This window comes from Aeromonas sp. ASNIH8, assembly GCF_002919855.1.
GTDB classification, from domain to species: Bacteria; Pseudomonadota; Gammaproteobacteria; order Enterobacterales; family Aeromonadaceae; genus Aeromonas; species Aeromonas caviae.
This window is the reverse complement of record NZ_PQLN01000016.1, coordinates 1-52,928: the sequence shown is the minus strand read 5'-3', so window position 1 is coordinate 52,928 and position 52,928 is coordinate 1. Positions and strand designations below refer to the sequence as shown.

Below are 52,928 nucleotides of genomic sequence, written 5' to 3'. Positions count from 1 at the left end.
CAGATTCTGGTGGGTGGCGGCAATGATCCGCACATCCACCTGCACCGGTTGGTGGCCACCAACCCGGTAGAACTGCCCGTCCGCCAGAACCCGCAGCAACCGGGTCTGCACGTCCAGCGGCATGTCGCCTATTTCGTCGAGAAACAGGGTGCCACCATCGGCCTGTTCGAAGCGGCCGTGACGAATGTTGTTGGCGCCGGTGAAGGCTCCCTTCTCATGACCGAACAGCTCGGATTCGATGAGATCTTTCGGGATGGCCGCCATGTTGAGGGCGATGAAGTTCTTGTGGGCCCGGGGGCTGTGCTTGTGCAGGGCATGGGCAACCAGCTCCTTGCCGGTACCGCTTTGACCGTTGATGAGCACCGAGATGCTGGAGCGCGACAGCCGGCCGATGGCGCGGAACACCTCCTGCATGGCAGGGGCTTCGCCGATGATCTCCGGGGTGGTGGTGGCTTCCTGTTGGCGAGCCTTGCGCTTGGTCCGCTGCTCCTTGAGGTGGTTCTCGGCCCGGCGTACCAGGGTGACCGCTTCGTCGATGTCGAACGGCTTGGGCAGGTATTCGAAGGCACCTCGCTGGTAGGCGTTGACTGCGGAGTCGAGGTCCGAGTGGGCCGTCATGATGATGATGGGCAGATCGGCTTGGCGGCGATGGATCTGCTCCAGCAGGCTCAGGCCGTCGATGCCCGGCATGCGAATATCCGAGAGGATCACGTCCGGTGAGCGCATCTCCAGTGAACTCAGCAGGGCTTCGCCGTCGGCGAAACTTTCGCATTCGAAGCCTTCGCTGCCAAGGGTGCGCTCCAGAACCCACCGGATGGAGCTGTCGTCATCGACGATCCACACTTTTGCTGTCATGAGGTTCCCTTACTTGCGAAGTGGTAAATAAATGGTGAATTCGGTGTGGCCCGGCCAGCTGATGCAGTCGATGCGCCCCTTGTGCTGATCGATCAGGTTCTGGGCGATGGAGAGGCCCAGGCCTGTTCCCCCGTCCTTGCCGGTGATCATGGGATAGAAGAGGGTGTCGCGAATGGCGTCGGGAATGCCGGGGCCGTTGTCGATGATCTTGATTTCGGCCGCCAGGCGATAGCGCTGGCCATGGATGGTGATCTGGAAGGCGGTGCGCGTCTTGATGCGGATGAGGCCGTCCTGATCCCCAAGGGCCTCGGCGGCGTTGCGCACTATGTTCAGGAACGCCTGTTGCAGCTGGTCCGATTCCATCTCGAATTCGGGGATGCTGGGGTCGTAGTCCCGCTCGATGCGGATCTGCGGCGGCAGCTCCAGGTCCACCAGACGGCGCACCTGCTCCAGCACGGAGTGAACGTTGTGCATCTGGTGACGGCCGGGACGCTGGGGACCGAGCAACCTGTCGACCAGCACCCGCAGGCGATCGGCCTGCTCGATGATGATGCCGGTGTATTCACGCAAGGCCGGGTCGGGCAACTCCTTTTGCAGCAGTTGAGCCGCGCCGCGCAATCCCCCCAGGGGGTTCTTGATCTCGTGCGCCAGGCCGCGCACCAGCTCCTTGGCGGCCTGCTGCTGGGCGTGTTGCTGCAGCTCCTGGCTGATCTTCTTCTGCTGATCGATCTTGCGCAGTTCTACCACCATCAGTCGCTGTTCATGATCGGCCATGGGGCTGACGCTGATCTCCACCAGCCTGGGCTCCCCCTCCACCACCAGGGTGACTTCGCTGTCGGTGAAGCCCTGCCCCGAAATGAGGCACTGTTTGAAACGCTGTAGATCGAGAGAGATGTGTTCCAGCAGGTGGGGCAGTTCGATGCCGATCAGTCGTCGTTCGCTGAGGGAAAGCAGCTGCTCTGCCGCCGGGTTGACGAATTGAATGCAGAGACGTTCATCCATGAGAATGACGGCGGTCAGCAGGTTGTCCAAGAGTGTCTTGGCGTTGTCCGAGCGGGTTGGCACAGGTTTCTCCCTAAAACGGTGCTGTACACCTAGAATGCACCAATGTAGTGCATCAAGTTTACCCGCATCGGTGCGTCACATCACCCCTAATTGGCCTTGGGGGCGGCTCTGGGAGCCTGATTCACCGACGCCCTGTGCAGGTAAAAGGTGGTTGGCTTAGATTTAGCAAGGATCGTACCGTCTTTGGCGAGCAACTCGAGCCGTGCCTCATAGGCGCCTCTATCGAGGTTTTCCACCCGTATGGCCAGGCTGTTGTGAACCAGGGGCACCGCCTTGCCGTTCAGGATCAGGCGCACATCGTATTGCACCGGGACCTGGGGAGAGATCTCGCCCTGGAAGACGATGTTGCCGGTATTGTCGCGCAATGTACTGCCCGGTTCCGGAGAGATGAGGTCGATCTCCAGAGGGGCGGCTTCCAGGGCTTTCCTGGCATCGACACCGGTCAGGCTGTTGAAGTTGTCCACCTGGACCGAGTGGGGGGCTGTGCCGATGAGCGGCGAGACCCGCAGGTCCACCTCTTTTGCGCTCTTGCCGGGAGGGGGGGCATCGGTGTAGTGGGTCACCCCCTGGGGATCGACCCAGGAGTAGACGCGGGCGGCCTGTGCGGAACAGGAGGCCATCAGCAGGAGGCTCAGCAGCCAGGGTACAGTGTTCATCCATCTCTCCTTGACGGGGTTCACCTTAATCCTATCAGAGAAAAACCATGGGGTCGGGGTGTGAACAGCCGAGGGTGGTACGGCTCCGTGAACGGGATCATCTTTCTGCACGATCGTGCCCGTTTGGCGGTATTTCCGTTGCCAGAATGAAAAAAAACCCGCCAGATGGCGGGTTTGTCATGGGAAAGCGGATTAGACGGAGTAGTACAGCTCGAACTCCAGCGGGTGCGGAGTCATGCGCACGCGGTCAACATCCTGCTGTTTCAGTTCCAGGTAGGAGTTGATGAAGTCATCGCTGAACACGCCACCACGGGTCAGGAACTCACGGTCTGCATCCAGTGCGGACAGCGCTTCGTCCAGGGAACCGGCAACGGTCGGCACTTCAGCGGCTTCTTCCGGCGGCAGATCGTACAGGTTCTTGTCCATGGCATCGCCCGGATGGATCTTGTTGATGATGCCGTCCAGACCGGCCATCAGCTGGGCAGCGAAGGCCAGGTACGGGTTGGCAGCCGGATCCGGGAAGCGTACTTCGATGCGGCGGGCTTTCGGGCTCGGCACGACCGGGATACGGATGGAGGCAGAACGGTTGCGGGCGGAGTAGGCCAGCATGACCGGTGCTTCATAGCCCGGCACCAGACGCTTGTAGGAGTTGGTGGTTGGGTTGGCGAAGGCGTTGATGGCCTTGGCGTGCTTGATGATGCCGCCGATGTAGTGCAGTGCCATCTCGGACAGACCGCCGTACAGGTCGCCTGCGAACAGGTTGACGCCGTCTTTGGCCAGGGACTGGTGGCAGTGCATGCCGGAGCCGTTGTCACCGAACATGGGTTTCGGCATGAAGGTGACGGTCTTGTTGTAGGCGTGGGCCACGTTGTGGATCACGTACTTCAGGACCTGTACTTCGTCAGCCTTCAGGGTGAGGGTGTTGAAGCGGGTTGCGATCTCGTTCTGACCGGCGGTCGCCACTTCGTGGTGGTGAGCTTCGACGACCTGGCCCATCTCTTCCAGCACCAGGCACATGGCGGCACGGATGTCCTGGGAGGAGTCAACCGGGGCAACCGGGAAGTAACCACCCTTGACGAATGGACGGTGACCCTTGTTGCCGTGCTCGTAGTCGGTACCGGAGTTCCAGGCAGCTTCTTCGGATTCGATCTTCACGAAGCTGTGGCCCATGGTGTTGGAGAAGGTGATGTTGTCGAACATGAAGAATTCCGGCTCCGGCCCGAACAGCACGGTGTCAGCGATGCCGCTGGACTTCAGGAAATCTTCGGCACGCTTGGCGATGGAGCGCGGATCGCGGTCATAGCCTTGCATGGTGGCGGGTTCAAGCACGTCACAGACGATGTTCAGAGTGGTCTCTTCGGTGAACGGGTCCAGTTTGGCGGAAGCCGGGTCCGGCATCAGCACCATGTCAGACTCGTTGATGCCCTTCCAGCCGCCGATGGAGGAACCATCGAACATCTTGCCGTCTTCGAAGAAGTCTTCGTCAACCTGGTGGGAAGGGATGGATACGTGCTGCTCTTTACCCTTGGTGTCGGTAAAACGCAGATCAACAAACTTGACTTCGTGTTCCTGGATCAGGGCCAAAACGTTCTGGGCTGACATGCTAAGTAACCTCCGGTGTTAAAACTCTTTGGGTGAATGCGTCGTCACATTCACATAAGCCAGTATCGTGCCAAGTTTGTGACAGCTTGATTTCAGGGCACTTGCACCGTTTCAGGCTGTCGAGAAACCCGTTCTCATGCCGGTTGCTGCATTAAAGTGGTGCAACCTTGGATCGTTTTGGTGCGCCGAGATGGTGCGCCAGCGTATCCAGGCCATCTAAGCAGCCTTTTGCTGCGGGGTCCATGATCCTGATCCTTTGTTGTGCGTGAATGTGTTGCAATTCTGCTAGGCAGATCACAAAGGCGAGAGTACAATTAGCGCCCAATTTTACCCGGTGATTTGAGGCGAGAATGTTAGAGAATTTACGCAATATTGCGATTATTGCGCACGTTGACCACGGCAAAACGACTCTGGTTGATAAGCTGCTGCAGCAATCCGGCACTCTGGATCGCACCAGCGAAGGTCAGGAACGGATCATGGACTCCAATGATCTGGAACGGGAACGTGGCATCACCATTCTCGCCAAGAACACTGCGATCCGCTGGAACGACTACCGCATCAACATCGTGGATACCCCGGGTCACGCCGACTTCGGTGGTGAAGTTGAGCGCGTGCTCTCCATGGTTGACTCCGTGCTGCTGCTGGTCGACGCCGTTGACGGCCCGATGCCGCAGACCCGTTTCGTGACCCAGAAGGCGTTCGCCCAGGGTCTGAAGCCCATCGTGGTCATCAACAAGATCGACCGTCCGGGTGCTCGTCCTGACTGGGTAATGGATCAGGTCTTCGATCTGTTCGACAACCTGGGTGCCACCGATGAGCAACTGGACTTCAAGGTTGTTTACGCCTCTGCACTGAACGGTTGGGCCACCCTGGATCAGGACGTCCCGTCCGAGAACATGGAACCCCTGTTCCAGGCCATCGTCGACAACGTGGAAGCCCCGAAGGGCGACGTTGACGGTGCCTTCCAGATGCAGATCTCCCAGCTGGACTACAACTCCTACGTGGGCGTCATCGGTATCGGCCGCATCACTCGTGGTCGCGTCAAGACCAACCAGCAGGTCACCATCGTCGGTGCCAACGGCAAACCGCGTACCGGCAAGGTCGGTCAGGTGCTGGGCTACCTGGGCCTGTCCCGTACCGAAGTGACCGACGCGCAAGCGGGCGACATCATCGCCATCACCGGTCTGGGCGAGCTGAAGATCTCCGACACCATCTGTGACAACAGTGCCGTCGAAGCCCTGCCGCCGCTCTCCGTTGACGAGCCGACCGTGAACATGACCTTCCAGGTCAACACCTCGCCGTTCGCCGGTAAAGAAGGCAAGTTCGTCACCTCCCGCAACATTCTGGAGCGTCTGAACCAGGAGCTGGTCCACAACGTGGCCCTGCGCGTGGAAGAGACCGAAGATCCGGACAAGTTCCGCGTCTCCGGCCGTGGTGAACTGCACCTCTCCATCCTGATCGAAAACATGCGCCGCGAAGGTTACGAACTGGCGGTATCCCGTCCGGAAGTTATCCTGCGTACCGTGGATGGCGAACTGCAAGAACCGTTCGAAACCGTTACTGTGGACGTGGAAGAAGCGCATCAGGGTTCCGTGATGGAGCAGCTCGGCCTGCGTAAAGGCGAGATGACCAACATGACCCCGGATGGCAAGGGTCGCGTCCGTCTGGACTTCATCATCCCGAGCCGTGGTCTGATCGGCTTCCAGACCGAGTTCCTGACCATGACCTCTGGTACCGGTCTGCTGTACCACACCTTCGACCACTACGGTCCGCACAAGGGTGGCAGCATCGGTGAGCGTCAGAACGGCGTGCTGATCTCCAACGCCACCGGCAAGGCCCTGACCTTCGCCCTGTTCGGTCTGCAAGATCGTGGTCGTCTGTTCATCGGTCACGCGACCGAAGTGTACGAAGGCCAGGTCATCGGGATCCACTCCCGCTCCAACGACCTGACCGTCAACTGCCTGAAAGGCAAGCAGCTGACCAACATGCGTGCCTCCGGTACCGACGAAGCCCAGGTGCTGACTCCGCCGATCCGCATGACCCTGGAGCAGGCTCTCGAGTTCATCGACAACGACGAGCTGGTGGAGATCACCCCCAAGGCCATCCGTATCCGTAAAAAGCTGCTGACCGAACTGGATCGCAAGCGCGCCGGTCGTGCTTGATCGATAGCTGTTCATCGACAGACCAAAGAGAGGCCTTAAGGCCTCTTTTTTTATGGGCTCGACATGAGGGCGCATGGTGCCTGAGCTCGATGGAGGCGCATCCGGCCGGTCTGCGGGTGGCCAAATGACCACCCTATCTGACACAATGTCTGCATGATCACGCTTACGAGAAACAAGATGCAGCAGCAGATCCGCGGCCGTCTGGCCCATGCACTCTCCTTCTTGCGCCACGATGGTGCCCACTTCGCCCAGTTTGTCTGGGGCCGCTTCCAGCAGGACAGATTGACGGTGACCGCCGGTTACCTGGCCTATGTCACCCTGCTCTCCCTGGTGCCCATGATCGCCGTGGTGTTCGGCATGATGTCGGCCTTTCCGGTGTTCCAGAGCCTGAAGCAGGCGATGGAGCAGTTCGTCTATCACAACTTCGTCCCCACCGCCGGCGAGATGCTCAAGGAGTACATCGACGGCTTCGTGGCCAACGCCACCAACACCACGGCCGTCGGTATCGGTGCCCTGATCGTGGTGGCCCTGATGCTCATCTCGGCCATCGACAAGAACCTCAACTACATTTGGCGATCCACCCGAAGCCGGCCCTTGGCCCAGGCATTCGCCATGTACTGGATGATCCTGACCCTGGGCCCCGTGCTCATCGGGGCCAGCATCGCCATCTCCTCCTACATTCTCTCGCTCAGGTTATTCGCGGCTGACAGCCTGTTCGGTATCGGCTATCTGCTGCTGCGCAGCCTGCCGTTCCTCTTCTCCGTGCTCACCTTCCTGCTGATCTATACCGTGGTGCCCAACTGCCGCGTGCGGCTGACCCACGCCTTCATAGGTGCCCTGGTGGCGGCCACCCTGTTCGAGCTGGCCAAGCGCGGCTTTGCCATCTACATCACCAACTTCCCCTCCTACCAGGCCATCTATGGCGCCCTGGCGACCATTCCCATCCTGTTCGTCTGGGTGTATCTGAGCTGGCTGGTGGTGTTGCTGGGGGCCGAGACCACCGCCTGCCTCGGGGAGTACGAGAAGCCCGGTGCAGAGGAGCTGGCCTGACGCCGGCCGGCCATCACACCGGATCCCGCCACAAAGGCGTTGGCCCGGGCAGGGCATTTATTGGTAGCATCGACGACCGCTCATCCCGCAGGATGGGCGGTCGTGCTGTTTTGAGAGGAGAGGGATGTGATTGCACTGATTCAGCGGGTCAGCGAGGCCAGCGTAACGGTAGAGGGAGAGGTGACCGGGGCCATCGGCCAGGGGTTGCTGGTGCTGCTCGGGGTGGAGCAGGGGGATGACGAGGCCAAGGCGGACAAGCTGCTGCACAAGGTGAGCGGCTATCGCATCTTCTCTGACGAGAACGGCAAGATGAACCTCAACGTGAGCCAGGTGGGTGGCAGCCTGCTGGTGGTCTCCCAGTTCACCCTGGCGGCGGATACCGGCAAGGGGATGAGACCCAGCTTCTCCGGTGGCGCCCATCCCGCAGATGCCGAGCGACTCTATGAGTACTTCGTGGCTCGCGCCAGGGAGAGCGGTGTGCCGACCGAAACCGGCCGCTTCGCCGCCGACATGAAGGTCAGGCTGCTCAACGATGGCCCCGTTACCTTCTGGCTGCAGGTATAAGGGTGGCAGGCAGAGCGGGCCTCACCGGAGGGCAGGACGCGATGCCTGCACACTTCGCAGGTTCTTCACCCTGCCGGTGCTCGCCCGCCCTGGCCATGCTGACGGGTCGCGTGCAGGATGACGTTGCGGTAGCCGGGCACGTCGTGGACGCGGGTCGGGCCTATCCACTCCTCTGCCAGTCGCAGAGCCTGTGCCTGTTCGAGCCGGGTGCGGGGCAGCAGATTGATGATGAGGGTTCCGCTCAGGCGGCTGGCCAGCGCCTGATAGAGCGTGGCCTGGAACAGCAGCAGGGGGTTGCCGTCCTGGCTGAACAAATCCAGCAGCACCAGATCGTAGCTCTCCTGGCTCTGGTGCAGGAAGTGCAGCGCATCGGCGTGATGCAGCCGAGGCGAGCCCCCTGACGAGGGGAGGAAGAACTGCTGGAACAGGGTGAGGATCTCGGCATCCAGATCCACGCAGTCGTGGTGGGCATCGGGCCAGCGTGCCGCCAGGTGACGGGTGAGATCCCCTCCGCCCAGCCCCAGCTCCAGGATCCGGCTTGCCTGCTTTGGCAACTGCTCCGCGATGCTCCGTTGATGAGGCAGACAGAGGCGGGCCGGCTGGTGGAGGCTCATGGCGGATTGCACCACGCCGTCCATTTCCAGCCAGCGATGACGGGCATTTTCAAGCACCGAAACGCGGCGTTCGGGTTTGGCACTGAGGTGCAATAAGTGATCGGCTTGGTACGCTTGCAGATTGAAGTCCATGAATTTGCACGGCAAGATGGCTTTCGACCAGTGTAACTCAAGGATGTTGTTATGTACCGGGTGGTCACCCCCCAAACGGCAGCCGAGCTGGATACCTACTACAGGCTGCGCCGGGAGAAATGGTTGCGTCAGTCCTTCCATCTGCCAGTCGGCGCACACTCAAGGATCGCTTTATGTACCGGGTAGTCACCCCAGAAACACCAGCGGAGCTGGATGCTTACTATCAGTTGCGCTGGGAACTACTGCGCAAACCCTTCAATCTGCCCCTGGGCTCCGAGCGTGACGAGTACGATACCGTTGCCATTCACCGGCTGATGCTCTCCCCCGACGGAACGCCCATCGCCGTGGGTCGCCTCTTTGTGGGCGGCGATGAAGCCCAGATCCGCTTTATGGCGCTGCGACCCGAATTTCGCGGCCAGGGGCTGGGCGCCCGCATGGTGGAGGATCTCGAACAGCTTGCCCGCGACGAGAAGGTGAAACGGCTGGTGATGAACGCCCGCCAGGAGGCGGTGGAGTTCTATCGCCGCTGTGGCTTCCTCGAGGTAGGGGAAGGCCCCGTCTCCTTCGGCCGCATCCCTCACCGCCAGATGATCAAGTCCCTGAGTCCCATGCAGACCATCCAGTACCGTCCGGAGTGGTGCCAGGATCTCACCACCCGCTGGTCGCGGGGCATTCCCATCAGCGAGAAGATGGGGGTGCACATCACCCACTACGATGGCCAGACCTTCCACCTCAAGGCCAACCTGGCGGCCAATCTCAACGTCCACGACACCATGTTCGCCGGCAGCATCTACAGCCAGTGCGTGCTGGCGGGCTGGGGTCTCATCTGGTTGCAGCTCAAGGAGGCAGGGCTGGGAGGGGATACCGTGCTGGCCGAGGGCAACATCAAGTATTACCGGCCGGTGAGCGAAGAACCGGAGGCGCGGGTGGCCCGGGAGGGCATGCCCGCCGTGCTCGAGCCGCTGAGGGGCGGAGAGTCCGCCAAATTCAGCCTGCGGGTGCAGCTGTTCAGCGGCCGCAAGCTGGCGGTGGAGTTTGTCGGTCAGTACGTGGTACTGCCCATCAAGCGCGGCGCACGCTGATCCCTGATGTTCACAGCAACAAGGCCTCTTCGCGAGGCCTTGTTCGTTATTGGGCGGCCGGTGGCCGTGGGCGCCAGAGCGGGCCGCTTCGTCCCTGGGCGGGGTAGCGCACACCCGCCTCCCAGCCACAGGCGTCCTGTCCCGTGGGGAAACTCCAGCCCAGGTCGGGCGCATTGAGGGGGCCGCGCCAGCGGGCGAGCAGCTCGGCGCAGCGCCCCTTGTTCAGGACCCCGAGGTCGAGCTGCCACTGGTCTGCGGCCAGGTCGACACCCCCTTGCAGTGCCAGCAGGTGGGTGATGGTGGAGGCACCGCCTTGCTCGATCCGCACCTTGCCCTGCTCCGCCCTGGCATCCAGCCTGATCTGATAGAAGGGGGTGTCTCCACGCTGCATCGCCTGCCACAGCGTCTGCGGTGTCAGATCGGGGGGGGTCTGCTCCCTGAACCAGTCATCCAGCAGGGGGTCGATGCCGACCTTGTCCCAGAAGGGATCCTTGCTCTCCAGGCTCAGGCTGCCCTGAAGGGTCCGGCGCCAGTTGGCCGTCTGCTCGCCGGGCTGCCCGTTGAGGTCGGCTTGCAGATCTGCCGCCAGATCCACCTTGCCCGCGAAGGAGACGGGGGAGTGCAGCAACTTGCCCCACTGCTCCAGATCCAGCTGCTTGCCCTGCAACTGCAGGCGGCTCTCCTGCCCGGGCGTCCTGCCCCACTGGCCGCTCAGGTTGAGGGTACCCTCGTCGGGCAGGGAGGTGGTGAGGGTGTTGAGCTGCCAGGAGCTGGGGGTCAGCTCGCCATCCAGGGTGCCGTTGCGGGCACTGAGACCGTCCCACACCAGCTCGAACCACTTGCTCTCGATGCGGGCGCGCCCCAGCAGGGGGCCTGGCTGGTTGCCCCGCAGGGCGAGATCGTTCAGGTAGAGTTGCCAGCCAGTCAGGGAGAGGGGCAGGGTGTCGTCGAAAGAGAGCACCTTGAGCTTGTCGAAGGCCAGCTTGCGGATGTCGATCTGTTGCGGGCGCCAGCCCTGCCAATCCTGCCACCACCCCTGGGGCAAGCTGATGTCCATGCCGCTCAGGGCCAGATCCTTCAGGGTGAGCTTCTGCTGCTGGGTGTCGAGAGCCAGCTCGACGTTGAACTCCCCTTCGTATGCCTTGCCTCGCAGCTCGGCATCCAGCTGCCGGGGGGAGAAGGCGAGCTTGCCCTCGACGGCCTCAAGCTGGAACAGGCCGCGGCCCATGTCGCCCAGGGTGCCCGCCAGATAGCCGCTGGGCTGGCTGCCCGCCTGCCAGTCGAAGGCGGTGAGCTGGCCGTTGAAGTTGTTGAGGGAGAGCTCCTGATCGATGGCATTGATGCTCATCTGGGCAAGCTGACCCCTGTCCAGGGTGATGCGGCGCAGGGGGAGCTCGCCAGGGGGAATGTCACCAAGCTCGAGGCGCATGGCGCGGGCCTTGAGATCGTGCAGTTGCAGGCTGCGCTCTGGCCAGTTCAGCACCATGCCGGTCTCGAGCAGGCCGTCGAACAGGTTGGTGCTCAGTCTGTCGGTGCTGAGCACCTGCCCCTCCAGCCGCCCCTTGAGGCTGAGACGGGCTAGGGTGAACATAGGGGTCTCCAGCTGGTTGATGCCCAGGGTGAGGTTGGCCTGGGGCTGGCGTCTCGGGTCGATCAGTTCCCAGTCACTCAGGGACGCACTGAGGCCGCGCAGGGTCAGGGCCTCGCTCTGCAGGCTCAGGTTGTCGATGGTGCTGTCGCTGATGGTGAGGGAGTGAACCGGCAGGCTTGGCAACTGGTTGGGGAGCGGCAGCTTGATGACGGGACGGATGAGGTCCAGGTGGGCGATGCGCACGTCCCGGTTCAACCAGTCGATGTGCTCGATCTCCAGATAGAGTTTTTCCAGCTGTACCGCATCCCCATAGCGCACCTGTTCCGCCAGCAGGGTGTAGGGGTGCAGCGGATTGAACACCAGCCGGCCTATGGTGACGGGCACCCCGGTCTGCTGGCTGAGCCAGTTGGCGATGGGGCCTTTGGCGCGCTCGGCATCGAACAGGCCGAGACCGACCCAGACAAAGAGCAGCAGGAAGGCAAAGGTGTAGAGCAGGCCGCGGAGCCAGGAATTCATCGGTGCTTTCCTCCTGTTTCTGTTGCTTGGTCAGGCATTCGAGTAGTGATCCCGTAGACCGAGCCAGCATCGTATCAAGGGTTCGACATGGCTCGGGTGTTTATTCATCAGGCAAGGTGACCCTCTTCTGCATCTGCCTTGGTCAAGCATTGGAGTAGTGGTCTCGCAGGCCCAGCCAGCGGCGGATCAGGGGCTCGACATGGCTCGTGTGTTTATCCATCAGGCAAGTTGACCCTCTTCTGCATCTGCCTTGGTCAAGCATTGGAGTAGTGGTCTCGCAGGCCCAGCCAGCGGCGGATCAGGGGCTCGACATGAGCCGGGTGTTTGTCCATCAGGAAACGCGCCATCTTCTGCACCTGAGGGATGAGCGGCTGGTCGCGCACCAGATCGGCGATCTTGAGATCGGCCAGACCGGTCTGGCGGGTACCAAGCAGCTCGCCTGGGCCGCGCAGTTCCAGATCTCGCTGGGCGATGAGAAAGCCGTCATTGGTCTCCCGCAGCACCCCGAGGCGGCTCTGGGCGGTCTTGGACAAGGGGGCATGATAGAGCAGCACGCAGTGAGAGGCCACCGACCCCCGCCCGACCCGGCCGCGCAGCTGGTGCAACTGGGCCAGCCCCAGTCGCTCCGGGTTTTCGATGATCATCAGGCTGGCATTGGGCACATCCACCCCCACCTCGATGACGGTGGTGGCGACCAGCAGTTGCAGTATGCCCGCCTTGAACTCCTCCATCACCCGTTGTTTCTCGACGGGGCGCATCCGGCCGTGTACCAGGCCGATGTGCAGGCCGGGCAGCAGGGTTTGCAGCTCGGCGGCGGTGTCTTCGGCGGCCTGGCACTCCAGCACCTCCGACTCCTCGATCAGGGTGCAGACCCAGTAGGCCTGCTTGCCCTCCTCGCAGGCGAGCCTCACCCGCTCGATCACGTCCTGGCGGCGACTGTCCGGCAGGGCGACCGTGGTAATGGGAGTGCGGCCCGGCGGCAGCTCGTCGATGATGGAGGTGTCGAGGTCCGCATAGGCGGTCATCGCCAGGGTGCGGGGGATGGGGGTGGCGGTCATGATGAGCTGGTGGGGATGCACCCCTTCCCGCTCCCCTTTTTCTCGCAGGGCGAGGCGCTGATGCACCCCGAACCTGTGCTGTTCGTCGATGATGACCAGGGCGAGGCGCTGGAACACCACCTGCTCCTGGAAGATGGCGTGGGTACCCACCACCATCTTGACGCTGCCATCGGCGATGGCGGCCAGCGCCTCTTCCCGCGCCTTGCCCTTCTGCTTGCCCGCCAGCCAGCCCACCTTGATGCCGAGCGGCTCCAGCCACCTGGCGAAGTTGATGGCGTGCTGCTCGGCAAGCAGCTCGGTCGGGGCCATCAGCCCCACCTGGCAGCCGTTGCCGATGGCCTGCAGGGCGGCCAGTGCCGCGACCAGCGTTTTGCCTGAGCCCACGTCCCCCTGGACCAGCCGCATCATGGGGTGGCTCTGTTGCAGATCCCTGGCTATCTCCGCCACCACCCGGCTCTGGGCGCCGGTGGGGGTGAACGGCAGGGCGCCGAGCAGCTGCTGGACCAGCTCGGGAGCGGGTTTGAGGGCACGGGCCAGCTGGGTCTGTGCCTGGGCGCGTACCTTCAAGACCGAGAGGTTGTGGGCCAGCAGCTCTTCCAGTACCAGCCGCTGCTGTGCCGGGTGCTGGCCGCTCTCGAGCAGGGCCAGCGCCACCGAGGGAGGCGGGCGGTGGAGCAGCTTCAGGGCCGCGGCCAGATCGATCTGCTGGGGATAGAGGCCGGCAGGCAGCAGCTCCTCGACCCCGTAGAGGTCGAGCTGGGCCAGGGCCTGGTCCGTGAGGCTGCGCAGGGTGAGCTGGCGCAGCCCCTCTGTGGTGGGGTAGACGGGGGTGAGGGCCTCTTCGGTCTGGCCGGCCTGCTCCTCGCCGAGCAGCTTGTACTCGGGGTGGGCCATCTCCAGGCCGTACTTGCCGGGACGTGTCTCGCCGAAGCAGCGGATAAGGCGGCCCTGGGCCAGGCTGTTTTTCTGGGCAGCGGTGAAATTGAAGAAGCGCAGGGTCAGGCTGCCGGTGCCGTCGCTGATACGGCACACCAGCATGCGGCGGCGCCCCATCACCAGCTGGGTGTCCTGGATCTCGCCCTCGACGGCACCGTGCAGGCCGGGCGGCAGATCGCCGATGGGCCACACCTGGGTGCGGTCCTCGTAGCGCAGGGGGAGGTGGAACAGCAGGTCTTGCACCGTGGCCAGCCCCAGTCGCTCGAGTTTCTCCAGCATCTTGCTGCCGACACCCTTGAGGCTGTCGAGAGAGATTTTATCCAATTTCATCAATTAGATGCCCGAAAACACTGTAAATATGTCCAGATGATAGGGGGTGTTGCGGCCTCGATGCAAGCCGCGTTGTGCCGTTCTGGGCTGGTGGGCAAGGGAGCGGGGGGAGGGTCATCCATGAAAAAGGCCTGCCGGAAACGGTAGGCCTTTTCACTGACGGGGCGTCCTGGCGGTCAGATGATGCGCTTGAGCAGGAGGTGAGCCTTGACCCTGTGGATCCGGGCCAGCAGCTTGCGCACCTGATCCGGGTAATCCTTGATCTGCTCTATCTGGTCGAAGTGACTGATGCGGCGGGTGTGGGCCAGGATGTTCTCCCGCTCCGCACTGAACTGCTCGCGCAGGTGATGGTGCTGGTCGTGTACCAGCAGGCCGTTCTCCAGATCCAGCGCCCAGGCTCGGGGATTGAGGTTGTTGCCGGTGAGCAGGGCCCACTCCTCATCCACGAAGATCCCCTTGAGGTGATAGGAGTTCTTCTCGCAGCACCAGAGCATGAGGTTGAGCCGGCCGTTGTCGATGTGGTGCTGGTTGCGCTCGGCAAACTTGCGCAGGTTGGTCTCGTAGAGATAGGGCAGACCGCCGATGGTAGAGAACTTCTCCTCCGGGGGGATGAAGAAGTCGTTGGCGGTCTTGTCGCCCACGACGATGGTCACCTTACAGCCGCGTTTGAGCAGCGCCTCCACGTCCTTGTTCAACTCCTTGGGGGGGTTGAAGTAGGGGGTGCAGATGAAGATCTCCCGCTCGGTGGCCCGCACCAGGTTGCGGATCATCCGGTTGAGCTGGTTGCCCCGCTTGCCCAGGCCCACCATGGGGGTCACGGCGATCTCCCGATCGTTGGGCTGGATGCTCTCGAAGCGGTACTGGCAGAGGCGCAGACGCTGCTTGAAGCGGCGGATCGGTCCCTTGAGCTGCTTGGCGCCGGGGATGCCGGTGCGATCCAGCCGCTGGACGGCCTCGCTGCCGAGGAAGACGTCATCCACGTAGTTGACCATGCTGCGGGTCAGTGCCGGGCTGTGGATCTGGTGATAGCGATCGAAGCGGTAGCGCTCCTGCTGGTGCAGGTAGATGTCGTTGAGACTGGCGCCGGAGTAAAGCAGGGTGTCGTCGAAGATGAAGCCCTTGAGGTGCAGCACCCCGAGCAGCTCGCGGCCCTTGACCGGCACGCCGTAGATCTCGATCTGGTGTTGGTGGCTGGCGGCCATGGCCTGGTACATCAGGTGGTTGCCCCCCTGCTTGCCCTTGCCGATCAGGCCGCGCTGGGCGCGGTGGAAGTCGACGAACACCTTGATGTCGAGAGAGGGATTGCGCTGCTTGGCGGCATAGAGGGCGGAGAGGATCTCCCGGCCCGCCTCGTCATCCTGCAGATAGAGCGCGATCAGATAGATGCGCTGGGTCGCATAGGCGATGAGCGACAGGATCCGGCTCTTGAAGTCTTTGGCGCTGCTGAGTATCTGGAACTGATCCGCGGCAACCGCGATCTGGGGTAAGCGGGTCAGCAACTGTCGATAATGTGCCGATGAATGCATAGAGAAGCCTGAAATCACGGGATGAAGCGTTCCACTCGGGGCGAAGAATAGGCAATTCTAGCAATCTGTGGCGATGGGCCCAAGCAAGAATCCGTAAAAAGTCGGTGCAATATCACATCGGGGCCGACGGATGCGGCCCCGATGTGTTTCCGTCAGAGGATGGCGCTGGCCGTGGCCACGATGAGGAAGGCGATGGTGCCGAGCAGGGTCTCCATCACGGTCCAGGTCTTGAGGGTGGTCTTCTCGTCCATGTTGAGGAAGCGGCTGACCAGCCAGAAGCCGGAGTCATTGAAGTGGGAGAGCACGGTGGCGCCCCCGGCGATGGCGATGACGATGAAGGTCAGGTCCAGCTCGCTCAGGCCGGTGGTGGCGGCCACGGTCGGCGCCATCAGGGCGGCGGTGGTGGTCAGGGCCACGGTGGCGGAACCCTGGGCGACCCGCAGCGCGGCGGACACCAGGAAGGCTGCGAGGATCACCGGCATGCCGGTATCGGAGAGCACGTCGGCCAGCGCGGTGCCGATGCCGCTCGCCCGCAATACGCCGCCGAACATGCCGCCGGCACCGGTGACCAGGATGACGGCGCAGACCGGGGCCAGGGCGTCGTTGCAGAACTTCTCGAGCTGCACTTTGCCCTGGCTCTGGCGGAACATCCAGAGGGCGTACAGCACAGTGATGAGCAGGGCGACCGGGGTCTTGCCGACCATACGCAGCACGTTGACCCAGTCCGCACCCTTGTCGATGACGCCCATGACGCCCAGGGTATTGAGGCCGGTATCCATGAAGATGAGCACCAGCGGCAGCAGCAGGATGGAGATCACCTGGCCGAAGCTCGGCGCCTTGTCGGAGAGCAGCTCGGCGCTGGCAGTGAAGCTCGGGGGCAGGGGCAGCTCAAACTTCTTGCCGGACCAGAGCCCGAACAGGTAGGCACCCAGATACCAGGTGGGCAGCGCGACCAGCAGGCCCACGACGGTGAGCAGACCGATGTTGGCACCCAGCAGCTCGCTGGCGGCCACCGGGCCCGGGTGGGGCGGCAGGAAGGCGTGCATCACCGCGAAGGCACCGGCGGAGGGCAGGGCATACTTGAGGACGGAGCCGCCGAACTGCTTCGCCACGCTGAAGATGATGGGCAGCATGACGATGAGGCCGGCGTCAAAGAAGATCGGGAAGCCGAACAGCAGGGAGGCCACACCCAGCGCGAAGGGGGCGCGGTGGGAGCCGAAGCGGTTGATCAGGGTATCGGCCAGTACCTTGGCGCCCCCCGTCATCTCCAGGATCCTGCCTATCATGGCGCCGAGGCCGACCAGCAGCGCGACCGAGGCCAGGGTGCCGCCGAAACCGGTCAGCATGGTGGGGATCACCTGGTCATAGGTGACCCCGGTGGCCAGGGCCGTCAGCATGCTGACCAGGGTCAATGCCACGAAGGCATGTACCTTGAATCGCATGATCAGCACCAGCAACATGACAATGGCTCCGCCCGCTACCGAGAGCAGATAGGCGACATCGGGTGTGTTCATTGCTCCGTCCATAAAATTGTCCTCAAATGGTTCTAGTTGTTGTTCTGCACATTTCTGTGCTGCACTTCACATTGCGAAACGTTACCGGTAACATGTTACCGGTAACGTGGTAGCTTAGAACCCATCAGGCGAACGTTTTTTGAAAAGTGAGAGAGAGGTCAAATAATGGCGGGCAAGTGCATTATCGTGATGGGTGTGTGTGGCAGCGGCAAGTCCAGCATCGGCCTCAAGGTGGCCAATGCTCTGGGGGCCAAGTTCATCGACGGCGATGATCTGCACCCTCGCGCGAACATCCAGAAGATGGCGGCGGGCAACCCGCTCAACGACGAAGACAGGGCCCCCTGGCTTGAGCGGATCCGCGATGCGGCCTACAGCCTGGAGCGCAAGAACGAGCTCGGCGTCATCGTCTGCTCGGCCCTCAAGAAGCAGTACCGCGACCAGATCCGCGAGGGCAACGACTCGGTGAGTTTCCTGTTTCTGGACGGCAGCCAGTCCCTCATTCTCGAACGGATGCGGGCACGGCAGGGCCACTTCATGCGCGAAGCCATGGTACAAAGCCAGTTTGATACCCTGGAGCGACCGGATGGCGAGCCCGGCGTGTTTCGCATCGATATCGACGGGACCTTCGAACAGGTGGTCGACCGTGCCGTCACCGCGCTGACGCAGGCGCAATGAGCCATGTCGCGCGCCCGGCTGCAGCCGACCGCGCCCGTATATAGAGTTGGAGAGAAAGCTATGACCCATCCCGTGATCACCCAGGTGACCAACCGCATCCGCGAGCGCAGCACCGCCCGCCGTGCCCGCTTCCTGGCCCGCATCCAGCGCCAGGCCGATCAGGGCAAGACCCGCGCCTCCCTCTCCTGTGGCAACCTGGCCCACGCCGTGGCCGCCTCGAGCTGTGACGAGAAGGGGCGGATCCTCGACATGACCCGCGCCAACGTGGCCATCGTCACCGCCTACAACGACATGCTGAGTGCCCATCAGCCCTATCAGGGCTACCCGGACATCATCAAGGGCGCCCTGGCGGAGCTCGGCCACAGCGCCCAGGTTGCCGGCGGCGTGCCCGCCATGTGCGACGGCGTGACCCAGGGTCAGCCGGGGATGGACATGTCCCTCTTCTCCCGGGATCTCATCGCCCAGGCCACCGCGGTCTCCCTCTCCCACAACACCTTCGACGCCACCTTGCTGCTCGGTATCTGCGACAAGATTGCCCCGGGCCAGATCATGGGGGCGCTTTCCCACGCCCACCTGCCCACCGCCTTCGTGCCTGCCGGCCCCATGGCGAGCGGCATCAGCAACGACGAGAAGGTGAAGGTGCGCCAGCAGTACGCTGCCGGTGAAGTGGGCCGTGACGCCCTGCTCAAGATGGAGTGCGGCGCCTACCACGCGGCGGGCACCTGCACCTTCTACGGCACCGCCAACACCAACCAGCTGGTGTTCGAAGCCATGGGTCTGATGCTGCCGGGCTCCGCCTTCGTGCATCCGCACAGCGAGCTGCGCCACGCCCTCACCGAGGAAGCGGCCCGCCGCATCAGCGCCATGATCCCGGGCTCCCCGGCCTATCGCCCCCTGAGTGCGGTGATCGACGAGCGCGCCCTGGTCAACGGCCTGGTGGCCCTGCTCGCCTCCGGCGGCAGCACCAACCACAGCATCCACATGGTGGCGCTGGCCCGCGCCGCCGGCCTGGAGCTGACCTGGGACGACCTGAGCGATCTCTCCGACGTGGTGCCGCTCCTGGTGCGCATGTACCCGAACGGCCCGGCGGACGTCAACGCCTTCGAACAGGCGGGGGGCGTGCCCGGCCTGATGCGTCGTCTGGCCGAAGAGGGGCTGATCCACCTGGATGCCACCCCGGTCTTCGGCGAGATGCAGGACTACCTCAGCCGTCCGGCACTGGTGGATGGCAAGCTGGTGTGGCAACCGGTGGGCGAGAGCGCGGATCCGAGCGTGCTCTCTCCCTCTGGCAGCGAGTTCCAGGCCACCGGCGGCACCAAGCTGCTGGCGGGCAACCTGGGCCGCGCCGTGGTCAAGGTTTCCGCCGTCGCGCCCGAGTATCGGGTCATCGAGGCCCCGGCCCGGGTCTTCTCCTCCCAGCATGCGGTGGAGGCGGCCTACAAGGCCGGTGAGTTGAACCAGGACGCCGTCATCGTGGTGCGCCACAACGGCCCGGCCGCCAACGGCATGCCGGAGCTGCACAAGCTGATGCCGGTGCTTGGCAACCTGCAGAAGGCGGGTCACAAGGTGGCCCTGGTCACCGATGGTCGCCTCTCCGGCGCCTCCGGCAAGATCCCGGCCGCCATCCACGTCACCCCGGAAGCGCTACACGGCGGGGCCATCGGCCTGCTCGCCGATGGCGACCTGCTGCGGGTGGATGCCGAGTCTGGCCGCCTCGACTGCCTGACCGATTTGAGCGACCGTACCCAGGCCGAGATCGACCTCACCCTGGAACAAGAGGGGTGGGGCCGTGAACTGTTCAGCGTGATGCGTCGCGCGGTATCGAGCGCCGAGTGCGGCGCCACCATCTTTGACTAAGGAAGAGCTATGCAGAACTGGAAAGTGACCCCTGCCGAGGTGTTTGCCGCCTCCCCCCTGGTACCCGTGATGGTCATCAACGACCTGGAGCAGGCCCTGCCGATGGCCAAGGCCCTGCTGGATGGCGGCATCTCGGTGTTCGAGATCACCCTGCGTACCCCGGTGGCGCTGGACGCCATCGCCCTCATCGCCAAGGCGATGCCGGATGCCATGGTCGGTGCCGGTACCGTGCTCAACTGCGCGCAGTTTGATGCCGCCGTCGTTGCCGGTGCCCGCTTCGTCATCTCCCCGGGCATGACCCCGGCCCTGCTGGCCCACGCGGCCAAGAGCACGGCGCCGCTGATCCCGGGCGTGGCCACCCCGTCCGAGGTGATGCAGGCGCTGGAAGCGGGCTACGACCACCTCAAATTCTTCCCGGCCGAGGCGAACGGCGGCACCAAGGCACTCTCCGCCATCGCGGCGCCCCTGCCCCAGGTGAAATTCTGCCCCACCGGCGGCATCGGCCCGAAAAACGTGGCCGACTACCTGGCGCTGAAATGTGTGGCCACCGTCGGCGGCTCCTGGATGCTGCCGGCAGACGCCGTCAAGAGCGGCAACTGGGAGGAGGTGACCCGCCTCTCCCGGGAAGCGGTTGAATTGGTTAAACGCTAAGCAAATATCGTTTAGAAAAATTAAACAGGCCACCCCCGGGTGGCCTGCTGTTTTTCCGCCCCCGGAGGGGGTGGGCCGTTTGCTTCCGGCCTCGCCCTGGCTTAAGGTCGGGGGCCGCCCCTCTCCCCTGGAGCCTTCATGTCCTGTCTGCATCCATCCTACCCGCAAGGGCACTTCACCGCGCTGCACTGCCACCCCCATGCCCAATACTGCTATCTGCACGACGGGGGCGGCATCATCACGGGGCGAGGGGAGGGAGAACTGCTGGTGGCGGGCCAGATCTGCTTTATTCCGGCGGGGTGGGAGCACGAGTTTCGCGTGCTGCGCCGCTCCCGGCTCTCCCTCCTCTATGTGCCGACGTCGGCCCGCACCGCCTTCGGCCCCTTGCAGGTCAGCCCGCTGCTGGCGGGCCTCTTCGCCCGCCTGCCCGAGCTGGCCGAGGAGGAGGTGAAGGGGGCCTATCTGACGGTGCTTGGCCAGGAGCTGGAGCGCGCCGACCCGCTCGCGGCGCGCATTCCCCTCACCGGTGAGCTGGACCCGCGCCTGCTGCGGGTGCTGGACAGGGTGTGCCAGGCACCCGCCATCCATCTGACGCTGACGGCGCTGGCGGCAGATTGCGGCGCCTCGGTGCGCACCCTCAACCGGCTCTTCCTCCAGCAGCTGGGGTGCAGCTTTCGCCAGTGGCGGGAGCAGGTGGTGCTGGGACGGGCGCGCCAGTTGCAGCACCGGGGGCTCACGCTGGCCCAGATCGCCGATCGGCTCGGCTACGAGGATCCCGGTGCCTTGTCCCGCGCACTCCAGCGCCTTGCCCGGCGCGAACCGGCGGCCTGAGGGCTCGTCGTCTGCCTTCCTGCCCGCCATGGCGGTGTCTGCGGGTTGCCGGCAGTCAGCACCGCGAGCCGATATCCGCATCCTCCTTGCTGCCCGCCAGCAGACAGGTCACCTCGTCGGTGTGGCAGATCCGATCGCCGCGAAAGGTGAAGAGGCCGCTCACCTTGCAGACCAGGGTGCCGCCGTCCTGGCGGGTGGCCCGTACCACATGGGTCGAGTGCACCCGCTCCCCCTGCGCCAGGGTGGCGACAAACTCGATGCTCGCCCCGGCCAGATGGCGGCGCAGTGTGGCGATGTGCTGGTGAAACGCCGGGTAGTCGAGCCGCTCGCCGTTCACCTCCTGGCAGTAGTCGGGGGTGAACCAGGCGTCGAGCTCCGCCAGGGGGAAGGCGGGATCGCAGATGACGCGCTGCAGGCAGGCTTTCAATCGTTCGGTGTGGTGCATGGTCTGCTCCTGACAGGGGGGATGGAGGAGCCAGCATAGGCCAGGGGGCGGCGAGGGGAGAGGGGAGAAGGCGCCATCATGGCGGTCGAACGCGCCATGATGGACGGGGATCAGCCGAGACTTTCCCCCTCATAGAGGGAGAAGCCGATGTCCTTGCACCTGGTCGCCAGCGGCTGGCCGCCGAGGCGGGCCAGCAGCATGATGGCGGCTTCGCGACCTATGGTCTCGCGGGGGGTGACGATACTGGCGAGCTTGGGGGTCATGGCGTGGCCGATGTCGAGGGCGTTGCTGCCGGCGATGGCCACCTGCTGGGGCACCGGGATCCACCTGGCCTGGCATTGCAGCAGGGCCCCCACTGCCAGGTCGTCGTTGGTGCAGAACAGGCCGTCGAGATCGGGGAAGCGCGCCATGGCCTGGGCCAGCAGCTCTCCCCCCAGGGTGAAGCTGGAGGATTGCTCCGTCAGCAGGTGCTGGCCGGTCAGACCGAAATCGGCCATCGCCTGGTAGTAGCCTTCCATTCGCAACTGGGTGCGCACGTCGAGCCGGGCGCCGAGGTAGATCACCTTGCGCCGTCCCCGGCGCAGCATCTCTGTTACCATGGCCCGGGCGGCGGCCCGGTGATCCATGCCCACCACCATGTCGATGGGGGAGAGGGGCAGATCCATGGTCTCCACCACCGGGATGCCGGCGGTGGCGATCATCTTGCGGGTGCGCTCGGTGTGCTGGGTGTCCGAGAGGATGAGCCCGTCCACGTTGTAGGATAGGAGTGAGGCGACCTGCTCCTCCTCCCGCTCCGGGCTGTAGCCGTAGTGGGCGAGCAGGGTCTGGTAGCCGGCGGGCCGGGTCACCGCCTCGATGCCGTGGATCACCGCCGAGAAGACCTGGTTGGAGAGGGAGGGGATCAGGATGCCGATCGCCTTGCTGGTGGCGTTCGACAGCATGTCCGGCGCCCGGTTCGGGATGTAGCCGAGCTCCTCCACCGCGGCGGCGATGCGCTCGCGGGTCCCTTCGGCCACGGCGGACGGGTCTCGCAGGTAGCGGCTGACGGTCATCTTGGTGACACCGGTCAGGTCGGCAATGTCCTGCAGGGTAGGGCGGCGCTTGCGGGTGTCGTTCATCTGGGGATCCGGCAAAAAATGTTACACGTAACATTACCGTTTTTGCACGGCAATGTCAGCATATGACGCCATCAACAGGGGGCAGGGGATGATCAAGGGCAGGTGTTTCGAGGGGATCCACTTCGAGCAGCAGGAGGTGGAGGGGGAGCAGTTCCAGGGGTGCCGCTTCATCGGCTGTCACTTCTCCTGGCTCGATCTCGGGGAGTGCCGCTTCGTCGACTGCAGCTTCTATGACAGGGAACGGGAATTGGGATGCCTGTTTCAGGGCTGCGATCTGCGGGAGGCGAGCTTCCTGCGCTGCGATCTCACCCTGGCGGACTTCGGCCGCAGCCAGTGTCTTGGGCTGGAGATGCGCGACTGCCAGGCCATGGGGATCAACTTCGCCCATGCCAGCTTCGCCAACCGGATCACTGCCAAAAGCTATTTCTGCGAGGCCCACCTCACCGGCAACAACTTCAGCTACGCCAACTTCGAAAGCTGTCTGCTGGAGCGGTGCGAGCTTGCCGGCAACCGCTGGCAGGGGGCCAACCTGCTTGGCGCCTCCCTGGCGGGCTCGGATCTCAGCGGCTCCGAGTTCGGGCAAATCGACTGGACCAGCTTCAACCTGCAAGGCTGCGATCTGCGCCAGTGCGATCTGCCCGGTCTGGATCTGCGCCAGGTCAACCTCGCCGGGGTGCAGATCAATGAAGATCAGCAGCAGGGGCTGCTGGAGCAGATCGGGCTGGTGGTCTTCCCCTGAGCGGGGTGGAAAAGAGGTAAGTTTTCATCATCGGGGCGGGCGGTGTGGTGCCCCCCCTGGCAAGCAAAAGTCTGCGCGATGCAGACTTTTTGTCAGGTGAAGTGGTAAACGACGCGGTGTTGCTGTCTTTTGCTCCCTGCCCCCCTCGCGGGAGAAGGGCTGGGGATGAGGTAGCGGACTCCACTCGGGCACCGCCAAGGCGGGCTTAGCGTCTGGCCAGCCACTTGGTCGGGTTGATGGCCTCGCCCTGATAGCGGATCTCGAAGTAGAGGCCGGAGCGCTCCTGTCCGCCGCTGTCGCCGACCAGGGCCACGGGCTCACCCTGCTCCACCTTTTGTCCCACCTGGCGCAGCAGCGACTGGTTGTGGCCGTAGAGGCTCATGTAGCCCTTGCCGTGGTCGATGACCAGCAGCATGCCGAAGCCGTCGAGCCAGTCGGCGTAGACCACCTGTCCCGGTGCCACCGCCTTGACCTGGGTCCCTTCGCTGGCGCCGATCAGGGTGCCCTTCCACTTCAGCTCGGCGGTACGTGGCGAGCCGTAGGAGATGAGGATGGGGCCCTGCACCGGCCAGCGCAGGTTGCCACCCGTGCTCAGACCGCCGTAGCCGTTGCTGCTTGCCTTGGCGCTGTTGCGGGCGGCTGCTTGCTGCTGCGCCACCTTGGCCTGCTGTTCGGCGACGCGTTGCTGCTGGGCCGCCAGCCGCTGCTGTTCGCCGACCTGGCGCTGCTGGGCCGCGATCCGCTGCTGCTCCTCGATGCGCTTCTGCTCGGCTGCCAGGCGCTGGGCCTCCAGACGGCGCTGGCGCTCCTGCTCGGCCTTGATCTTGGCAAGGCGCTCCCGCTCGGCCCGTTCGCGGCGTTCCTTTTCTTCCTGCTGACGACGCAGCTCTTCCAGCCGCGCCTTGAGCGCCTTCTCCGCCTTGACCAGCTTGTCGAGCTTCTGCTCGTCGGCCTGCACCGATTGCTGCAACTGGTTGCGCACCTTGGCACGGCTCTGCTGGCTGGCCAGCAGGCTCTGGTGATGTTCCTGCTGCTCGCCGAGCAGGGTCTGGAGGCGGTTCTCGGTCTCCCTGGTGGCCTGCTGGTTCTTGGCCAGCTTGTCACGGGTGGCGCGCAGGGCTTCAATGGCCTCGATACGGGCCTTGTTGAGGTAGTCGAAATAGTCGAGGGCGCGGCTCAGCTTGGCCGGATCCTGCTGGTTGAGCAGCAGTTTGAGGTAATCGTGGTTGCCCGCCTGGAAGGCGCTTTCCGCCTGCTTGGCCAGCAACTGCTTCTGGTGTTTGGCTTGTTGCTCCAGTGCCAGCTTGTCCTGCTGCAGGGACGCCAGCTTCTGCTGGTTCTGCCGGAGTTGCTGTCTGGTCTGCTCGAGTTTGGCGGCGGCAGCCGAAATGGCCTGCTCGTCAGCCTTGAGCTGGGTGTTGAGCTTGGCAAGCTCCTGCTTGCTGAGCTTGAGGGTCTGTTGCTGTTCCTTGATCTGGGACTGCATGGCCCCCAGCTGCTGGTTCGCAGCCTGGGCTGTGCCGGTACCGCCGATCAGGCAAAAAAACAGCGCGCCGGCCAACAGGCCGACGCGACTGGTTTTCTGTGAAATAATTTCGCATCCCCGCATGGGGCAGGATTATTTCAGAATCATCAGGGGCTTGCCAGTCATTTCCGGCGGCACCGGCAGACCCATCAGGGTCAGCATGGTGGGGGCCAGGTCGGACAGTTTGCCACCTTCGGCGACCTCGGCTTTACGACCGAAGTAGATGAGGGGAACCGGCAGATTGGTGTGGGCGGTGTGGGCCTGACCAGTCTCTTCGTCCATCATCTTCTCGGCGTTGCCATGGTCGGCGGTGATGAGGCACTCGCCACCCACTTCCGCCAGGGCGTCGGTGACGCGACCGATACAGTGGTCGACCGCTTCACAGGCTTTGACGGCCGCATCGAACACGCCGGTGTGACCGACCATGTCGCCGTTCGGGTAGTTGCAGATGATGACGTCGTACTTGCCGCTCTTGATGGCCGCAACCAGCTTGTCGGTCAGCTCTTCGGAGCTCATCTCCGGCTGCAGGTCATAGGTAGCCACTTTCGGGCTCGCCACGATTTCGCGATCTTCGCCGCTGAAGCAGGCCTCTTCGCCACCGTTGAAGAAGAAGGTGACGTGGGCGTACTTCTCGGTCTCGGAGATGCGCAGCTGGGTCTTGCCCTGCTTGGCCAGCCACTCACCCAGGGTATTGACCAGGGCGGTGGGCGGATAGGCACAGGCGGTTTTGATGTCGGCCGCGTATTCGGTCAGCATCACGAAGTGCAGCGCCGGGGTGGCGGTGCGGGCGAAGCCGGTGAAGTCGGTATCGACGAAGGCGCGGGTGATCTCGCGGGCGCGGTCGGCACGGAAGTTCATGAAGATCAGCGCATCGCCGTCGATCATCGGTACAGCGTCGCCGATGCGGGTGGCCTTGACGAACTCGTCGTTCTCGTCGCGGGCATAGGCGGCGGCCAGCGCGTCGGTGGCGTTGTCGGCGGTGAATTCGCCCTTGCCCTGGGTCATCAGGTCATAGGCCTGCTGCACGCGATCCCAGCGGTTGTCGCGGTCCATGGCGTAGTAACGACCGATCATGGAGGCGAAACGACCCTTGCCCAGGCGGGCAAACAGGGCGTCGAACAGCTCGATGGAGGACTGGGCGCTGCGCGGCGGGACGTCGCGGCCATCCAGGAAGGCGTGGAAGTAGATCTGCTCGGCGCCACGCTTGGCGGCCATCTCGATCATGCCCATGATGTGCTCTTCGTGGCTGTGTACGCCACCCGGGGACATCAGCCCCATGATGTGCACGGCCTTGCCCTTGGTCACGGCAGCGTCGACAGCCTTGGCCAGCTCGACGTTCTGGAAGAAGTCGCCATCCTGGATGTCCTTGGAGATGCGGGTCAGCTCCTGATAGACGACGCGACCGGCACCGATGTTGGTGTGGCCCACTTCGGAGTTGCCCATCTGGCCGTCCGGCAGACCCACGTCCAGGCCGGAGCCGGAGATCAGGGTGCTGGTGTAGTCACGGGCCAGGCGATCCAGATTGGGGGTCTTGGCAGCAGCAACGGCGTTGTACTCTTGCTTGGTGCTGTAGCCCCAACCGTCCATGATGACCAGAACCAGCGGTTTCTTAGCTGTTGACATAAGGCTATGTCCTCTCGGATAGGAATGAATTGCGGGAAGTGAAACTAGCGTAATATTACTACATCTGCCGAAATAGTCACCTGATAGCCAAGTCCCTCTCCAGCCTCGCTTTTTAACTGTTATCCCGCTGTTTTAGGCATGTTGCCGGCTTGTCTGCCGCGGCGGGGTTTCCTCTGTTTCCCCCCTCATTTCGGCATGGCGCATACTCTCGTTCGGCCCGGTTGGAGGAGGAAGAATCGGCAGCCATCCCTGATGGGAGCTTGCTCTCGCTTTGCCGCCAAGATGGCTGATCTTATGCAGGGCCCCATGTATACTCGGGCCCTTGTCTTGGTCCCTGGATAGTAGAAGATGCAAGAGTATTTGGATTTCGCGGCCCGCAATCCGCTGCTGACCGCAGCCTGGTTGGGCCTGGCAGGCACTCTGGTGTATACCACTGTGCGTGCTCGTTTTTCTCCGGTGAAGGCGGTCAACAACCACGCCGCTACCCTGCTGATCAACCGTGAAAATGCCACCGTCGTGGACATTCGCAGTCAGGATGAATTTGCCAAGGGCCATCTGGCCGGGGCCCATCACCTGCCGCTCGCCCAGATCCAGGCGAATAATCTGGGTCCGGTTGAAAAGCACAAGGATGCCCCCATCATAGTGGTGTGCGAGTCGGGGATGACCGCTGGTGGCGCGGGTCGCCAACTGAGCAAGGCCGGTTTCAAGCAGGTGTATGTGCTCAGCGGTGGCATGGCCCAATGGCGTGCAGACAATCTGCCGGTGACCAAAAAACGCTGATTTAAGGGCCTGCGCCCACTCATTATCTTAAAAAGGAATCAAACGAAATGGCTGACGAAATCAACAACCAGGAAGTGCAACCGGAATTCCACATCCAGCGTGTCTACACCAAGGATGTCTCCTTCGAAGCCCCGAATACCCCGCACATCTTCCAGAAAGAGTGGCAGCCTGACGTCAAGCTGGACATGGACACCAAGACCAATGTCCTGGCCGACAGCGTCTATGAAGTGGTGCTGACCCTGACCGTCACCTGCAAGCTGGAAACCGAGACTGCCTTCCTGTGTGAAGTGCAGCAAGCCGGCATCTTCACCATCGGCAACCTGCCGGAGCCGCAACTGGCCCACTGCCTGGCGGCCTTCTGCCCGAACATCCTGTTCCCGTATGCCCGCGAAGCGGTGTCCAACCTGGTGAGCAAGGGTTCCTTCCCGCAACTGAACCTGGCTCCGGTCAACTTCGACGCTCTGTTCGCCCAGCACATGGCGCAGGTACAGGCCCAGCAGGCGACTGCGGAAGCCTGATAATGGCCGACCAGATCGCAATCTCGGTCCTGGGGGCGGGGTCTTATGGCTCCGCCCTTGCCATTTCTCTGGCGCGCAATGGTCATCCGACCCTGCTGTGGGGTCACGACCCTGCCCATGTCGCCGAGCTGGAACAGGATCGCTGCAACAAGGCATTCTTGCCGGATGTCCCCTTCCCGGCCGATCTGCAACTGACGTCGGATCTGCAGGCGGCGGTGCAAGCCGCTCCCGTGCTGCTGCTGGTGGTGCCGAGCCATGTGTTCGGCCAGGTACTGGCCCGGGTCAAACCCTTCCTGCGCCCGGATACCCGGATCGCCTGGGCCACCAAGGGGCTGGAGCCGGACAGCGGCCGTCTGCTGCAAGAGGTGGCGCGCGAGGTGCTGGGGGATGCCATTCCACTGGCGGTCATCTCGGGCCCGACCTTCGCCCGCGAGCTGGCTGCCGGTCTGCCGACCGCCATCTCGGTGGCCTCCACCCACGACGACTTTGCCGACGATCTCTCCCACCTGCTGCACTGCGGCCGCTCGTTCCGGGTCTATACCAATCCGGACTTCATCGGTCTGCAGCTGGGCGGGGCGGTCAAGAACGTCATCGCCATCGGTGCCGGTCTCTCTGACGGACTCGGCTTTGGCGCCAACGCCAGAACCGCGCTCATCACTCGGGGTTTGGTGGAGATGCAGCGTCTGGGCGCCGCCCTCGGGGCCGACGCCAAGACCTTCATGGGGATGGCGGGGCTCGGGGATCTGGTGTTGACCTGTACCGACAACCAGTCGCGCAACCGCCGTTTCGGTCTGGCGCTGGGAGCGGGCAAGTCGGTTGACACCGCCATGGCCGAGATAGGCCAGGTGGTGGAAGGCTATCGCAACACCAAGGAAGTGCATCTGCTGGCGGCCCGCTGTGGCGTCGAGATGCCCATCTGCGAACAGATCTTCAAGGTGCTCTACGAGGGCAAGAACCCGAAAGAGGCGGCCATCGCCCTGCTGTCGCGAGACAAGAAGGACGAGTGATCTTCTGCCAGCCGCAGCATGCAAAAGGCCCCGCCAACTGGCGGGGCCTTTTCTTTGCCGCAAGGGGGCAAATCAGTAGTAGGAGTGGTCGCCGCGCTGGTGCTCGGTGGCATCCTTGACGCCGTTGAGCTCGCCCGGGAATTTCTCCAGCAGCTGCTTCTCGATCCCCTCTTTAAGGGTGTAGTCGACCATGGAGCAACCGTTGCAACCACCGCCAAACTGCAGGATGGCCAGTTTGTCGTCGGTCAGCTCGACCAAGGTGACCTTGCCGCCGTGACCGGCCAGCATGGGGTTCACCTCGGACATCAACACGTATTCGATACGGTCGATCAGCGGGGCGTCGTCGGCCACTTTGCGCATCTTGGCGTTGGGGGCTTTCAGGGTGAGCTGGGAGCCCATCTGATCGGTGACGAAGTCGATGGTGGCATCCACCAGGAAGGGGGCGCTCAGGGGATCGACCAGGCAGTCGAAGCCGCTGAAGGGCAGGTGCTGATCTTCCGGATCGACCGCGTCGGGTGGGCAATAGGATACGCCGCACTCGGCATTCTGGGTTCCCGGATTGACCACAAACACCCGGATGTTGGTGCCATCAGGCTGCTTCTCCAGCAACTTGCGGAAGTGGGCCTGGGCGGTGTCGGAAATGCTGATCATCACTATCCTCATAAACCTGAGTGTACGACTAGGGTATTCATGATAACTCGCTTGGCGGGGCTTGGGTAGCGTGCCGATGGCGAGCCTGTGAGCCCGGGCGTATCGGAATCATGCCGCCAGCGGCCTCCCGGGCCGGATCCCTGCCCGGTTATTTCAGGTGTCGGAGGGTACGGCAGATGGCCCACACCTCTACCGTGGTGACGCCGTGCTCATGGAGCAACCGGGTGAGTTGACCTGCGGTGGCGCCCGTGGTGACCACATCGTCGAGCAGTGCCACATGCCGGTAGTGGTGAGGTTCTATTTCGAAGGCGCCACGCAGATTGCGTCGCCGCTGGCCGGCACTGAGCCGGGTCTGTTGCGGGGTCGACCTTGTCCGGCGCAGTACGCGGGTGTCGCAAGGAATGCCGGTGAGTGCGCTCAGGGCATGGCCGATTTCTTCTGCCTGATTGAAGCCGCGCCACCACTGGCGCCACCAGTGCAGGGGAACCGGAATGATGACCTGCGGCGGACTGGCGAGGTCCAGATGGTCTGCCAGCAGGCGGGCAAGCAGCGGCGCGAGCAGGATCTGACCGGAATACTTCAACCGGGGGATGAGCTGGGCATAAGGTGCCTGATAATCGCCGATCACCTGCAAACGCTCCCAGGGGGCGGGTCTGCGCTGGCAGCGACCGCACAGCAGTTCGCTCTCGCGATGTTGCTCCGGCAGCGGTGCTGCACACATCAGGCATCGTCTGTCGTGTTGGCGCTGGGCGTGGCGGCACCAGGAGCACAACAAAGGCGTCTCGTCACAGGGCTGGCGACAGAGCAGGCACAGACCGAGCCAGTCGGACTGGGTGCCAAGGATCGGACTTGCTTTGGCGAGCAGCCGCTTTAACATGCAGGCTCCAAGCAGATAAACAGGGATCTTGAGTCTAGATGAGCGTATCGGTTGAGCGGTTTGGCCAGGGCCCGGACCTGGTGTTGTTGCATGGCTGGGGCATGAACGGGGCCGTCTGGCACGGTATTGCCCAAGAACTGGCTGCCCACTATCGGCTGCATCTGGTGGACCTGCCCGGCTTTGGCAACAGCCCCCTGCAAGCAGGAACAGACTACACCCTGCCCTGGCTGGCAGAGCAGGTGGCGGCCATATTGCCTGAAAAATGCCATCTGCTCGGCTGGTCCCTCGGTGGTCTGGTGGCGAGTCAGTTGGCGCTGACCATGCCTGAACGCCTTCACTCTCTCATTACCGTAGCCAGTTCTCCCTGCTTCATGGCCCGCGACGAGTGGCCCGGGATTGCCCCCAAGGTGCTGGCGGGGTTCAACCAGATGCTGGCCGGCGACTTCATGCAGACCATAGAGCGCTTCCTCGCGATCCAGGCCATGGGCAGCGAGCACGCCAGAAACGACATTCGCCAGTTGCGTCACTGGCTGGCGGAGCGACCCGCTCCCCGGCTTGCGGCCCTGGAGGCGGGTCTGGGCCTGCTGGCCGAGGTCGATCTGCGGGATGAACTGATCGGCCTGGATCTGCCCTGGCTGCGTCTTTACGGCAGGCTGGATACCCTGGTGCCGAAGGCCGCCATTCCCTTGCTGGATGCGCGTTACCCTGCCAGCCACAGTCTGGTGCTGGAGAAGGCATCCCATGCCCCCTTCATCTCCCATCCAGAGCAGTTCATCACCCTCCTGCGGCAGTTCATTGACTGAGATTTGAGCGGCAGGCTTCAATAACTCGTCAGGTTGATGGATAATTAGCCAACCCTATAGAGGAGTGTGCCAATGCGTATCGAATCAGCCATGACGGCGGGCGTGAAGGGGTTCCAACGGGCCGAGCAGTTAGCGGGCCAGGCGTCCAGCCAGATCGCCCGTCTCAATACGCCAGCGGGTGATCAGGTGCAGTTGCCGGATGAACTGGTGAATCTCAAGGTGGCCGAGCTGCATGCCGGGGCATCCGCCAAGGTGATCCAGACGGCCAGCGACATGCTGGGCACCCTGATCGATATCCGGGTGTGACATGAACATCAACGTCAGTCTGCCGACCATCATTCCGAATCAACTGCAGCCGCAGACGGAATCGGCGCAGACTGACAACCGCCGTGCAGAACTGGTGCCCCCCAGCCGCCAGAGCGAAGCGTCCAACGCCGAGTCCGGTGTCGGTTCCCAGAAAGAGAGATCCCGGGCCGCCCAGGCCAATCCCGCCACCCCATCCTCGTCCACGAAAGAGAACGGCCAGACCGGCCCCGTGATGGTGGCGCACCGTTTTGTCGAGGCAACGGGGGAGGAGGGGGAGCGTCGACAACGTCAGGAGGGTGAACAGCAGGAGCAGCAAAAGCAGCAGCAGCGTCAGGTGGCTGCGCTGGTCGAACGGGATCTCGAAGTTCGCAAGCATGAGCAGGCTCACCAGGCAGCCGGCGGCGAGCATGCGGGGAGCCCTGCCTACCAGTTTTCCCGTGGGCCGGATGGCAAGCGTTATGCCACCGGGGGGGAGGTGGTCATCGACATGGGGACCATTCCCGGGGATCCCGCCGCGACCATCGCCAAGATGCAGCAGGTGCGTGCCGCCGCACTGGCTCCCGATGAACCATCATCACAAGACATGAGTGTGGCCCGTGCCGCCTCTGGCAAGGAGGCACAGGCCCGCAAGGATCTGATGACCCTCAGGCAGGAAACCACAGGCCCGCTCGGTGCTTATATGGACAATCGAAACCAGGTGATTGCCAGGCACTATCAGCAAGCGGTGAGGCCAGCCTCCCCGCATAGCCTGAGTCAGGACGTTTGATCCCGCTCCGTGCAGGCATGAAAAAGCCCCTTGCGGGGCTTTTTTGCATTCTGGGGGCTTATTTCTTCAGTTTCGACAGGGCAGCCGCGAAGGCGTTGCCCATGGCACCCTCGGTCGGAGCGCTCTGACGGGGCGCCTGTTTCGGTCGGGCGTTGCCGGTGTGACGCGGCTCGGCCGGTTTGCGTGCAGGCTGGCCGGCTTTTTCATCCAGACGCATGGTCAGACTGATGCGTTTGCGCGGTACGTCGACTTCCAGCACCTTGACCCGGACGATGTCACCGGCCTTGACCACCTCGCGGGGATCCTTGACGAAGCGATCGGTGAGGGAAGAAATGTGCACCAGCCCGTCCTGATGGACGCCGATGTCGACGAAGGCGCCGAAGTTGGTGACGTTGGTGACCACCCCCTCCAGCACCATCTCGGGCACCAGATCGCTGATTTTCTCCACCCCTTCCTTGAAGGTGGCGGTCTTGAACTCGGGACGCGGGTCGCGGCCAGGCTTGTCCAGTTCGCCGATGATGTCGGTGACGGTAGGCACCCCGAACTGCTCGTCGGTGTAGTCGGTGGGCTTGAGGGTGCGCAGCAGGCTGCTGTTGCCGAGCAGGCTGTCCACGGTCTGCTCCAGCTTGGCGAGGATCCGCTCCACCACCGGGTAGGATTCCGGGTGCACCGCCGAGCCGTCCAGCGGGTTGCTGCCGCCCCGAATGCGCAGGAAGCCGGCGCACTGCTCGAATGCCTTGGGCCCGAGTCGGCTTACTTTCAGCAGCTGCTGACGATGCTGGAAGGCGCCGTTCTCGTCGCGGTAGGCGACGATGTTCTGGGCCAGGGTCTGGGAGAGGCCGGAAACCCGGTTGAGCAGGGCGACCGAGGCGGTATTCACATCCACCCCCACCGCGTTCACGCAATCCTCGACCACCGCGTCGAGGCGGCGGGCCAGCTGGCTCTGGCCGACATCGTGCTGGTACTGGCCCACACCGATGCTCTTGGGATCGATCTTGACCAGCTCGGCCAGGGGATCCTGCAACCGGCGGGCGATGGAGACGGCGCCGCGAATGGAGACGTCGAGATCCGGGAATTCCTGGGAGGCGAGCTCGGAGGCGGAGTAGACCGATGCCCCCGCTTCACTCACTACTATCTTCTGTGCCTTGGCGGCCGGGTAGCGCTCGAACAGATCGCTCACCAGGCGGTCGGTTTCCCGCGAGGCGGTGCCGTTGCCGATGCTGATGAGCTCGACCTTGTGCTTCTGGCACAGCTCGCTCAGGGTCTTGAGACTCTGGTCAACCTGGCGCTTGGGTTCGAACGGATAGATGGTCGCGTGATCGACCAGCTTGCCGGTGGCATCCACCACCGCCACCTTGACCCCGGTGCGGATGCCGGGATCCAGCCCCATGGTGCAGCGCATGCCGGCCGGTGCCGCCATCAGCAGATCCTTGAGGTTCATGGCGAACACCTTGATCGCCTCCTCCTCTGCTGACTCGCGGATGCGGCCGATCAGCTCGGTTTCCATCTGCAGGGAGAGCTTGATCTTCCAGGTCCAGCTCACCACCCCCTGCAGCCACTTGTCGGCCGGGCGACTTTGCAGGTTGAGTCTGAGGTGATGGGCGATGATACCCTCGCAGGGGCTGGTACCCTCATCCTCGCCGGTGACCAGCGCCAGGTTGAGGATCCCCTCGTTGCGGCCGCGCAACATGGCCAGCACCCGGTGGGAGGGGGCCTTGTGCAGGGGTTCGTCGTGTTCGAAGTAGTCCTTGAACTTGGCCCCTTCCTGCTCCTTGCCTGCCACCACGCGGGCACGCAGGGTGGCGTTCTGCCACAGGTAGTCCCGCAGCTTCTCAAGGAGATCGGCCTGCTCGGCGAAACGCTCCATCAGGATGTAGCGGGCACTGTCGAGGGCGGCCTTGCCGTCGGTGATCCCCTGCTCGGCATTGAGGAAGCGAACCGCCTCCTGTTCGGGATCCTTCATGGGGTCACCCAGCAGCAAATCCGCCAGTGGCTCCAGCCCCGCCTCGATGGCCATCTGCCCCTTGGTGCGCCGCTTGGGCTTGTAGGGGAGGTAGAGGTCTTCCAGCCGGGTCTTGCTGTCGGCCTCGTTCAGCTCGCGGGCCAGTTCGGGGGTCAGTTTGCCCTGCTCTTCGATGGAGCGCAGGATCACCTGGCGGCGATCCGCCAGTTCACGCAGGTAGCCGAGGCGGCTCTCCAGGGTACGCAGCTGGCTGTCGTCCAGACCGCCGGTCACCTCTTTGCGGTAACGGGCGATGAAGGGAACGGTCGCGCCTTCGTCCAGCAGGCGAACGGCTGCCTGCACCTGTTCCGGGCGGGCATTCAGCTCACCGGCGATCTGATGTTCTATTACGTGGCTTTGCATCGAGGGTCTCTTGGTCGGGTCCTGTCTAACTGGCCAGCGTGGGGCTATGTCGCCGAGCAGGGGGTCTGTCCTGGCGATACTTTAGATACCTGCCAGGCCACTGCCGCGCGGGCCGGTTGGCGCCGCAAGGCGCCGGGTGTGAGCACTATATGGGGTCGGGCAGCGGGATGCCACCCCGGTAGAAATGACGTTTCTCATACCCGGTGGGCGGACATGCTCGGTCTCTCCTGGCCTTGTCAGCCGATTTGGCAGTCAGGGTCGGCCTGGCTTATTTGGGATAGCTGATCTCATTGACGTACCAGCAGGCGTCACCCACTGGCGTTTGCACCAAGGCTTCATCGCCCACCTCTTTCTTGAGCAGGGCACGGGCCATGGGGGAGTCGATGGAGATGTAATCCTTGCGGCCGAAGATCTCGTCATAGCCGACGATGCGAAAGCGCTTGGTCTCACCCTCGTCGTTTTCTACCTCGACCCAGGCGCCGAAGAAGACCTTGCCCTCCTGGGAGGGGGAGTAGTCGACTATGGTCAGCTCTTCCAGGCACTTGCGCAGGTAGCGAACCCGGCGGTCGATCTCCCGCAGGCGTTTCTTGTTGTACTGGTAATCGGCATTCTCGCTGCGATCACCCAGGCTCGCCGCCCAGGCCACTTTTTTGGTGACATCGGGCCTCTCCTCCCGCCAGAGCATGTCGTGCTCCTGCCGGAGCCTGGTGTAGCCTTCACGGGTAATGAGTTTGGTTTTCATGGGGTTATCACTCCCTCGCCAATTGCATCCGGTTGCTCGGGATCTTAGTCATTGTCGCCGCGCTGTCGAGCAAAAAGCAGAGCTGGCCATCCATCCCTCCCGGCTCCGGGGCCGAATGAGGGCAATAACCGGTAACATATTTATGCTTTGTGGTTGCAGGGGGCGGCTCTAGTATGAGGGGAGACAGAAAAGAGAGGTGGCAATGAGTCAGCAATACAAGGTCCTGGTGGTGGACGACGATCTAAAACTGCGTTCCTTGCTGGAGCGCTACCTCACCGAGCAGGGGTTTGTAGTGCGAGGTGTCGCCAACGGGGAGCAGGCCGATCGCCTGCTGACGCGTGAAAACTTCAGCCTGATGGTGCTTGATCTGATGCTGCCGGGGGAAGACGGCCTCTCCATCTGCCGCCGCCTGCGCGAGGCCGGCAACCAGATCCCTGTCTTGATGCTCACCGCCAAGGGGGACGAAGTGGATCGCATCGTCGGCCTGGAGATGGGGGCCGACGATTATCTGCCCAAGCCGTTCAACCCCCGTGAGCTGCTGGCCCGGATCCGCGCCGTGCTGCGCCGCCATACCGTGGAGCTGCCCGGCGCCCCTTCCGCGGCGGAGAAGATGGTAAGTTTCGGGGCCTACCAACTCAATCTGGCGACCCGTGAACTGAGCCGTGATGGCGAACCGGTTTCCCTGACCAGCGGGGAGTTCGCCGTGCTCAAGGTGCTGGTGAGTCATCCTCGCGAACCGCTCTCCCGTGACAAGCTGATGAACCTGGCCCGTGGTCGCGAGTACACGGCCACCGAGCGCAGCATTGATGTGCAGGTCTCCCGCCTGCGCCGCCTGCTGGAACAGGACCCGGCCCAGCCCCGCTATCTGCAGACTGTCTGGGGTCTGGGGTATGTGTTCGTACCGGACGGTGAGAACGCATGAAGAAAGTGGGCAGCATGTTCTCCCGCATGCTCTGGTTTCTGGCTGCCGTGCTGGTGGTCTATCAAGTCGTCTCCTACGTTACCTTCTACAACTACCTGCTGGCGCCGACCGTCAAGCAGATCAGCCACTTGCTGGCAAACCAGGTCAAACTCATCTTCCCGGTGGACAACAACCAGCTGGCGCTCAGTGAAGATGCCGAGGCGCTGGTCTATGTGACCACTGGCAGCGACATCTATACCCAGAGCGAGGCGGAGCAGCACGGGCTGAATGATTCCAAGCCCTACCCCTATCTGGAGCAGAGCATCAGCCGCGAATTGAAAGGGGATACCAGGGTCAGAGTTGAAATCCAGGATCACTATATCATCTGGATCCAGCCTCCCCAGGCCAGCCAGATGTGGGTGCGCATTCCCCTGACTGAAATTGAAGATGACGACATCGAACCGCTCATCCTCTATATGAGCGTCTTGCTGGTGGTGACCCTGTTTGCAGCCTGGCGTTTTGCCCGTCAGCTGGTGCGACCGCTGGAGGATCTGGAAGCGGGGGCCGTGGCGGTGGCGCGCGGCAACTTTCCCGATGCCCTGGGGGAGCAGGGCTCGCGGGAGGTGCGCCGCCTGACCCGCACCTTCAACCACATGTCGAGCTCCATCAAGGGGCTGATCGAGGAGCGCAACCTGATGATGGCCGGGGTATCCCACGATTTGCGCACCCCTCTCACCCGTATTCGTCTCGCAACCGAGATGATGTCCTCGGGGGATGAGTACCTCAAGGAGAGCATCAATGCGGATATCGATGAGTCGAACGGCATCATTGATCAGTTCATCGATTACATTCGCCCGAACGAGGGGCTCGATGCCCGGCCCGTCGACCTGACCCAGCTCATTCACGATGCGTTGCTGATGCAGACCGATCAGGGACTGGAAGTGGAGCTGCTCCTGCCGGAGGAGGCGGTGCGTGTGGCCTGCCATCCCATCAGCATTCGCCGTATCCTCAACAATCTGTCGGGCAACTCCCTGCGCTATGGCGCGACCCGGTTGCAGGCCGAGCTCAGGGATGATGGCCACTGGGTGCGGCTGCGACTCTCCGACAATGGCCCGGGGATCGCAGAAGAGGACTACTCCCGGGTGCTCAAGCCCTTCACCCAGGGCAATGTGGCGCGCACCGGTGGCGGGAGTGGGCTGGGGCTGGCCATCGTTGCCAAGATAGTCTCCCAGCATCACGGCACCATCAGGCTGGGGCGCTCCGAACTGGGGGGCTTGCAGGTGGAGATCCGGCTACCCAAGAACCAGCCGCTGGAGTGGATGGATTGAAAGCAGGGCGTATCGAGGGATACGCCCTTTGTCTGTCAGGGGTGGGGGTCGCTCACCTTGCGGTAGCGCTTGCCATATTTGAGTTGCTGGATAAGCAGGGCGGCGACGATGAGAACCAGCCCGATGGGGGTTGCCGGGTGAATGGTTTCGCCGATCAACAGGTTGAGCAGCACCAGAGAGGCAAACGGCGAGATGAAGATAAGGTTGCTGATGGGGGCCGTGTTGGTGGCGTGGCGCAGGGCCATCAGCCAGAGCACGAAACCGAAACCCATCTCGAACAGCCCCACATAGATGGCGCCAGCCCATCCCTGCCAGGCGGTCATGGCAAAGTCCGAGAGCAACCAGGTCGCCACGATGATGAAGGGCAGGCTGATGAGGAAGCCGAGCAGCAGGCTGACGACGGGGTCCCCCTGATTGCGGGTGTTGAGGATCCAGTAACCGGCCCAGATCAGGGTCGACACCAGCGCCAGCGTGACGCCGAGGGGGCTGTCGAACTGCAGACCGAGCACGTCCCCCCTGGTGGCGATCACCAGGGCGCCGAAATAGCCGAGCACGATGGCGACGCCATCGCGGCGGCGCAGCTTTTGACCGAGGAAGGGAACGGCCAGCAGGCTGAGGGTGATGGCCCAGGTGTAGTTGAGAGTCTGCGCCTGCTGGGCGGGCAGCAGATCATATGCCTTGAACAGCAGCAGGTAATAGAGAAAGGGGTTCAGGACCCCGAGAGCGAGGTAGTAGAGGGGGCGACGCTTGATGTAGTCGAGCAGTAGTGGCAGTTTGCCCTGACAGGCCACGATGCACCCCAGGGTCAGGGTCGAGGTGCAGGCCGCGACCAGCAGCAGCTGTACCGGTTCAAAGTAGGCGAGGGAGATCTTGAAGGCGCTGGCCACCGTGGACCAGAGGGCGACGGCACAGAGCCCGTACTGGTAGGCTTTCTTCTGATTCTTGAGCATGGGATGGGTTCCGCAGACAGGGGCGAGGGCGCAGTCTATCAGCCTGTTTGCAACATTGTCGTTACCCCTGCCAGGCAAGGGCTTGCCCAGCCGTTGGCGAGATCCATCTGTCACATAAAATTGCGCACAATCTGTCCGCCTTCACTTGCGTGAGTGGAAAAAATCCGTATAATCCCCTCCGCTTGCCCATGAGGCAGCCAGACGATATGTCTGCTTGCTGAGCTTCCCGTTTACGAGTTGCCAGCCATACAGTCCTCCCGATATGGGAGGAAACGTGAAAAATCACACCTCTGGCGGGAGTAGTCCCGGTCGGGCGGTGTTGATTTATGTTCTTTTATCTATTGGAGCTCTGTCAATGCAGAACCAAAGAATCCGTATCCGCCTGAAGGCTTTTGATCATCGCCTGATCGATCAATCCACTGCGGAAATCGTTGAAACTGCTAAGCGCACTGGCGCGCAGGTTCGCGGTCCTATCCCGCTGCCGACTCGCAAAGAGCGTTTCACCGTTCTGATCTCCCCGCACGTCAACAAAGACGCGCGTGATCAGTACGAGATCCGCACTCACAAGCGTCTGGTAGACATCGTTGAGCCGACTGACAAGACCGTAGACGCTCTGATGCGTCTGGATCTGGCAGCTGGTGTAGACGTCCAGATCAGCCTGGGTTAATTACGGAAAGAGGTTGATAACAATGACAATCGGTCTTGTAGGTCGCAAAGTGGGTATGACTCGCATCTTCACTGAAGATGGCGTTTCTATCCCGGTGACTGTTATCGAAGTTGAAGCTAACCGTGTAACTCAGGTCAAATCTGTAGAAACCGACGGCTACAACGCTATTCAGGTTACCACTGGCGCCAAGAAAGCCAGCCGCGTAACCAAGCCGGAAGCTGGCCACTTCGCCAAAGCTGGTGTAGAAGCCGGTCGCGGTCTGTGGGAATTCCGCCTGAACAACGGTGAAACTTTCACTGTTGGTAGCGAGCTGAAAGTAGATCTTCTCGCTGACGTTAAGCTGGTAGACGTTACCGGCACATCCAAGGGTAAAGGTTTTGCCGGTACTGTTAAGCGCTGGAACTTCCGTACCCAGGATATGACCCACGGTAACTCCCTGTCCCACCGTGTACCTGGCTCCATCGGTCAAAACCAGACCCCGGGCCGTGTATTCAAGGGCAAGAAGATGGCTGGTCACATGGGTGCTGAGCGTGTAACGACTCAGAACCTGGAACTGGTTCGTGTTGACGCTGAACGCAACCTGCTGCTCATCAAAGGCGCAGTACCGGGTGCAACCAACGGCAACGTGATCGTCAAACCTGCCGTCAAAGCGTAACGTCTGAGGAGATAGTAATGGAATTGGTAATGAAAGACGCCAAGAGCGCTCTTGAAGTTTCCGAGACTACCTTCGGGCGCGAATTCAACGAAGCTCTGGTTCACCAGGTTGTCGTTGCATATGCCGCTGGTGCCCGTCAGGGTACTCGTGCGCAGCTGACTCGCTCTGAAGTGTCTGGTGGCGGCAAAAAGCCGTGGCGTCAGAAGGGTACTGGTCGTGCCCGTGCTGGCTCCATCCGTTCGCCCATCTGGCGTTCCGGTGGTGTGACCTTTGCTGCTAAGCCGCAAGATCACAGCCAGAAAGTAAACAAGAAGATGTACCGCGGCGCTATCCGTAGCATCCTGTCCGAGCTGGTACGTCAAGAGCGCCTGATCGTTGTTGAGAAGTTCGGCATCGAAGCGCCGAAGACCAAAGAACTGATCGCCAAGCTGAAAGAAATGGAACTGACTGACGTTCTGATCGTGACTGCTGAAGTCGATGAGAACCTGTTCCTGGCTGCTCGTAACCTGTACAAAGTTGACGTGCGTGACGTTGCCGGTATCGACCCGGTCAGCCTGATCGCTTTCGACAAGGTTCTGATGACTGCTGACGCAGTTAAGCAAATCGAGGAGATGCTGGCATGATCCGTGAAGAGCGTCTGCTGAAAGTTCTGAAGGCTCCGCACATCTCTGAAAAGAGCACCATGGTCGCAGAAAAGCAGAACACTATCGTGTTCAAAGTTGCTGTTGATGCCACCAAGGCGGAAGTCAAAGCTGCAGTTGCGAAACTGTTCGAGGTCGAAGTTGAGACCGTCCGTACCCTGAACATGAAGGGTAAGACCAAGCGCGCAGGTGCACGCGTAGGCCGTCGTTCCGATTGGAAAAAGGCTTATGTGACCCTGAAAGCTGGTCAGGACATCGACTTCATGGGCGCAGCCGAGTAAGAGGAGTTCTGAAAAATGGCAATCGTTAAGTGCAAGCCTACTTCTCCGGGCCGCCGCCACGTCGTCAAGATCGTCAACCAAGAGCTGTACAAGGGCAAGCCCTTCGCCGCTCTGCTGGACAGCAAAAGCAAGTCCGGTGGCCGTAACAACAACGGTCGTATCACCACTCGTCATATCGGTGGTGGTCACAAGCAACACTACCGTCTGATCGACTTCAAGCGCGATAAAGACGGCATTCCGGCCAAAGTTGAGCGTCTGGAATACGATCCTAACCGTACCGCAAACATCGCCCTGGTGCTGTATGCAGACGGTGAGCGTCGTTACATCCTGGCTCCGAAAGGCCTGAAAGCTGGTGATGCAATCGCCTCTGGTGCTGATGCTGCCATCAAGGTAGGTAACACCCTGCCGATGCGCAACATCCCGGTCGGTTCTACCGTTCACGCCGTTGAGATGAAGCCTGGTAAAGGTGCCCAGCTGGCTCGTTCCGCTGGTACTTTCATCCAGATCCTGGCTCGTGAAGGTAACTATGTAACTCTGCGTCTGCGTTCCGGCGAAGTACGTAAAGTTCTGGCCGAGTGCCGCGCTACCATCGGTGAAGTGGGTAACTCCGAGCACATGCTGCGTCAACTGGGTAAAGCCGGTGCTAACCGCTGGCGTGGTATTCGTCCGACCGTTCGCGGTATGGCGATGAACCCGGTTGATCACCCGCACGGTGGTGGTGAGGGTCGTAACAAGGGCATGCAGCCTGTGTCCCCATGGGGCCAGAAGGCTAAGGGCTTCAAGACCCGTAAGAACAAGCGTACCGACAAGTACATCGTACGTCGTCGTAACAAGTAATTGTTAACATAGAGGAATCACCATGCCACGTTCTCTCAAGAAGGGTCCATTTATCGACCTGCACTTGCTGAAGAAGGTAGAGAAAGCGGTGGAAAGCGGGGATAAAAAGCCGGTTAAGACCTGGTCCCGTCGTTCAATGATCATCCCGAACATGATCGGTTTGACCATCGCTGTCCATAATGGTCGTCAGCACGTTCCGGTTTTCGTTACCGAAGAAATGATCGGTCACAAACTGGGTGAATTCGCACCGACTCGTACTTATCGCGGCCATGCTGCTGATAAGAAGGCTAAGAAGCGCTAAGGGATAAATGATGGAAGCTATCGCTAAACACCGTTATGCCCGTACTTCTGCCCAGAAAGCTCGTCTGGTAGCCGATCAAGTACGTGGTCTGTCCGTAGACAAGGCTCTGAACATCCTGACCTTCAGCCCGAAAAAGGCTGCTGTTCTGGTGAAGAAAGTGCTGGAATCTGCCATTGCCAACGCTGAGCACAACGAAGGTGCCGATATCGACACCCTGCGTGTTGCCACCATCATGGTAGACGAAGGTCCCTCCATGAAGCGCATCCGCCCGCGTGCCAAAGGTCGCGCGGATCGTATCCTCAAGCGTACCGCTCACATCACTGTAGTGGTATCCGACGCTAAGGCTGGGAGATAAGCAATGGGTCAGAAAGTACATCCTAATGGCATTCGCCTGGGTATTACCAAGCCTTGGAATTCTACCTGGTTCGCGAACACCAAAGACTTCGCTGACAACCTGTACAGCGATTTCCAAGTACGCCAGTTCCTGACCAAGGAGCTGAAAAACGCTTCCTTGTCCAAGATCACTATCGAGCGTCCGGCCAAGAGCATCCGTGTGACCATTCACACCGCTCGTCCGGGTGTCGTGATCGGCAAGAAAGGCGAAGACGTTGAAAAACTGCGCAAAGCTGTAGCCGCGATCGCTGGCGTGCCTGCTCAGATCAACATTTCCGAAGTCCGCAAGCCGGAGCTGGATGGCAAACTGGTTGCCGACAGCATCACTTCCCAGCTGGAGCGTCGCGTAATGTTCCGTCGTGCTATGAAGCGCGCCGTACAGAACGCCATGCGCCTGGGTGCCAAGGGCATCAAAGTGGAAGTTTCCGGTCGTCTGGGCGGCGCTGAAATCGCGCGTACCGAATGGTACCGTGAAGGTCGTGTGCCCCTGCACACCCTGCGCGCCGACATCGACTACGCAACTTCTGAAGCCCACACCACTTACGGTGTGATCGGCGTTAAAGTTTGGATCTTCAAGGGCGAAGTTCTGGGCGGTCTGGCTGCAGTCAATGCTGCCGCTGCTCAAGAGCAGGCTCCTGCGAAGCCCAAGCGTGACAACAAGCGCCGCGCTGCCAAGTAAGGAGATTCGGTAAATGTTGCAACCTAAGCGTACTAAATTCCGCAAGACCCACAAGGGTCGTAACCGCGGTCTGGCCAATGCCGGTAACGAAGTATCCTTCGGTACCTTTGGCCTGAAGGCGACATCTCGTGGTCAACTGACTGCTCGTCAAATCGAAGCAGCCCGTCGTGCCATGACCCGTCACGTTAAGCGTCAAGGCAAGATCTGGATCCGTGTGTTCCCGGACAAGCCCATCACCGAAAAGCCCCTCGAAGTTCGTATGGGTAAAGGTAAGGGTAACGTGGAATACTGGGTTTGCCCGATCCAGCCTGGCAAGGTTCTGTACGAGATGGATGGTGTACCTGAGGCTCTGGCGCGTGAAGCGTTTGCCCTGGCCGCAGCTAAGCTGTCTGTTCAGACCACTTTCGTAATTAAGACGGTGATGTGATGAAAGCCCAAGATCTGCGTCAAAAGAGCGTCGAAGAACTGAACCAGGAGCTGCTGGGTCTGCTGCGTGAGCAATTCAACATGCGCATGCAAGCTTCCACCGGCCAGCTGGCTCAGACTCACACTCTGAAACAAGTGCGTCGTGACGTCGCACGTATCAAGACTGTACTGACTGAGAAGGCAGGTGCGTAATGACTGACAAGATCCGTACTCTGCAAGGTCGTGTAATCAGCGACAAGATGGACAAGTCCATCACCGTCGCTATCGAGCGCAAGGTAAAGCACCCGATCTACGGTAAGATCATCAAGCGTACTACCAAGCTGCACGTGCATGACGAGAACAACGAGTGCAAGGCTGGCGATCTCGTGGAAATCCGCGAGTGCCGCCCGCTGTCCAAGACCAAGTCCTGGACCCTGGTTGCTGTCGTAGAAAAGGCCTAATTCGGTACTTTTTAGCCCAAACGGCCCCCCATCGGGGCCGTTTGTTTTTTAGGCTACCTTTTCAAAAATAGCTGTGTTATAGTTTCGCGCCTTTTGAAGGCAGCCAGATCCCATCAGGGATAAGAAGTAAACAAAGCGGAGCACTAAGATGATCCAGATGCAAAGTATGCTGGGTGTTGCCGACAACTCCGGCGCTCGCAGTGTAATGTGTATTAAGGTTCTGGGTGGTTCGCACCGCCGTTATGCCGGCATCGGCGACATCATCAAGGTTTCCATCAAGGAAGCCATTCCTCGCGGTAAAGTGAAGAAAGGTGATGTGTATAACGCGGTGGTCGTACGCACCCGTAAAGGCGTTCGTCGTCCGGACGGCTCTGTCATCCGTTTCGACAACAATGCGGCTGTGTTGCTTAACAACAACCAACAGCCAATCGGTACTCGTATTTTTGGCCCGGTGACCCGTGAACTCCGTAACGAGAAGTTCATGAAGATTGTGTCCCTGGCACCCGAAGTACTGTAAGGAGTCGAACGATGGCAGCTAAAATCCGTCGCGAAGACGAAGTAATTGTTCTTACCGGCAAAGACAAGGGCAAGCGTGGCAAAGTCACTCAAGTCCTGATTGCAAAAGGTAAGGTAATCGTGGAAGGCATCAACCAGGTGAAGAAACACCAAAAGCCGGTACCCGCACTGGGTCAGGCTGGCGGCATCGTCACCAAAGAAGCCCCCATCGATGTATCTAACGTCGCGCTGTTCAACTCTGCCACTGGCAAGGCTGACCGCGTTGGTTTCCGGATTGAAGACGGCAAGAAAGTCCGTTTCTTCAAATCCACCGGCGAACTTGTGAAGTAATTGGAGTTTAACGATGGCGAAACTGCATGATTACTACAAATCCGATGTAGTAAATGAACTGTCCAAGCAGTTCGGTTACAAGACTATCATGCAAGTCCCTCGGATCGAGAAAATCACCCTGAACATGGGTGTTGGTGAAGCGATCTCTGACAAGAAATTGCTGGAAAATGCTGCTGCCGATATGGCTGCCATTTCCGGTCAGAAGCCGCTGATCACCAAAGCACGCAAATCTGTTGCGGGCTTCAAGATTCGTGAAGGCTACCCGATAGGTTGTAAAGTAACCCTGCGTGGCGAGCGTATGTGGGAGTTCCTGGAACGGCTGATTTGCATCTCCGTACCGCGTATCCGTGACTTCCGTGGTCTGAACGCCAAGGCGTTCGATGGCCGTGGTAACTACTCCATGGGCGTGCGTGAGCAAATCATCTTCCCGGAAATCGACTATGACAAGGTCGATCGCGTCCGTGGTCTGGATATCACCATCACCACTTCCGCGAATACCGACGAAGAAGGCCGTGCTCTGCTGGCTGCCTTTAACTTCCCATTCCGCAAGTAAGGTTAGGGTTATGGCTAAAACATCCATGAAAGCACGTGAAGCAAAGCGTGCGAAGCTGGCAGCCAAGTTCGCGACCAAGCGTACCGAGCTGAAAGCTATCATCGTTGATATGAACGCTTCTGAAGAAGCGCGTTGGGATGCTGTCTTGCAACTGCAACAGCTGCCCCGTGATTCCAGTCCGTCCCGCCAGCGTAACCGTTGCAACATCACTGGTCGTCCGCACGGTTTCCTGCGGAAGTTTGGCCTCTCTCGCATCAAGGTGCGTGAGCATGCCATGAAGGGCGAAATTCCGGGCCTCAAAAAGGCCTCTTGGTAAGAATCTCGGGAGTTAGACTATGAGCATGCAAGATCCGATCGCGGATATGCTGACCCGCATCCGTAACGGTCAGGCGGCGAGCAAAGTTGCGGTTTCCATGCCTTCTTCCAAGCTGAAAGTGGCTATCGCCAAAGTGCTGAAAGAAGAAGGTTACATCGCTGGCTACAACGTAGCTGGTGACGTGAAACCGGAACTGGAAATCGAACTGAAGTATTTCCAGGGCAAGCCGGTTGTAGAACTGATCCAACGCGTGAGCCGTCCCGGCCTGCGTATTTACAAGCGCACTACTGATCTGCCGAAAGTCATGGGCGGTCTCGGTGTTGCTATCGTGTCCACGTCTAAAGGTGTGATGACCGACCGTGCTGCCCGCAAGGCAAGCATGGGTGGTGAGATCATCTGCTACGTCGCTTAATAGGAGGTCGGAAATGTCTCGCGTTGCTAAGGCACCCGTCACTATTCCTGCTGGCGTAGAGGTGACTCTGAACGGCCAAGAACTGTCCATCAAAGGTGGCAAGGGTTCCCTGGTTCGTTCCATCCACGCCGGTGTAGAAGTGACCAAAGAAGACAATGTACTGAAGTTCGCCCCGCGCGATGGCATCGCTGGTGCTGACGCTCAGGCCGGTACTGCCCGTGCATTGGTCAACAACATGGTAGTCGGTGTTACCCAAGGCTTCGAGCGCAAGCTGCAGCTGGTTGGTGTAGGTTACAAAGCCTCCATCAAGGGCAATGCTGTTGCGCTGGCACTGGGCTTCTCTCACCCGGTAGAGCATGCGCTGCCGGCTGGTGTCACCGCTGAATGTCCGTCCGCCACCGAGATCGTTCTGCGTGGTGTGGACAAGCAGCTGGTTGGCCAAGTCGCCGCCGATATCCGTGCTTACCGCGCTCCGGAGCCCTACAAGGGCAAGGGTGTACGCTATGCCAACGAGCAAGTGCGTACTAAAGAAGCTAAGAAGAAGTAAGGTAACACTATGGACAAGAAAGCAGCTCGTCTCCGTCGTGCTACTCGTGCTCGGAAAAAGATGCAGGAACTGGGAGCTACCCGTCTGGTTGTTCACCGTACCCCGCGTCATATCTATGCGCAGGTTATTGCAGCCAACGGTTCCGAAGTTCTGGCCTCTGCTTCCACAGTAGAGAAAGCCATCAGTGAAGCTCTGAAATACACCGGTAACGCAGATGCTGCTACCGCTGTAGGTAAGGCTATCGCTGAGCGTGCTATTGCCAAAGGCGTTCAGAACGTATCTTTCGATCGTTCCGGTTTCAAGTATCACGGTCGTGTAGCCGCTCTGGCTGCCGCTGCTCGTGACGCTGGTCTTCAGTTCTAAGCTAGGAGTCGAAGATGGCTAAAGTCGAATCTCAAGCCGGCGAACTGCAAGAAAAGCTCATTGCAGTAAACCGTGTTTCGAAAACTGTTAAAGGTGGTCGTATCATGTCCTTCACCGCGTTGACCGTGGTGGGTGATGGTAACGGCCGTGTAGGTTACGGTTACGGTAAGGCCCGTGAAGTTCCGGCCGCCATTCAAAAGGCGATGGAACAGGCTAAGCGTAACCTGAACAAGGTTGAGCTGAACAACGGCACCCTGCACCACCCGGTGCGTGGCGTTCACTCTGGTTCCACCGTGTTCATGAAGCCGGCCTCCCAAGGTACTGGTATCATTGCAGGCGGCGCCATGCGTGCCGTACTGGAAGTTGCTGGTATCCACAACGTGCTGGCCAAGACCTACGGTTCCACCAACCCAATCAACGTTGTTCGCGCAACTGTCGACGCTCTGGTTCACGGTCAATCACCGGAACAGATCGCGGCCAAGCGTGGTCTACGCGTTGAAGAAATTCTGGGGTAATGCGACATGGCTAACACTGTAAAAGTAACTCAAACTCGCAGCTCTATCGGCCGTCTGCCAAAGCACAAGGCGACTCTGCGTGGTCTGGGTCTGCGTCGCATTGGTCACACCGTTGAGCTGGAAGATACTCCCTGCGTACGCGGCATGATCAACCAGGTTTATTACATGGTTAAGGTGGAGGGCTAAGCATGCGTCTGAATACTCTGTCTCCGGCCGCTGGCTCCAAGCGCGTCAAGCACCGTCCGGGCCGTGGTATCGGTTCTGGTCTGGGCAAGACCGGTGGTCGTGGTGTTAAAGGTCAGACCTCTCGTTCCGGTGGCGGCAAGGTCCGCAACGGTTTCGAAGGCGGCCAGATGCCTTTGAAAATCCGTCTGCCGAAGTTCGGTTTCTTCTCTCGCAAATCTTTGGTTTCTGCCGAAGTGCGCCTGAACGAAATCGCCCTGGTAGAAGGTGATGTGGTCGACGTGAGCACTCTGAAGCAAGCCGGTGTTATTACCAAAAACATCGTGTTCGCTAAAGTTGTTCTGTCTGGCAACATTGACCGTGCTGTGACCGTTCGTGGTCTGTCCGTCACCAAGGGTGCACGTGCAGCCATCGAGGCCGCTGGCGGTAAAATCGAGGAATAATCAGTACAATGGCTAAGAAACCAGGATTGGATGTTAAAGCACAAGGTGGTCTGAGCGAACTGAAGAGCCGTCTGCTCTTCGTTCTCGGGGCAATTATCGTGTTCCGTGCAGGCTCTTATGTGCCGATCCCTGGTATTGACGCCGCCGTACTGGCCGAGTTGTTCCAACAACAGAAGGGCACCATCATTGAGATGTTCAACATGTTCAGTGGTGGTGCACTCTCGCGTGCTTCTATTCTTGCACTGGGGATCATGCCGTACATTTCGGCGTCGATTATTATCCAGCTGCTGACTGTGGTTCACCCTGCTCTTGCTGAACTCAAGAAAGAAGGTGAATCCGGCCGTCGCAAGATTAGCCAATATACCCGTTGGGGCACGCTGGTTTTGGGAACGTTCCAGGCCATTGGTATTGCAACAGGTCTGCCGAATATGATGCAAGGACTCGTGACTCATCCGGGTTTGGGCTTCTATTTCACAGCCGTTGTGAGTCTGGTCACCGGTACCATGTTCTTGATGTGGTTGGGTGAACAGATTACCGAGCGTGGGATTGGTAATGGTATCTCGTTGATTATCTTCACAGGTATCGTCGCCGGTCTGCCTCATGCCATTGGCGCTACGGCCGAACAGGCACGTCAAGGGGAATTGCACATCCTGCTGTTGTTGTTGCTGGGCTTGATTGTTTTCGCTGTGACTTACTTTGTGGTGTTCGTGGAGCGTGGTCAGCGTCGTATCGTCGTTAACTATGCCAAGCGTCAACAAGGCCGCCAGGTATTCGCTGCGCAAAGCACACACCTGCCGTTGAAAGTGAATATGGCCGGTGTGATTCCTGCGATTTTCGCATCCAGCATCATCCTCTTCCCGGGTACCATTACCTCCTGGTTTGGTCAGGGCGAGGGCAAGATCGCTGACATTCTGCAACAGGTCTCTATGGTCCTGCAGCCGGGTCAGCCCTTGTACGAGATGCTCTATGCAGCAGCCATTATCTTCTTCTGCTTCTTCTATACCGCGCTGGTGTTCAACCCCCGCGAGACAGCAGATAACCTGAAGAAGAGTGGAGCCTTTATCCCGGGGATCCGCCCGGGCGAGCAGACAGCACGTTACATCGATAAGGTTATGACTCGCCTGACATTGGCAGGTGCGCTCTATATTACCTTTATCTGTCTGGTACCCCAGTTCCTGATGACTGCCTGGAACGTACAGTTCTACTTCGGTGGCACCTCGCTGCTGATTATCGTGGTAGTTATCATGGACTTCATGGCTCAGGTTCAGACCCATATGATGTCTCATCAATATGGCGACGTCCTGAGGAAGGCCAACCTGAAGGGCTACGGCCGCTAAAGGTCGGCGTAGTTACGGAGTTAAGCAATGAAAGTTCGTGCTTCCGTTAAGGCAATCTGCCGTAACTGCAAAATCATCAAGCGTCACGGTGTGGTGCGTGTGATTTGCAGCGAGCCAAAGCATAAACAGCGCCAAGGCTAATTTTTTACGGTTAGTACTTGCAACAAATAGTTGTGCTGGCTAATATAGCCAGCCAACTTTTGTTGTGTATTGGTTGACCGCCACGTATCCGCTCACGGGCTTTGTGGTGGTCGTTATCTACTATATGTAGGAGTGAATAGTGGCCCGTATCGCTGGCATTAACATTCCTGACCATAAACATGCAGTCATTGCGTTGACTGCTATTTATGGCGTCGGTCGTACCCGCTCCAAGGCCATCTGTGCCGCAGCCGGTATCGCTGAGAATGTGAAAATTAAAGACCTGGACGAAGCTCAGATCGAGAGTCTGCGTGAACAAGTAGGTAAATTCACCGTCGAAGGTGACCTGCGTCGTCAGATTTCCATGAACATCAAGCGATTGATGGATCTGGGTTGCTACCGTGGTTTGCGTCACCGTCGTAGCCTGCCTGTTCGTGGTCAACGTACCAAGACCAACGCTCGTACCCGTAAGGGTCCGCGCAAGGCTATCAAGAAGTAACGGGAAGGTAGAAAATGGCTAAAACTCCGACTCGTGCTCGCAAGCGCGTTAAAAAGCAAGTGAGCGACGGTATTGCGCACGTTCATGCATCTTTCAACAACACAATCGTGACCATTACTGACCGTCAGGGCAATGCTCTGTCTTGGGCTACCTCTGGTGGTTCCGGTTTCCGTGGTTCCCGTAAGTCCACTCCGTTTGCTGCCCAGGTAGCTGCTGAGCGTGCTGGTGAGATCGCCAAAGAATACGGCGTGAAGAACCTGGAAGTCATGGTCAAAGGTCCGGGTCCCGGTCGTGAGTCTTCCATCCGCGCTCTGAACGCGGCTGGTTTCCGCATCACTAACATTACTGATGTGACTCCGATCCCGCACAACGGTTGTCGTCCTCCCAAGAAGCGCCGCGTGTAACGCTGTAGCTACTTGGTCTAGGATTGTTGGAGAAAGAAGATGGCAAGATATATCGGTCCTAAGCTTAAGCTTAGCCGTCGTGAGGGCACCGACCTCTTCCTGAAGTCTGGTGTTCGTGCGATTGATTCTAAGTGCAAGATTGACACCGTTCCTGGTCAACACGGTGCGCGTAAAGCGCGTCTGTCCGACTACGGTGTGCAACTGCGCGAGAAACAAAAAGTACGTCGTATCTACGGCGTATTGGAAAAACAGTTCCGCAACTACTACCGCGACGCTGCCCGTCAAAAGGGTAACACCGGTGAAAACCTGTTGCAGCTGCTGGAAGGTCGTCTGGACAACGTCGTCTACCGCATGGGCTTCGGCGCCACTCGTGCTGAATCTCGTCAGCTGGTGAGCCACAAAGCCATCATGGTAAACGGCCGCGTTGTGAATGTTCCTTCTTTCCAGGTATCCCCTGAGGACGTGATCTGCGTTCGCGAGAAGGCTAAGAAGCAAGCGCGTATCAAAGCTTCCCTGGAAGTTGCTGGTCAGCGCGAGAAGCCGACTTGGGTAGAGGTTGACGCTGCTAAGATGGAAGGTGCCTTCAAGCGCCTGCCGGAGCGTTCCGACCTGTCTGCCGACATTAACGAACAGCTGATCGTCGAGCTTTACTCCAAGTAAAGCTAGCTTCTAAAGAGAGGACACAATGCTGGGTTCTGTAACAGATTTTCTTAAACCGCGGCTAGTTGACATCGAGCAAGTTAGCCCGACTCACGCGAAAGTGACTCTCGAGCCGCTTGAGCGTGGCTTTGGCCACACGCTGGGCAATGCCCTGCGTCGTATTTTGCTGTCATCTATGCCCGGTTGTGCGGTTACTGAAGTCGAGATCGACGGAGTACTGCACGAGTACAGCAGCAAAGAAGGTGTACAGGAAGACATTCTTGAAATCCTGCTCAACCTGAAAGGTATCGCTGTGAAGCTGGAAGGCAAGGACGAGGTAACTCTGTCCCTGACCAAGTCTGGAACAGGCCCCGTTACCGCTGGTGATATCACTCACGGTGATGAAGTCGAGATCGTAAACCCGGAGCACGTAATCTGCCACCTGACTGGTGCAAATGCTGAGATCAGCATGCGCCTGAAAGTTCAGCGCGGTCGTGGTTATGTGCCTGCTTCTGCTCGTGTTCACAACGATGATGAAGAGCGTCCTATCGGTCGCCTGCTGCTGGACTCCGCGTTCAGCCCCATCGTTCGCATCGCCTACAATGTCGAGGCGGCACGTGTGGAACAGCGCACCGACTTGGACAAGCTGGTTATCGACATGGAGACCAATGGTACTCTGGATCCGGAAGAAGCCATCCGTCGTTCCGCCACTATTCTGGCAGAGCAACTGGAAGCTTTCGTGGATCTGCGCGATGTCAGCGTGCCCGAGAAGAAAGAAGAGAAACCCGAGTTTGATCCGATTCTGCTGCGTCCTGTCGATGATTTGGAGCTGACAGTTCGTTCAGCGAACTGTCTGAAGGCAGAAGCTATCCACTATATTGGTGATCTGGTACAGCGTACCGAAGTTGAGTTGCTTAAGACTCCTAACCTCGGTAAGAAGTCCCTGACTGAGATCAAGGACGTGTTGGCCTCCCGTGGTCTGTCTCTTGGCATGCGCCTTGAGAACTGGCCGCCCGCCAGCATCGCTGACGAGTAATCCAGATTACGGGTTTCACAGATTTAGTTAGAAGGATAAGGTCATGCGCCATCGTTTGAGTGGTCGTCAACTGAATCGGAACAGCAGCCATCGTCAGGCTATGTTCCGCAACATGGCCAGCTCCCTGGTTCGTCATGAGATCATCAAGACGACTCTGCCTAAGGCAAAAGAGCTGCGTCGTGTAGTTGAACCGCTGATCACCCTTGCCAAGACTGATAGCGTTGCTAATCGTCGCCTGGCATTTGCCCGTACTCGCGATAACGCGATCGTGGCTAAGCTGTTCAATGAACTGGGCCCGCGCTACCTGGAGCGCGCCGGCGGTTATACTCGCATTCTGAAATGCGGTTTCCGTGCTGGTGACAACGCTCCTATGGCTTACATTGAGCTGGTAGACCGCCCGGCCGCTGCTGAAGCAGCTGCTGAGTGATAAAAGAAAAAGCCGGGCTTGTCCCGGCTTTTCTTTTGGTGGATTCTGATACTGCCTCTACTGCCTCTACTGCCTCTACTGCCTCTACTGCCTCTACTGCCTCTACTGCCTCTACTGCCTCTACTGCCTCTACTGCCTCTACTGCCTCTACTGCCTCTACTGCCTCTACTGCCTCTACTGCCTCTACTGCCTCTACTGCCTCTACTGCCTCTACTGCCTCTACTGCCTCTACTGCCTCT

General features: G+C 60.7%; 64 protein-coding genes (1 of these 64 running past the window's edge). 45 read left to right on the top strand and 19 right to left on the bottom strand.

The window, feature by feature from the left end; translation table 11 throughout:
* From glnG to glnA, 4 genes are all read right to left on the bottom strand, one after another.
* Positions 1-855, bottom strand: partial view of a nitrogen regulation protein NR(I) gene (gene glnG, locus C3418_RS06500; RefSeq protein WP_103858174.1) — the 5' portion only. The gene continues 564 nt to the left of window position 1, outside the view; 855 of the gene's 1,419 nt are visible here — the first part of the coding sequence; the start codon lies at positions 853-855; its stop codon lies beyond the left edge, outside the window.
* A gap of 9 nt (positions 856-864) precedes the next feature.
* Positions 865-1,920 carry a nitrogen regulation protein NR(II) gene (glnL, locus tag C3418_RS06495; protein ID WP_103858173.1) on the bottom strand — a complete coding sequence of 352 codons (1,056 nt, stop codon included), beginning with the start codon at positions 1,918-1,920 and terminating at the stop codon, positions 865-867.
* An 86-nt stretch (positions 1,921-2,006) separates the two neighbouring features.
* Positions 2,007-2,576 carry a DUF4124 domain-containing protein gene (locus C3418_RS06490; RefSeq protein WP_010672525.1) on the bottom strand — a complete coding sequence of 190 codons (570 nt, stop codon included), beginning with the start codon at positions 2,574-2,576 and terminating at the stop codon, positions 2,007-2,009.
* A 192-nt stretch (positions 2,577-2,768) separates the two neighbouring features.
* Entirely contained in the window at positions 2,769-4,178 is a 1,410-nt protein-coding gene (glnA, locus tag C3418_RS06485; RefSeq protein ID WP_010672526.1) for a glutamate--ammonia ligase, read from the bottom strand.
* A 350-nt stretch (positions 4,179-4,528) separates the two neighbouring features.
* On the opposite strand from glnA, the gene typA reads away from it, so the two are divergent.
* The 3 genes from typA to dtd all read left to right on the top strand — a co-directional run bounded on the left by typA (position 4,529) and on the right by dtd (position 7,954).
* A complete protein-coding gene (gene typA / locus C3418_RS06480) occupies positions 4,529-6,340 on the top strand; it encodes a translational GTPase TypA (protein WP_039039512.1) in 1,812 nt (603 codons plus the stop codon).
* A 177-nt stretch (positions 6,341-6,517) separates the two neighbouring features.
* Positions 6,518-7,390: a virulence factor BrkB family protein gene (locus C3418_RS06475; protein WP_039039511.1), complete on the top strand. Its 873-nt coding sequence runs from the start codon at positions 6,518-6,520 to the stop codon at positions 7,388-7,390.
* 126 nt (positions 7,391-7,516) lie between these two features.
* A complete protein-coding gene (dtd, locus tag C3418_RS06470) occupies positions 7,517-7,954 on the top strand; it encodes a D-aminoacyl-tRNA deacylase (RefSeq protein ID WP_039039510.1) in 438 nt (145 codons plus the stop codon).
* A 65-nt stretch (positions 7,955-8,019) separates the two neighbouring features.
* Here the strand turns inward: dtd and C3418_RS06465 are convergent, their stop codons facing one another.
* Positions 8,020-8,700, bottom strand: a complete 681-nt coding sequence (locus C3418_RS06465) for a methyltransferase domain-containing protein (RefSeq protein WP_103858177.1) — start codon at positions 8,698-8,700, stop codon at positions 8,020-8,022.
* Positions 8,701-8,873: 173 nt separating this feature from the next.
* Between C3418_RS06465 and C3418_RS06460 the strand changes: the two genes are divergently transcribed.
* The gene (locus tag C3418_RS06460) at positions 8,874-9,782 is read left to right on the top strand and encodes a bifunctional GNAT family N-acetyltransferase/hotdog fold thioesterase (protein ID WP_010672532.1); all 909 of its coding nucleotides are present in this window, start codon (positions 8,874-8,876) and stop codon (positions 9,780-9,782) included.
* 46 nt (positions 9,783-9,828) lie between these two features.
* Here the strand turns inward: C3418_RS06460 and C3418_RS06455 are convergent, their stop codons facing one another.
* From C3418_RS06455 to C3418_RS06440, 4 genes are all read right to left on the bottom strand, one after another.
* Positions 9,829-11,889 (bottom strand): AsmA-like C-terminal region-containing protein, encoded by a 2,061-nt coding sequence (locus tag C3418_RS06455; protein ID WP_103858172.1) that lies wholly within the window; start codon positions 11,887-11,889, stop codon positions 9,829-9,831.
* A gap of 254 nt (positions 11,890-12,143) precedes the next feature.
* A complete protein-coding gene (gene recG, locus C3418_RS06450) occupies positions 12,144-14,213 on the bottom strand; it encodes an ATP-dependent DNA helicase RecG (RefSeq protein ID WP_181023073.1) in 2,070 nt (689 codons plus the stop codon).
* 176 nt (positions 14,214-14,389) lie between these two features.
* Positions 14,390-15,739 carry a CDP-diacylglycerol--serine O-phosphatidyltransferase gene (pssA, locus tag C3418_RS06445; RefSeq protein ID WP_181023072.1) on the bottom strand — a complete coding sequence of 450 codons (1,350 nt, stop codon included), beginning with the start codon at positions 15,737-15,739 and terminating at the stop codon, positions 14,390-14,392.
* A gap of 152 nt (positions 15,740-15,891) precedes the next feature.
* The gene (locus C3418_RS06440; RefSeq protein WP_236754779.1) at positions 15,892-17,253 is read right to left on the bottom strand and encodes a GntP family permease; all 1,362 of its coding nucleotides are present in this window, start codon (positions 17,251-17,253) and stop codon (positions 15,892-15,894) included.
* Positions 17,254-17,418: 165 nt separating this feature from the next.
* Between C3418_RS06440 and C3418_RS06435 the strand changes: the two genes are divergently transcribed.
* The 4 genes from C3418_RS06435 (at position 17,419) to C3418_RS06420 (ending at position 21,267) form a co-directional block, all read left to right on the top strand.
* Positions 17,419-17,928 carry a gluconokinase gene (locus C3418_RS06435; protein WP_039039504.1) on the top strand — a complete coding sequence of 170 codons (510 nt, stop codon included), beginning with the start codon at positions 17,419-17,421 and terminating at the stop codon, positions 17,926-17,928.
* Between the two features lie 60 nt (positions 17,929-17,988).
* Complete coding sequence (gene edd, locus C3418_RS06430) at positions 17,989-19,785, top strand: phosphogluconate dehydratase (protein ID WP_103858168.1); 1,797 nt, start codon at positions 17,989-17,991, stop codon at positions 19,783-19,785.
* 9 nt (positions 19,786-19,794) lie between these two features.
* Complete coding sequence (locus tag C3418_RS06425) at positions 19,795-20,436, top strand: bifunctional 4-hydroxy-2-oxoglutarate aldolase/2-dehydro-3-deoxy-phosphogluconate aldolase (protein ID WP_103858167.1); 642 nt, start codon at positions 19,795-19,797, stop codon at positions 20,434-20,436.
* Between the two features lie 138 nt (positions 20,437-20,574).
* The gene (locus tag C3418_RS06420) at positions 20,575-21,267 is read left to right on the top strand and encodes an AraC family transcriptional regulator (protein WP_103858166.1); all 693 of its coding nucleotides are present in this window, start codon (positions 20,575-20,577) and stop codon (positions 21,265-21,267) included.
* Positions 21,268-21,322: 55 nt separating this feature from the next.
* On the opposite strand, the gene C3418_RS06415 is transcribed toward C3418_RS06420, so the two are convergent.
* Together C3418_RS06415 and C3418_RS06410 are read right to left on the bottom strand one after the other, a co-directional pair.
* Positions 21,323-21,712, bottom strand: coding sequence for a nuclear transport factor 2 family protein (locus C3418_RS06415; protein ID WP_041212170.1), 390 nt, complete (start codon positions 21,710-21,712; stop codon positions 21,323-21,325).
* A 110-nt stretch (positions 21,713-21,822) separates the two neighbouring features.
* On the bottom strand, positions 21,823-22,830 hold the full coding sequence (locus C3418_RS06410; RefSeq protein WP_039039499.1) for a substrate-binding domain-containing protein: 1,008 nt from the start codon (positions 22,828-22,830) through the stop codon (positions 21,823-21,825).
* 88 nt (positions 22,831-22,918) lie between these two features.
* Here C3418_RS06410 and C3418_RS06405 point away from each other — a divergent pair, with 88 nt between their 5' ends.
* Positions 22,919-23,569, top strand: a complete 651-nt coding sequence (locus tag C3418_RS06405) for a Qnr family pentapeptide repeat protein (protein ID WP_103858165.1) — start codon at positions 22,919-22,921, stop codon at positions 23,567-23,569.
* Between the two features lie 205 nt (positions 23,570-23,774).
* On the opposite strand, the gene C3418_RS06400 is transcribed toward C3418_RS06405, so the two are convergent.
* Both C3418_RS06400 and gpmM read right to left on the bottom strand, forming a co-directional pair.
* Positions 23,775-25,178, bottom strand: coding sequence for a peptidoglycan DD-metalloendopeptidase family protein (locus tag C3418_RS06400; RefSeq protein WP_039039497.1), 1,404 nt, complete (start codon positions 25,176-25,178; stop codon positions 23,775-23,777).
* 9 nt (positions 25,179-25,187) lie between these two features.
* On the bottom strand, positions 25,188-26,717 hold the full coding sequence (gene gpmM / locus C3418_RS06395; protein ID WP_039039496.1) for a 2,3-bisphosphoglycerate-independent phosphoglycerate mutase: 1,530 nt from the start codon (positions 26,715-26,717) through the stop codon (positions 25,188-25,190).
* Between the two features lie 348 nt (positions 26,718-27,065).
* Between gpmM and C3418_RS06390 the strand changes: the two genes are divergently transcribed.
* Genes C3418_RS06390 through gpsA form a run of 3 tightly spaced genes read left to right on the top strand, consistent with a single transcriptional unit; the run spans position 27,066 to position 29,022 of the window.
* Positions 27,066-27,497 (top strand): rhodanese-like domain-containing protein, encoded by a 432-nt coding sequence (locus C3418_RS06390; protein ID WP_010672546.1) that lies wholly within the window; start codon positions 27,066-27,068, stop codon positions 27,495-27,497.
* Between the two features lie 47 nt (positions 27,498-27,544).
* Entirely contained in the window at positions 27,545-28,015 is a 471-nt protein-coding gene (gene secB / locus C3418_RS06385) for a protein-export chaperone SecB (protein WP_010672547.1), read from the top strand.
* A gap of 2 nt (positions 28,016-28,017) precedes the next feature.
* Complete coding sequence (gpsA, locus tag C3418_RS06380) at positions 28,018-29,022, top strand: NAD(P)H-dependent glycerol-3-phosphate dehydrogenase (RefSeq protein WP_010672548.1); 1,005 nt, start codon at positions 28,018-28,020, stop codon at positions 29,020-29,022.
* Positions 29,023-29,094: 72 nt separating this feature from the next.
* On the opposite strand, the gene nfuA is transcribed toward gpsA, so the two are convergent.
* Positions 29,095-29,673, bottom strand: coding sequence for a Fe-S biogenesis protein NfuA (gene nfuA / locus C3418_RS06375; protein ID WP_010672549.1), 579 nt, complete (start codon positions 29,671-29,673; stop codon positions 29,095-29,097).
* A 148-nt stretch (positions 29,674-29,821) separates the two neighbouring features.
* Complete coding sequence (locus C3418_RS06370) at positions 29,822-30,550, bottom strand: ComF family protein (RefSeq protein ID WP_045522393.1); 729 nt, start codon at positions 30,548-30,550, stop codon at positions 29,822-29,824.
* A 38-nt stretch (positions 30,551-30,588) separates the two neighbouring features.
* On the opposite strand from C3418_RS06370, the gene bioH reads away from it, so the two are divergent.
* From bioH to C3418_RS06355, 3 genes are all read left to right on the top strand, one after another.
* Complete coding sequence (gene bioH / locus C3418_RS06365; RefSeq protein ID WP_041212176.1) at positions 30,589-31,353, top strand: pimeloyl-ACP methyl ester esterase BioH; 765 nt, start codon at positions 30,589-30,591, stop codon at positions 31,351-31,353.
* 72 nt (positions 31,354-31,425) lie between these two features.
* The gene (locus C3418_RS06360) at positions 31,426-31,659 is read left to right on the top strand and encodes a flagellar biosynthesis protein FlgE (protein WP_103858164.1); all 234 of its coding nucleotides are present in this window, start codon (positions 31,426-31,428) and stop codon (positions 31,657-31,659) included.
* A gap of 1 nt (position 31,660) precedes the next feature.
* Positions 31,661-32,425, top strand: coding sequence for a putative metalloprotease CJM1_0395 family protein (locus C3418_RS06355; protein ID WP_103858163.1), 765 nt, complete (start codon positions 31,661-31,663; stop codon positions 32,423-32,425).
* A gap of 58 nt (positions 32,426-32,483) precedes the next feature.
* On the opposite strand, the gene C3418_RS06350 is transcribed toward C3418_RS06355, so the two are convergent.
* Together C3418_RS06350 and greB are read right to left on the bottom strand one after the other, a co-directional pair.
* The gene (locus tag C3418_RS06350; RefSeq protein WP_103858162.1) at positions 32,484-34,790 is read right to left on the bottom strand and encodes a Tex family protein; all 2,307 of its coding nucleotides are present in this window, start codon (positions 34,788-34,790) and stop codon (positions 32,484-32,486) included.
* 268 nt (positions 34,791-35,058) lie between these two features.
* Positions 35,059-35,532 carry a transcription elongation factor GreB gene (gene greB / locus C3418_RS06345; protein WP_045522388.1) on the bottom strand — a complete coding sequence of 158 codons (474 nt, stop codon included), beginning with the start codon at positions 35,530-35,532 and terminating at the stop codon, positions 35,059-35,061.
* Between the two features lie 202 nt (positions 35,533-35,734).
* Between greB and ompR the strand changes: the two genes are divergently transcribed.
* Both ompR and envZ read left to right on the top strand, forming a co-directional pair.
* Entirely contained in the window at positions 35,735-36,454 is a 720-nt protein-coding gene (gene ompR / locus C3418_RS06340; protein WP_103858161.1) for a two-component system response regulator OmpR, read from the top strand.
* Entirely contained in the window at positions 36,451-37,761 is a 1,311-nt protein-coding gene (gene envZ, locus C3418_RS06335) for a two-component system sensor histidine kinase EnvZ (protein ID WP_010672557.1), read from the top strand. The genes ompR and envZ overlap by 4 nt, the downstream gene beginning before the upstream one ends.
* A 35-nt stretch (positions 37,762-37,796) precedes the next feature.
* Here envZ and C3418_RS06330 read toward each other — a convergent pair whose 3' ends face one another.
* Positions 37,797-38,711 carry a DMT family transporter gene (locus C3418_RS06330; RefSeq protein WP_103858160.1) on the bottom strand — a complete coding sequence of 305 codons (915 nt, stop codon included), beginning with the start codon at positions 38,709-38,711 and terminating at the stop codon, positions 37,797-37,799.
* 355 nt (positions 38,712-39,066) lie between these two features.
* Here C3418_RS06330 and rpsJ point away from each other — a divergent pair, with 355 nt between their 5' ends.
* The 28 genes from rpsJ to rplQ all read left to right on the top strand — a co-directional run bounded on the left by rpsJ (position 39,067) and on the right by rplQ (position 52,689).
* Positions 39,067-39,378, top strand: coding sequence for a 30S ribosomal protein S10 (gene rpsJ, locus C3418_RS06325; protein WP_005307944.1), 312 nt, complete (start codon positions 39,067-39,069; stop codon positions 39,376-39,378).
* A gap of 22 nt (positions 39,379-39,400) precedes the next feature.
* Positions 39,401-40,033 (top strand): 50S ribosomal protein L3, encoded by a 633-nt coding sequence (rplC, locus tag C3418_RS06320; RefSeq protein ID WP_010672559.1) that lies wholly within the window; start codon positions 39,401-39,403, stop codon positions 40,031-40,033.
* Positions 40,034-40,050: 17 nt separating this feature from the next.
* The gene (rplD, locus tag C3418_RS06315; RefSeq protein WP_005340616.1) at positions 40,051-40,656 is read left to right on the top strand and encodes a 50S ribosomal protein L4; all 606 of its coding nucleotides are present in this window, start codon (positions 40,051-40,053) and stop codon (positions 40,654-40,656) included.
* Positions 40,653-40,955 (top strand): 50S ribosomal protein L23, encoded by a 303-nt coding sequence (rplW, locus tag C3418_RS06310; protein ID WP_005307955.1) that lies wholly within the window; start codon positions 40,653-40,655, stop codon positions 40,953-40,955. The genes rplD and rplW overlap by 4 nt, the downstream gene beginning before the upstream one ends.
* A 15-nt stretch (positions 40,956-40,970) precedes the next feature.
* A complete protein-coding gene (gene rplB, locus C3418_RS06305; protein WP_010672560.1) occupies positions 40,971-41,792 on the top strand; it encodes a 50S ribosomal protein L2 in 822 nt (273 codons plus the stop codon).
* A gap of 22 nt (positions 41,793-41,814) precedes the next feature.
* Positions 41,815-42,093 carry a 30S ribosomal protein S19 gene (rpsS, locus tag C3418_RS06300; protein ID WP_005307960.1) on the top strand — a complete coding sequence of 93 codons (279 nt, stop codon included), beginning with the start codon at positions 41,815-41,817 and terminating at the stop codon, positions 42,091-42,093.
* 10 nt (positions 42,094-42,103) lie between these two features.
* The gene (gene rplV, locus C3418_RS06295) at positions 42,104-42,448 is read left to right on the top strand and encodes a 50S ribosomal protein L22 (RefSeq protein WP_010672561.1); all 345 of its coding nucleotides are present in this window, start codon (positions 42,104-42,106) and stop codon (positions 42,446-42,448) included.
* A gap of 3 nt (positions 42,449-42,451) precedes the next feature.
* The gene (gene rpsC / locus C3418_RS06290; RefSeq protein ID WP_005331168.1) at positions 42,452-43,165 is read left to right on the top strand and encodes a 30S ribosomal protein S3; all 714 of its coding nucleotides are present in this window, start codon (positions 42,452-42,454) and stop codon (positions 43,163-43,165) included.
* A gap of 13 nt (positions 43,166-43,178) precedes the next feature.
* On the top strand, positions 43,179-43,592 hold the full coding sequence (gene rplP / locus C3418_RS06285; RefSeq protein WP_010672562.1) for a 50S ribosomal protein L16: 414 nt from the start codon (positions 43,179-43,181) through the stop codon (positions 43,590-43,592).
* A complete protein-coding gene (gene rpmC / locus C3418_RS06280; RefSeq protein ID WP_005307965.1) occupies positions 43,592-43,783 on the top strand; it encodes a 50S ribosomal protein L29 in 192 nt (63 codons plus the stop codon). Before rplP ends, rpmC begins: the two co-directional genes overlap by 1 nt.
* Entirely contained in the window at positions 43,783-44,031 is a 249-nt protein-coding gene (gene rpsQ / locus C3418_RS06275; protein WP_005307966.1) for a 30S ribosomal protein S17, read from the top strand. Before rpmC ends, rpsQ begins: the two co-directional genes overlap by 1 nt.
* A 148-nt stretch (positions 44,032-44,179) precedes the next feature.
* Positions 44,180-44,548 carry a 50S ribosomal protein L14 gene (gene rplN / locus C3418_RS06270; protein ID WP_005307975.1) on the top strand — a complete coding sequence of 123 codons (369 nt, stop codon included), beginning with the start codon at positions 44,180-44,182 and terminating at the stop codon, positions 44,546-44,548.
* 11 nt (positions 44,549-44,559) lie between these two features.
* Positions 44,560-44,877, top strand: coding sequence for a 50S ribosomal protein L24 (gene rplX, locus C3418_RS06265; RefSeq protein WP_005307977.1), 318 nt, complete (start codon positions 44,560-44,562; stop codon positions 44,875-44,877).
* Between the two features lie 13 nt (positions 44,878-44,890).
* Positions 44,891-45,430, top strand: a complete 540-nt coding sequence (gene rplE, locus C3418_RS06260; RefSeq protein ID WP_005331162.1) for a 50S ribosomal protein L5 — start codon at positions 44,891-44,893, stop codon at positions 45,428-45,430.
* A 10-nt stretch (positions 45,431-45,440) separates the two neighbouring features.
* The gene (rpsN, locus tag C3418_RS06255; protein ID WP_005331161.1) at positions 45,441-45,746 is read left to right on the top strand and encodes a 30S ribosomal protein S14; all 306 of its coding nucleotides are present in this window, start codon (positions 45,441-45,443) and stop codon (positions 45,744-45,746) included.
* Between the two features lie 19 nt (positions 45,747-45,765).
* Complete coding sequence (gene rpsH / locus C3418_RS06250) at positions 45,766-46,158, top strand: 30S ribosomal protein S8 (RefSeq protein WP_010672564.1); 393 nt, start codon at positions 45,766-45,768, stop codon at positions 46,156-46,158.
* A 13-nt stretch (positions 46,159-46,171) separates the two neighbouring features.
* Entirely contained in the window at positions 46,172-46,705 is a 534-nt protein-coding gene (rplF, locus tag C3418_RS06245) for a 50S ribosomal protein L6 (RefSeq protein ID WP_010672565.1), read from the top strand.
* A gap of 9 nt (positions 46,706-46,714) precedes the next feature.
* A complete protein-coding gene (gene rplR, locus C3418_RS06240; RefSeq protein WP_010672566.1) occupies positions 46,715-47,068 on the top strand; it encodes a 50S ribosomal protein L18 in 354 nt (117 codons plus the stop codon).
* Positions 47,069-47,082: 14 nt separating this feature from the next.
* Positions 47,083-47,583: a 30S ribosomal protein S5 gene (gene rpsE / locus C3418_RS06235; protein ID WP_005340605.1), complete on the top strand. Its 501-nt coding sequence runs from the start codon at positions 47,083-47,085 to the stop codon at positions 47,581-47,583.
* A 6-nt stretch (positions 47,584-47,589) separates the two neighbouring features.
* Positions 47,590-47,769: a 50S ribosomal protein L30 gene (gene rpmD, locus C3418_RS06230; RefSeq protein ID WP_005307985.1), complete on the top strand. Its 180-nt coding sequence runs from the start codon at positions 47,590-47,592 to the stop codon at positions 47,767-47,769.
* A gap of 2 nt (positions 47,770-47,771) precedes the next feature.
* On the top strand, positions 47,772-48,209 hold the full coding sequence (gene rplO / locus C3418_RS06225) for a 50S ribosomal protein L15 (RefSeq protein WP_005307987.1): 438 nt from the start codon (positions 47,772-47,774) through the stop codon (positions 48,207-48,209).
* Between the two features lie 8 nt (positions 48,210-48,217).
* Complete coding sequence (secY, locus tag C3418_RS06220; RefSeq protein ID WP_010672567.1) at positions 48,218-49,546, top strand: preprotein translocase subunit SecY; 1,329 nt, start codon at positions 48,218-48,220, stop codon at positions 49,544-49,546.
* 27 nt (positions 49,547-49,573) lie between these two features.
* The gene (gene rpmJ / locus C3418_RS06215) at positions 49,574-49,687 is read left to right on the top strand and encodes a 50S ribosomal protein L36 (RefSeq protein WP_005319705.1); all 114 of its coding nucleotides are present in this window, start codon (positions 49,574-49,576) and stop codon (positions 49,685-49,687) included.
* Positions 49,688-49,826: 139 nt separating this feature from the next.
* On the top strand, positions 49,827-50,183 hold the full coding sequence (gene rpsM / locus C3418_RS06210) for a 30S ribosomal protein S13 (RefSeq protein WP_005307991.1): 357 nt from the start codon (positions 49,827-49,829) through the stop codon (positions 50,181-50,183).
* Positions 50,184-50,197: 14 nt separating this feature from the next.
* Positions 50,198-50,587 (top strand): 30S ribosomal protein S11, encoded by a 390-nt coding sequence (gene rpsK, locus C3418_RS06205; protein WP_005319702.1) that lies wholly within the window; start codon positions 50,198-50,200, stop codon positions 50,585-50,587.
* A 39-nt stretch (positions 50,588-50,626) separates the two neighbouring features.
* Positions 50,627-51,247 (top strand): 30S ribosomal protein S4, encoded by a 621-nt coding sequence (gene rpsD / locus C3418_RS06200; protein ID WP_010672568.1) that lies wholly within the window; start codon positions 50,627-50,629, stop codon positions 51,245-51,247.
* 25 nt (positions 51,248-51,272) lie between these two features.
* Positions 51,273-52,262, top strand: a complete 990-nt coding sequence (locus C3418_RS06195; RefSeq protein ID WP_005307997.1) for a DNA-directed RNA polymerase subunit alpha — start codon at positions 51,273-51,275, stop codon at positions 52,260-52,262.
* Positions 52,263-52,305: 43 nt separating this feature from the next.
* Positions 52,306-52,689 carry a 50S ribosomal protein L17 gene (rplQ, locus tag C3418_RS06190; protein ID WP_005307999.1) on the top strand — a complete coding sequence of 128 codons (384 nt, stop codon included), beginning with the start codon at positions 52,306-52,308 and terminating at the stop codon, positions 52,687-52,689.
* Here rplQ and C3418_RS06185 read toward each other — a convergent pair.
* Positions 52,631-52,928, bottom strand: a 298-nt coding sequence (locus tag C3418_RS06185) for a hypothetical protein (protein ID WP_219812685.1), incomplete at its 5' end; no start/stop codon positions are given. The two genes, rplQ and C3418_RS06185, sit on opposite strands and share 59 nt — an antisense overlap.

What these genes read in the sequence shown, in the direction of transcription:
- rpsQ (WP_005307966.1), top strand. Translation starts at nt 43,783, where the DNA reads ATGACTGACAAGATCCGTACTCTGCAAGGTCGTGTAATCAGCGACAAG.
- C3418_RS06415 (WP_041212170.1), bottom strand. Translation starts at nt 21,712, where the DNA reads ATGCACCACACCGAACGATTGAAAGCCTGCCTGCAGCGCGTCATCTGC.
- envZ (WP_010672557.1), top strand. Translation starts at nt 36,451, where the DNA reads ATGAAGAAAGTGGGCAGCATGTTCTCCCGCATGCTCTGGTTTCTGGCT.
- C3418_RS06440 (WP_236754779.1), bottom strand. Translation starts at nt 17,253, where the DNA reads ATGAACACACCCGATGTCGCCTATCTGCTCTCGGTAGCGGGCGGAGCC.
- C3418_RS06400 (WP_039039497.1), bottom strand. Translation starts at nt 25,178, where the DNA reads ATGCGGGGATGCGAAATTATTTCACAGAAAACCAGTCGCGTCGGCCTG.
- C3418_RS06405 (WP_103858165.1), top strand. Translation starts at nt 22,919, where the DNA reads ATGATCAAGGGCAGGTGTTTCGAGGGGATCCACTTCGAGCAGCAGGAG.
- rpsD (WP_010672568.1), top strand. Translation starts at nt 50,627, where the DNA reads ATGGCAAGATATATCGGTCCTAAGCTTAAGCTTAGCCGTCGTGAGGGC.
- C3418_RS06465 (WP_103858177.1), bottom strand. Translation starts at nt 8,700, where the DNA reads ATGGACTTCAATCTGCAAGCGTACCAAGCCGATCACTTATTGCACCTC.
- rplX (WP_005307977.1), top strand. Translation starts at nt 44,560, where the DNA reads ATGGCAGCTAAAATCCGTCGCGAAGACGAAGTAATTGTTCTTACCGGC.
- rpsS (WP_005307960.1), top strand. Translation starts at nt 41,815, where the DNA reads ATGCCACGTTCTCTCAAGAAGGGTCCATTTATCGACCTGCACTTGCTG.
- C3418_RS06330 (WP_103858160.1), bottom strand. Translation starts at nt 38,711, where the DNA reads ATGCTCAAGAATCAGAAGAAAGCCTACCAGTACGGGCTCTGTGCCGTC.
- bioH (WP_041212176.1), top strand. Translation starts at nt 30,589, where the DNA reads ATGAGCGTATCGGTTGAGCGGTTTGGCCAGGGCCCGGACCTGGTGTTG.
- greB (WP_045522388.1), bottom strand. Translation starts at nt 35,532, where the DNA reads ATGAAAACCAAACTCATTACCCGTGAAGGCTACACCAGGCTCCGGCAG.
- rplE (WP_005331162.1), top strand. Translation starts at nt 44,891, where the DNA reads ATGGCGAAACTGCATGATTACTACAAATCCGATGTAGTAAATGAACTG.
- C3418_RS06370 (WP_045522393.1), bottom strand. Translation starts at nt 30,550, where the DNA reads ATGTTAAAGCGGCTGCTCGCCAAAGCAAGTCCGATCCTTGGCACCCAG.
- typA (WP_039039512.1), top strand. Translation starts at nt 4,529, where the DNA reads ATGTTAGAGAATTTACGCAATATTGCGATTATTGCGCACGTTGACCAC.
- rplV (WP_010672561.1), top strand. Translation starts at nt 42,104, where the DNA reads ATGGAAGCTATCGCTAAACACCGTTATGCCCGTACTTCTGCCCAGAAA.
- rpsK (WP_005319702.1), top strand. Translation starts at nt 50,198, where the DNA reads ATGGCTAAAACTCCGACTCGTGCTCGCAAGCGCGTTAAAAAGCAAGTG.
- secY (WP_010672567.1), top strand. Translation starts at nt 48,218, where the DNA reads ATGGCTAAGAAACCAGGATTGGATGTTAAAGCACAAGGTGGTCTGAGC.
- rplQ (WP_005307999.1), top strand. Translation starts at nt 52,306, where the DNA reads ATGCGCCATCGTTTGAGTGGTCGTCAACTGAATCGGAACAGCAGCCAT.
- rpsN (WP_005331161.1), top strand. Translation starts at nt 45,441, where the DNA reads ATGGCTAAAACATCCATGAAAGCACGTGAAGCAAAGCGTGCGAAGCTG.
- rpmC (WP_005307965.1), top strand. Translation starts at nt 43,592, where the DNA reads ATGAAAGCCCAAGATCTGCGTCAAAAGAGCGTCGAAGAACTGAACCAG.
- C3418_RS06410 (WP_039039499.1), bottom strand. Translation starts at nt 22,830, where the DNA reads ATGAACGACACCCGCAAGCGCCGCCCTACCCTGCAGGACATTGCCGAC.
- glnA (WP_010672526.1), bottom strand. Translation starts at nt 4,178, where the DNA reads ATGTCAGCCCAGAACGTTTTGGCCCTGATCCAGGAACACGAAGTCAAG.
- C3418_RS06490 (WP_010672525.1), bottom strand. Translation starts at nt 2,576, where the DNA reads ATGAACACTGTACCCTGGCTGCTGAGCCTCCTGCTGATGGCCTCCTGT.
- C3418_RS06455 (WP_103858172.1), bottom strand. Translation starts at nt 11,889, where the DNA reads ATGAATTCCTGGCTCCGCGGCCTGCTCTACACCTTTGCCTTCCTGCTG.
- gpmM (WP_039039496.1), bottom strand. Translation starts at nt 26,717, where the DNA reads ATGTCAACAGCTAAGAAACCGCTGGTTCTGGTCATCATGGACGGTTGG.
- rplO (WP_005307987.1), top strand. Translation starts at nt 47,772, where the DNA reads ATGCGTCTGAATACTCTGTCTCCGGCCGCTGGCTCCAAGCGCGTCAAG.
- C3418_RS06425 (WP_103858167.1), top strand. Translation starts at nt 19,795, where the DNA reads ATGCAGAACTGGAAAGTGACCCCTGCCGAGGTGTTTGCCGCCTCCCCC.
- rplF (WP_010672565.1), top strand. Translation starts at nt 46,172, where the DNA reads ATGTCTCGCGTTGCTAAGGCACCCGTCACTATTCCTGCTGGCGTAGAG.
- C3418_RS06420 (WP_103858166.1), top strand. Translation starts at nt 20,575, where the DNA reads ATGTCCTGTCTGCATCCATCCTACCCGCAAGGGCACTTCACCGCGCTG.
- ompR (WP_103858161.1), top strand. Translation starts at nt 35,735, where the DNA reads ATGAGTCAGCAATACAAGGTCCTGGTGGTGGACGACGATCTAAAACTG.
- rpmD (WP_005307985.1), top strand. Translation starts at nt 47,590, where the DNA reads ATGGCTAACACTGTAAAAGTAACTCAAACTCGCAGCTCTATCGGCCGT.
- C3418_RS06355 (WP_103858163.1), top strand. Translation starts at nt 31,661, where the DNA reads ATGAACATCAACGTCAGTCTGCCGACCATCATTCCGAATCAACTGCAG.
- rpsE (WP_005340605.1), top strand. Translation starts at nt 47,083, where the DNA reads ATGGCTAAAGTCGAATCTCAAGCCGGCGAACTGCAAGAAAAGCTCATT.
- C3418_RS06360 (WP_103858164.1), top strand. Translation starts at nt 31,426, where the DNA reads ATGCGTATCGAATCAGCCATGACGGCGGGCGTGAAGGGGTTCCAACGG.
- rpsH (WP_010672564.1), top strand. Translation starts at nt 45,766, where the DNA reads ATGAGCATGCAAGATCCGATCGCGGATATGCTGACCCGCATCCGTAAC.
- C3418_RS06195 (WP_005307997.1), top strand. Translation starts at nt 51,273, where the DNA reads ATGCTGGGTTCTGTAACAGATTTTCTTAAACCGCGGCTAGTTGACATC.
- rplD (WP_005340616.1), top strand. Translation starts at nt 40,051, where the DNA reads ATGGAATTGGTAATGAAAGACGCCAAGAGCGCTCTTGAAGTTTCCGAG.
- rplR (WP_010672566.1), top strand. Translation starts at nt 46,715, where the DNA reads ATGGACAAGAAAGCAGCTCGTCTCCGTCGTGCTACTCGTGCTCGGAAA.
- secB (WP_010672547.1), top strand. Translation starts at nt 27,545, where the DNA reads ATGGCTGACGAAATCAACAACCAGGAAGTGCAACCGGAATTCCACATC.
- rplN (WP_005307975.1), top strand. Translation starts at nt 44,180, where the DNA reads ATGATCCAGATGCAAAGTATGCTGGGTGTTGCCGACAACTCCGGCGCT.
- edd (WP_103858168.1), top strand. Translation starts at nt 17,989, where the DNA reads ATGACCCATCCCGTGATCACCCAGGTGACCAACCGCATCCGCGAGCGC.
- rplB (WP_010672560.1), top strand. Translation starts at nt 40,971, where the DNA reads ATGGCAATCGTTAAGTGCAAGCCTACTTCTCCGGGCCGCCGCCACGTC.
- C3418_RS06460 (WP_010672532.1), top strand. Translation starts at nt 8,874, where the DNA reads ATGTACCGGGTAGTCACCCCAGAAACACCAGCGGAGCTGGATGCTTAC.
- pssA (WP_181023072.1), bottom strand. Translation starts at nt 15,739, where the DNA reads ATGCATTCATCGGCACATTATCGACAGTTGCTGACCCGCTTACCCCAG.
- rplW (WP_005307955.1), top strand. Translation starts at nt 40,653, where the DNA reads ATGATCCGTGAAGAGCGTCTGCTGAAAGTTCTGAAGGCTCCGCACATC.
- gpsA (WP_010672548.1), top strand. Translation starts at nt 28,018, where the DNA reads ATGGCCGACCAGATCGCAATCTCGGTCCTGGGGGCGGGGTCTTATGGC.
- C3418_RS06435 (WP_039039504.1), top strand. Translation starts at nt 17,419, where the DNA reads ATGGCGGGCAAGTGCATTATCGTGATGGGTGTGTGTGGCAGCGGCAAG.
- C3418_RS06475 (WP_039039511.1), top strand. Translation starts at nt 6,518, where the DNA reads ATGCAGCAGCAGATCCGCGGCCGTCTGGCCCATGCACTCTCCTTCTTG.
- rplP (WP_010672562.1), top strand. Translation starts at nt 43,179, where the DNA reads ATGTTGCAACCTAAGCGTACTAAATTCCGCAAGACCCACAAGGGTCGT.
- rpmJ (WP_005319705.1), top strand. Translation starts at nt 49,574, where the DNA reads ATGAAAGTTCGTGCTTCCGTTAAGGCAATCTGCCGTAACTGCAAAATC.
- rpsC (WP_005331168.1), top strand. Translation starts at nt 42,452, where the DNA reads ATGGGTCAGAAAGTACATCCTAATGGCATTCGCCTGGGTATTACCAAG.
- nfuA (WP_010672549.1), bottom strand. Translation starts at nt 29,673, where the DNA reads ATGATCAGCATTTCCGACACCGCCCAGGCCCACTTCCGCAAGTTGCTG.
- C3418_RS06390 (WP_010672546.1), top strand. Translation starts at nt 27,066, where the DNA reads ATGCAAGAGTATTTGGATTTCGCGGCCCGCAATCCGCTGCTGACCGCA.
- rplC (WP_010672559.1), top strand. Translation starts at nt 39,401, where the DNA reads ATGACAATCGGTCTTGTAGGTCGCAAAGTGGGTATGACTCGCATCTTC.
- C3418_RS06350 (WP_103858162.1), bottom strand. Translation starts at nt 34,790, where the DNA reads ATGCAAAGCCACGTAATAGAACATCAGATCGCCGGTGAGCTGAATGCC.
- rpsJ (WP_005307944.1), top strand. Translation starts at nt 39,067, where the DNA reads ATGCAGAACCAAAGAATCCGTATCCGCCTGAAGGCTTTTGATCATCGC.
- recG (WP_181023073.1), bottom strand. Translation starts at nt 14,213, where the DNA reads ATGAAATTGGATAAAATCTCTCTCGACAGCCTCAAGGGTGTCGGCAGC.